Source organism: Pseudomonas sp. 1 (assembly GCF_056626735.1).
Map to the genome: position 1 here is coordinate 1 of NZ_JBWXMQ010000017.1, position 57,479 is coordinate 57,479.

The window sequence follows — 57,479 nt, forward strand, 5'->3', positions numbered from 1 at the left end:
CTTACAGCATTCTCAGCCGCCCTGCGGCTGTCCTCGCCGGCCGACAATGCTAAGGTTCAGCCCTAGCTTTTGTACTTTTCCAAGGAAGCCTTCATGCCGGACACTCAGTCCCTCAACGCTGCATTCATGGTCGTTCAGAGCAACAGCCTGGATGAACTGCGCAGCCTTGTGATCAGCATCATGCGGCGCTATCCATTGGCCCCCCTGGAGAACGAAATCGCGCTCGTGCAGAGCAACGGCATCGCTCAATGGCTCAAGTTGGCACTGGCTGAGGATCCTGAAGAAGACGATTCAGGCGGCTGTGGTATCGCCGCCGCTATCGACGTGCAATTGCCGGGCAGTTTCATGTGGCAGCTGTACCGGATGGTTCTGGGGCGAGAGGAAATTCCAGCGAAGTCGTTGCTCGACAAGGCGCCGCTGACCTGGCGTCTGATGCGCCTGTTGCCACAGGTTATCAACCGTCAACATTTCGAACCGCTGCAACGCTTCCTCACCCATGACACCGATCTGCGCAAGCGCTACCAGTTGTCCGAACGTCTGGCAGACCTCTTCGACCAATACCAGGTTTACCGCGCAGATTGGCTTGAGGACTGGGCAGAGGGGCATCATCAACTCCGCAAGGTAAGAGGTGAAGCGAAACCGCTCTCACCGTCCAGTTGCTGGCAGGCAGAGTTGTGGCGTGCCCTGCTGGACGACGTAGGCGAGCAAGGCATGTCCCAAAGTCGGGCGGGCGTGCACCAGCGATTCATGGAGCGCATCAACAGTCTTGAGCACGCACCTGTCGGTCTTCCCCAGCGGGTCATCGTATTCGGAATTTCGTCGCTGCCTGCTCAGGTACTGGAGGCATTGGCCGGGCTATCCCGTTTCAGCCAGGTTTTGTTGTGCGTCCATAACCCCTGTCGTTATCACTGGGCCGATATCGTTGCCGACAAGGATCTCTTGCGTCACCAGTACAAGCGGCAGGCTCGAAAAAACGGCATGCCTGCAGTGCTGGATTCGGAAACGCTCCACCAACATGCTCACCCGCTACTCGCAGCGTGGGGCAAGCAAGGTCGTGATTACATCAGCCTTCTTGACAGCTACGACGAGCCTGACAGCTATCGCGCAGCATTTCGCAACGGACGCATCGATCTGTTCAGCGAAACCCAGCCGAACAACATGCTCAACCAATTACAGGACGACATTCTGGAACTGCGGCCGCTCAGCGAGACTCGAGCACTTTGGCCGGCAGTCGATCTGACTCAAGACAACTCGATCCGCTTTCACATTGCCCATAGCGCCCAGCGCGAAGTGGAAATTCTTCACGACCAGCTCCTGGCCCGTTTCAATGCCAACCCCCAATTACGCCCTCGCGATGTAATCGTGATGGTGCCTGACATCGATAGTTATGCGCCGCATATCCGAGCCGTATTCGGGCAGCTCGACCGTCAGGACCCACGTTTCATTCCTTTCACCATGGCCGATCAGGGGCAGCGAGGGCGGGATCCATTGCTGATCGCTGTCGAACATCTGCTCAAACTGCCGGACAGCCGTTTTCCCGTCAGTGAGATCCTCGACTTGCTCGACGTTCCTGCGTTACGCGCCAGGTTTGGTGTGCAGGAGCGAGACTTGCCGACCCTGCATCGGTGGATTGAAGGGGCCGGCGTACGTTGGGGCATCGATGCCGGACAACGTGCCGGACTGGGATTACCCGACCAACTGGAGCAAAACAGTTGGCGCTTCGGCTTGCGTCGGATGCTGCTCGGTTATGCCGTTGGCAGTTCCGGTGCCTGTGGAGATATCGAGCCTTACGATGAGATCGGTGGTCTCGATGCTGCATTGATCGGTCCGTTGGTGGCGTTGCTGGATGCACTGGAACTCTCGCATCAGCAACTGATGAAACCCGCGCAACCACAGGAGTGGGGACATCGGCTTCAGGCGTTGATGCAGCTGTTTTTCAAGCCCGAAGATGAGCATGACGACTACCTGCTGGCTCAGCTCGAGGAGTTGCGTGAAACCTGGCTGGAAACCTGCGAGGCCGTCGGTCTGCTGGAGGAACTGCCACTGACCGTCGTCCGTGAGGCCTGGCTGGCGGGGCTGGATCAGGGGCGTCTGTCGCAGCGCTTCCTGGCCGGAGCTGTGAACTTTTGTACGCTGATGCCAATGCGCGCGATCCCGTTCAAGCTGGTTTGCCTGTTGGGTATGAACGACGGCGATTATCCACGCGCTCAACCGCCGCTGGACTTCGATCTTATGGGCAGCGACTACCGGCCGGGGGATCGTTCCCGTCGGGAGGATGATCGCTATCTTCTGCTCGAAGCGCTCTTGTCCGCCCGTCATCAGCTCTACATCAGTTGGGTGGGCCGAAGCATTCGCGACAACAGTGAGCGGCCAGCCTCAGTGTTGATCGGCCAGTTGCGCGATCATCTCGCCAATGGATGGCGATCGGCTGAAGACAACGAGGATCTTCTGATTGCCATGACTCAAGAGCATCCATTGCAGCCATTCAGTTCGCGCTACTTCCATGAGGAAGACAAGCTGTTCAGCTACGCCAGCGAGTGGCAGGTGCTGCATCAACCTCACGAACAGAACGACGTAGCTACAATGCTTGCGCCCCATACCCAGGAAGAACCGTTGAGTCTGGAACTGCTGCAGGACTTTCTGCGCAATCCGGTCCGACATTTTTTCACTCAGCGACTCAAGGTTTACTTCGAAGCGGCGCAGGTACCTCAGGCTGACGAGGAGCCTTTTGTGCTGGATGCATTGCAGCGATACATGCTCAGCGACAGCTTGCTCGGGGCAGCCATGAGGCTCCCGGACAACGTAGATAAGGCGCTCGAGTCTCAGGCCCGACGCCTCCAAAACAGCGGACTGTTGCCCATGGCCGGATTCGGTGAATGCCTTCAGCGAGAGCTGATCGAGCCTTTGCCTGACTTGTTGCAACGCTATCAACAACTGTTGGCGTTATGGCCAACCCCCCTGACCAACGCGCTACCGATCAATTTTGAATGGCAGGAACTGCGCCTTGAAGGATGGCTGGGAGGTTTGCACCGACGCGCCGATGGCGGCGTACTCTCGGTCACAACAATCCCCAACAGCATTGGCTCGATCAAGAACCGCAAATGGCATCGCCTGACCAAGCCCTGGGTCAGCCATCTTGTCGCGTGTGCCAGTGGCCTTTCCCTAACGACCGCAATGGTAGCCAGCGATGACACGCTCCTTCTGGAACCTCTGGAACAGACTCGAGCGGGACGAATTCTTGAGGATCTGCTCCTCGCTTGGCAGACGGGCATGCGCCAGCCACTGCCGGTCGCGGTGAAAACAGCTTTCGCATGGCTGGGGCAGACAGATCCGGTCAAGGCTGAAGCGGCTGCCCGCAAAGCCTATGAGGGTGATGGTCAGACCAACGAAGGCGAACGTCGCGAAAGTCCGGCTCTGACCCGACAATTCGCCGACTTCGATGCACTGCAGGCGGATGAAACCTTCTCCGGTTGGTGTGATGCACTGTATCGCCCTTTGCTTGAGGCGCCGTGGTGCTCATGGACTCATGAGGAGGCAGGCGCATGAGCAACCAACAGCCTCTCGCGCTGGCATTCCCGTTAAGGGGCAGTCAACTGATTGAGGCCAGTGCGGGCACTGGCAAGACGTTCACCATTTCGGCTTTATATCTGCGATTGATCCTCGGCCACGGAGGCGAGGGGAGTGGTTTCGGTCGTGAGCTGTTACCCCCGCAGATTCTCGTGGTGACCTTCACCGACGCGGCGACCAAAGAACTGCGCGAACGTATACGTACACGTCTGGCCGAGGCCGCCCGTTTCTTCCGTGACGAGACGCCTCCCCCTGATGCGCTGATCGATGAATTGCGTGCACAGTTCGATCCGCAACAATGGCCCGGTTGCGCCAATCGCCTGGATATCGCCGCGCAATGGATGGACGAAGCCGCTGTTTCGACGATCCACAGCTGGTGTCAGCGAATGCTGCGCGAGCATGCATTCGACAGCGGCAGTCTGTTTACCCAGACCCTGGAAACCGATCACAGCGACCTGCTCGGCGAAGTCTTGCGCGATTACTGGCGGCTGTTCTGCTATCCGATGCAGGGCGATGCCTTGAACTGGGTTCGCAGTCATTGGGCAGGCCCGGCGGCCTTGTTGCCGCGTGTGCGTGGGCTGTTTGGCACCGAGCGCGAAGGGGATTCAGACAAGACACCATCCGAACTGATCGAAGAATGCCTGCAGGAACGCCGTGCGGCATTGGTTGAGTTGAAGGGACCATGGCGGCAGTGGGCCGATGAGCTACTCGCCATCTGCCATCAGGGCGTCGCCAACAAAACCGTGGACGGGCGCAAGATGCAGGCCCGCTATTTCGAGCCCTGGTTCGAAAAGCTCAAGGCCTGGGCCGAGGACGAGGCGCTCGAACAACTGGATATCGGTACCGGGTTCGCCCGGCTCACGCCGGATGGCATGGCTGAAGCCTGGAAAGGCGAGCCGCCGAGTCACCCGGGCCTGGATGCAATGCCGGTGCTCAAGTCGAGCCTGGACAATTTGCCGACGCCCGATGCGGCTGTGCTGCAGCATGCTGCCAAATGGGTCGGTGCCCGCTTTGAAGACGAGAAGCGCCGTCGGGCCGAAATGGGTTTCGACGACATGCTGTTGCGTCTGGATGCGGCCTTGCAGTCCGACGGTGGGGAACGTCTCGCCACGCTCATCCGCGAGCAGTTCCCGGTCGCCCTGATCGATGAGTTCCAGGACACGGACCCGGTGCAGTACCGGATCTTCGAAAGTATTTATCGCATTGAAGAGGATAACCCCGAGACCGGGCTATTCCTGATCGGCGATCCGAAGCAGGCGATCTATGCCTTCCGTGGCGCGGACATCTACACCTATCTGCGAGCCCGGCAGGCCACAACCGGGCGCCTGCATACACTGGGCACCAATTTCCGTTCCAGTCACGGGATGGTCAGTGCGGTCAACCATGTGTTCGAACGTGCGGAGTCCCGTGAGCAAGGGCGCGGAGCATTTCTGTTCCGAGAGAAAAACGGCGTTAACCCGGTGCCGTTCCAGCCTGTGCAGGCTCAGGGGCGTAAAGAACATTTGCAAGTATCCGGGCAGGACGTACCGGCGCTGAACATCTGGCATTTATCCACGGACAAGCCACTGTCCGGGGCGGTCTATCGCCAGCAGTTGGCGGCAGCCTGCGCCAGTGAGATCACGACCCTGCTCAATGGCGGCCAAACCGGTCGCACCGGGTTTGTGCAGGAGGGCAAGGATTGGCGCGGGCTGCGACCAGCGGACATAGCGATCCTGGTGCGCGATGGTAAAGAGGCGCAGGCGATACGCGGTGAACTTGCAGCGCGCGGAGTCCGCAGCGTTTATCTGTCGGACAAGGACTCGGTGTTTGCCGCTCAGGAAGCCCATGATCTGCTGTCATGGCTCAAGGCATGCGCCGAGCCGGATGTCGAACGCTCCCTGAAAGCCGCGCTGGCGTGCATCACCCTGAATCTGCCACTGGCTGAGCTGGAGCGTCTTAATCAGGACGAACTGGCCTGGGAAACCCGGGTCATGCAGTTCCGTGGTTATCGTGAGCTCTGGCGCAAGCAAGGGGTGCTGCCGATGCTGCGGCGCCTGCTGCACGACTTTCAATTACCGCAGATGCTCATCGCCCGCAGTGATGGCGAGCGGGTGCTGACCAACCTTTTGCACCTGTCGGAGTTGTTGCAACAGGCTGCGTCGGAGCTCGATGGCGAGCAGGCACTGATCCGTCATCTGGCCGAGCATCTGGCGCTGTCCGGCCAGGCAGGCGAAGAACAGATCCTGCGTCTTGAGAGCGACGAACAACTGGTCAAGGTCGTGACCATTCACAAGTCCAAGGGGCTTGAATACCCGTTGGTGTTTCTGCCTTTCATCTGTTCGGCCAAACCTGTGGATGGCAGTCGGTTGCCGCTGCATTATCACGATGAGTCCGGCGAGGCCCGCATCAGTCTGAAACCCGACGCCGAACTGATCGCCCTGGCGGACAACGAGCGCCTGGCAGAGGACCTTCGGTTGCTCTACGTCGCGCTGACCCGCGCACAACATGCGTGCTGGCTCGGAGTGACGGATCTCAAACGCGGCAATCACAGCAGTTCGGTGTTGCACCTTTCTGCGCTGGGCTATCTGTTGGGTGGCGGCGCAATGTTGAATGAGTCCAGCGGATTGGCTCGTTGGCTGAGCGATCTTCAACAGGATTGTCCGGCGCTGAGCGTTGTTGAAATGCCGGAGGCTACCGGCGAGGAGTATCAGCCCCCGCGTAACGAGGCCACGCTACGTGCCACCCTTTTACCGGCTCGCAAGGCCAGCGAGAACTGGTGGATCGCTTCGTACAGCGCCTTGCGCATCAGTGATGTGCTGAGCGTCGGCAACGATGAAGCTCCCGACAGTCCGCAAGCGCAAAAGCTGTTTGACGACGAACGCCTCGATCCCGAAGCTCCACGCGAGATCATCGCCGGCGGGGCTGACATTCACCGTTTCCCCCGTGGACCGAATCCTGGAACGTTTCTTCACGGTTTGCTGGAGTGGGCGGGGGAGGAAGGGTTCGCGGTGACTCGCGAGTCGCTGGACGACGCGATTGCCAGGCGTTGCAATCGGCGGGGCTGGGAAGGCTGGATCACCACCCTCGGTGACTGGTTGCAACACTTGCTCAAACTGCCACTGCCTGTGGGCCTCGACCAACCGCCAGTGGTGCTCGAGCAATTGAAGCAATATCGGGTCGAGATGGAATTCTGGTTCGCCAGCCACAAAGTCGACGTGCTCAAGCTTGACGAGCAGGTGCGACAGTTCACCCACAACGGTGTTGCCCGGGTCGGTGCGGAGGCGGTGCAGCTCAATGGCATGTTCAAAGGCTTTATCGACCTGACGTTCGAGCATGAAGGTCGTTACTACGTGGCCGATTACAAATCCAACTGGCTGGGTGTCGATGACGCTGCGTATACCGAACGCGCCATGGAACAGTCGATTCTCGACAACCGGTACGACCTGCAATACGTGCTGTATCTGTTGGCTCTGCATCGTCAGCTCAAGGCGCGGCTTGTCGACTACGACTACGACCGGCATATCGGCGGCGCGTTGTATCTGTTCCTGCGCGGGACGCGCGCCCCTGGCGGTGGCGTCTACTTCGCGCGACCACCACGGGAGCTGATCGAGCGCCTGGACTTCATGTTCCAGGGCAAACCGCAACCCAAGGCCGAGCCCGCGTGGGAACAGGGAGTACTGCTATGAGCCGGACATTCACCGACCTGCTGCCAACGCCACTGACCGCCGAAAAACTCGCGCAACTGACGCCCCTGACGCGTGCCGATGATCTACTGCTGTTGCTGACCCAATGGGTCGAGCGTGGCTGGTTGCGGGCACTGGACAAAGCCTTCGTGGCCTTTCTTCATGAGTTGGCACCCGATATCGATCCGCTGGTATTGCTCGCCGCCGCATTGACCAGTCACCAGCTCGGCCATGGTCATGTCTGCCTGGATCTGTTCGAAACCCTCAAGGCGCCGGATTTTGCTCTGTCCCTGCCGCCGGAGGGTGATGCACAACCCGGCGTGTTGCTGCTGCCATCGCAACTGCTGGATACCCTCGACGGAGCGCACTGGTGCAAGGTGCTGGCGGGCAGTTCTCTGGTGGCGCTGGGCGCCGACGAAGGCGCGTCGGCTCGGGAGCGCCCGCTGGTGTTGTCCGGCAAACGCTTGTACTTGCGGCGCTATTGGGCCTACGAGCGGCGTATCGACAACGCATTGCGTCAGCGCCTCGCGGAGCAGGAAGCGACACCACCCGATCTCGCACGCCGGCTGGACACACTGTTCGATCCGGCCCAGCGCGCAGATGTCATCGACTGGCAGAAACTCGCCTGCGCCCTGGCCACCCGAAGTGCCTTCAGCATCATCACCGGCGGTCCGGGCACCGGCAAAACGACAACGGTGGTCCGTCTACTGGCGCTGCTCCAGGCACCTGCGGTCGAGGCGCGTCAACCATTGCGAATTCGGCTCGCGGCGCCTACCGGGAAAGCCGCGGCGCGGTTGACCGAGTCCATCAGTCAGCAGGTGCAATCGCTGAAGGTCGCTGACAGCGTCCGGGAAAAAATCCCGACCGAGGTGACCACGGTGCACCGCCTGCTGGGCAGCCGTCCCGGCACTCGGCATTTTCGCCATCATGCCGCTAACCGTCTGCCCCTGGACGTGCTGGTGGTCGATGAAGCGTCGATGATCGACCTGGAAATGATGGCCAACCTGCTCGATGCCTTGCCGCCTCATGCCCGGTTGGTGTTGTTGGGCGACAAGGATCAACTGGCCTCGGTGGAGGCTGGTGCAGTGCTGGGGGATTTGTGTCGCGATGCCGAAGCGGGTTGGTACAGTCCGCAGACCCTCCAGTGGTTGGAAAGTGTAAGCGGCGAATCCCTGCAGGAAAGCGGCTTGCACGAAGGCTCTGACGGTTCGCACCCGCTGGCCCAGCAGGTGGTGATGCTGCGTCACTCGCGGCGTTTCGGCGAGGGCAGCGGCATCGGCCAGCTGGCGCGACGGGTGAATCAGCAACTTCCGATTGAGGCTCGGCAGTTGCTGGAAGCCAATGCTCATGGCGATGTGTTTTCGTTGCCGCTTCAAAACGAACACGACCGGAAACTCGAGCACCTGGTACTCGATGGTCACGGCGAAGGCCCCCACGGTTATCGACACTATCTGAGCGTTTTGCGCGATCGACGCCCTGCGAGTGGTACGCCGCTTGAGCATCCAGGCTGGGTCGATTGGGCGCGTGACGTCCTGCAGGCCTTCGATACCTTCCAGTTGTTGTGCGCAGTGCGCAAAGGGCCGTGGGGTGTCGAGGGGCTGAACCAGCGCATCACTGACGCGTTGCTCAAGGCGCGGCTGATCGAGAGCGACCAGCAATGGTACGAAGGTCGGCCGGTGCTGATGACTCGAAACGACTACGGTCTGGGGCTGATGAACGGTGATATCGGCATCGCCCTGAAATTGCCCGAGCGCGATGGACCGGATGCCGGTAAGTCCGTGTTGCGAGTGGCGTTCCCGCGTAATGACGGGCGCGGCGGTGTTCGCTTCGTGCTGCCGAGCCGGCTCAACGATGTCGAGACCGTCTTTGCGATGACTGTGCACAAGTCTCAGGGCTCGGAGTTCGCCCATACCGCGCTGATACTGCCGGACGCCCTGAATCCCGTGTTGACCAAGGAACTGATCTACACCGGAATTACCCGGGCCAAGGACTGGTTCACCTTGATTGAACCCCGCAGTGGCGTATTCGAGGAGGCAGTACAACGTAAGGTGAAGCGTTTGAGCGGGCTGATGCTGGAACTGGAAGAAGGGACTACGCCTCGAGGATGAAGGGGCTTTCGATTACTGCCGATCTTTGACCGGCCGGTCAGGGGCGCTGTATCGCTGGCGTTCCAACGCTGTGCTATCGTTGCGGCATCATTTCGTAACGATCCAAGAGAATCCTTGCATGAAGGTGGCTGTCTGGGCGACAGAGCGCGTAGTTGGCTGCAAGTGGGCATTGCTTGCCGGTGTGCTCTTTTGGTTCACGGGTGTGGCCGCTGCCCAGACTCAGACCCCGGTGGGCATGGCCGAACAGCGGGCCAAATCCGTCACCCAGGTTGTCCTCGGCATCCTCAGTTATGCGCGCTGGCCGGTAGAGCCGGCGCAGTTGCGTCTGTGCATCGTCGGCCCGACCGAGTACACCGACGACCTGGTCAAGGGCACGACTCAGGCCACGGGGCGTCCGGTCATCGTGCGTCGACTGTTGGCCGACAACCCGGCCCTCGTCAGCGAGTGCGACGCGGTCTACATCGGCAAACTCACGACCGACGAACGCAGCCGGCTGTTCGCGTCTCTGATCGGCCATCCGGTGCTGAGCATCAGCGAAGGCGGTGATCAGTGCACGGTCGGCAGCCTGTTCTGCCTGCGGGTCGGCGATGAACAAGTGTCGTTCGAGGTCAATCTCGACTCCGTCGCCCGCAGTGGCGTGCGCATCCATCCCAGCGTGCTGCAGTTGTCGCGCCGCAAACCGGCGGTGCCATGAGACGCGACAAATCCACAGAGCGTCCGACCCTGGGCTCGGTCATCGGCCGTGGCAACCTGATTGTGGCGCTGGTTGCCGTGGCAATGGCCAGTGTGTCGCTGACGCTGCTTGGGGTGCTGGCACTGCGGGTCTACGCCGATCACAACCTGCATTTGATCGCCCGCTCGATCAGTTACACGGTGGAAGCCGCCGTGGTGTTCAACGACAAGGCCGCCGCGACCGAAGCGCTGGCATTGATCGCCTCGACCGAAGAAGTGGCCGATGCCCAGGTGCTGGACACTCAGGGTCAATTGATCGCGCGCTGGCAGCGTCCGGAGAACGGCCTGTTTTCCGAATTGGAGATGCAGGTCGCGCGGGCCATTCTGGAAAAACCCATTAGCCTGCCGATCCTGCACCAGGATCGAGAGATCGGTCGCATCTTGTTGATCGGCCACGGCGGCAGCCTGATGCGCTTTCTGTTGAGCGGGCTGGCGGGGATCATTCTCTGCACGGCGATCAGTGCCTGGGTCGCGCTCTTTCTGGCGCGACTGCAGTTGCGCAGGATCATCGGCCCGTTGCACAGCCTGGCGGCAGTGGCGCATGCCGCCCGAAGTGAGCGGGCGCTGGACCGACGCGTACCTCGGGCGAAGATTGCCGAACTGGATAACCTCGGCAATGACTTCAATGCCTTGCTCGATGAGCTCGAAGACTGGCAAACCCACCTGCAAAGCGAGAACGAAACCCTCGCCCACCAGGCCAGCCACGACAGCCTCACCGGATTGCCGAACCGGGCCTTTTTCGAAGGCCGCCTGATCCGTGCGCTACGCAACGCTCACAAACTGAACGAGCGCGTGGCGGTGCTGTTTCTCGACAGCGACCGATTCAAGAACATCAACGACAGCTTCGGTCATGCCGCCGGCGACGCAGTGCTGGTGGCGGTGGCCAATCGGGTGCGGGCGCAGCTGCGTGAGGAAGATCTTGTCGCGCGTCTGGGCGGTGATGAGTTTGCAGTCCTGCTGACGCCCTTGCACAAGACCGAAGACGCCGAGCGCATTGCCGACAAGATCCTCGCCAGCATGGACACCCCGATTGCGCTTCCGGGCGACAGCAGTGTCGTGACGTCGCTCAGTATCGGCATCGCCGTTTACCCCGATCATGGCGCCACGCCCGGCACCTTGCTCGATGCGGCAGATGCCGCGATGTATCAAGCCAAGCGCTTGTCGCGCGGCGCCCAATTCACGGCCGGGTCGGAGCACCCGGTCGATCCCGTTCAAACCAGGAGCTGATGCCGTGTTCTCACTTTCCATTCGACTGTTTTCCACCCTGTTGCTGACGGCCATGCTGGCCTTGACCGGTTGCCAGACCGCCCCACAAAAAGGCCTGACGCCGGCTCAGGTCGCTGTCCTCAAGCAACAAGGCTTCGAGTTGACCGATGACGGCTGGGAGTTCGGCCTGTCGGGCAAAGTGTTGTTTGGCAGCGATGTCGAAAGCCTGAACCAGCAAAGTACCGAAATCGTCGAGCGTATCGGCAAGGCGCTGCTGGGGGTCGGTATCGAACGGGTGCGGGTCGATGGTCACACCGACGCTTCGGGCAAGGAAACCTATAACCAGCAGCTGTCACTGCGTCGCGCGAAAAGCGTCGGCAAAGTGCTGACCTCGGTCGGCATGAAGGAAGAGAACATCCAGTTGCAAGGCCTCGGCAGCCGCGAACCGGTCGCTTCCAACGACACCGCAGCCGGCCGCACCGAAAACCGCCGGGTGTCGATCGTGGTCAGCGCCGATTAATCGGCGAACTGCATTTCGCGGGTCTCACCCATCAACAGACCCTGATTGCGCTCGGTCACCTCGCGGATGTAATCCCACAACAGGGTGATCCGCTTGAGCTTTCGCAGATCCTCCCGGCAGTACATCCAGAACTGCCGGGTGATGTCGATTTCCTCCGGCAACACCGGTAGCAGACGCGGATCCTGAGCCGCGAGGAAGCACGGCAGAATCGCCAGCGAACGTCCCTGCTGCGCCGCCACGAATTGGGCGATCACGCTGGTGCTGCGCAAATGAGCGTTGGCGCCGGGCAACACGTTCGCCAGATACAGCAGCTCCGAGCTGAACGCCAGGTCATCCACGTAACTGATGAATTGATGCTTGCCCAGATCGGCGGGGCGGCGGATCGGTGGGTGTTTGTCCAGGTAATCCTGGGTCGCGTAGAGCTGCAAGCGGTAGTCGCAGAGTTTGCAGCACACGTACGGTCCGTGTTCCGGGCGTTCGAGGGCGATGACAATGTCGGCCTCGCGCTTGGACAGGCTGATGAAGTGCGGCAGCGGCAGGATGTCCACGGAGATTGCCGGGTAAGCGTCGACAAAGTGGCTCAGTTGCGGGGTGATGAAGAAGCTGCCGAATCCTTCCGTGCAGCCCATCCGCACATGCCCGGACAGCGCGACGCCGGAGCCGGACACCTGCTCGCAGGCCATGTGCAGCGTGCTTTCAATCGACTCGGCATAACTCAGCAGACGCTGGCCTTCGGCAGTCAGCACGAAACCGCTGGTGCGCGACTTTTCGAACAGCAAAGTGCCGAGCGCCGCTTCCAGCGAACTGATCCGCCGCGACACGGTGGTGTAGTCCACCGCCAGGCGTTTGGCTGCCGTGCTGGCCTTGCGGGTACGGGCGACTTCGAGGAAAAACTTGAGGTCGTCCCAGTTCAGCGAGCCTAGAGAGGTGATGTTTTTTTGCATGATGGACGGGCTTATATGTGCGTTCTTATTAGAAGTTTGCACATCTATACTCCAAAAACAGTCCGACAACCAATTCGTGACACACGCCTCATCTCAAGGCGGATCTTTCGCCTTGGCTCCCAAGATAAAAACAATTTCCGGAGACCAGCATGAACGCATCGCTTACGCCCAACGAAACCACGATCCAGAAGGTCAAGCTGCTGATCGACGGCGAGTGGGTCGAGTCGCAGTCCACTGAGTGGCACGACATCGTCAACCCGGCGACCCAGCAGGTTCTGGCCAGGGTTCCGTTCGCCACCGCCGCTGAAGTCGACGCCGCCGTCAGCGCCGCCCAGCGCGCCTTCCAGACCTGGAAGCTGACCCCGATCGGCGCGCGCATGCGCATCATGCTCAAGCTGCAAGCGTTGATCCGCGAGCATTCCAAACGCATCGCCGTGGTGCTGAGCGCCGAGCAGGGCAAGACCATTGCCGACGCCGAGGGCGACATTTTCCGGGGGCTGGAAGTGGTCGAACACGCCTGCTCCATCGGCAGCCTGCAAATGGGCGAGTTCGCCGAGAACGTCGCCGGCGGCGTCGACACCTACACCCTGCGCCAGCCGATCGGCGTCTGCGCCGGGATCACGCCGTTCAACTTCCCGGCGATGATTCCGCTGTGGATGTTCCCGATGGCCATCGCCTGCGGCAACACCTTTGTACTCAAGCCATCCGAACAGGATCCTCTGTCGACCATGCTGCTGGTGGAGCTGGCGATCGAAGCCGGCATTCCGGCCGGTGTATTGAACGTCGTGCACGGTGGCAAGGACGTGGTCGATGGCCTGTGCACCCACAAAGACATCAAGGCCGTTTCGTTCGTCGGTTCGACCGCCGTCGGCACCCACGTTTATGACCTGGCCGGTAAACACGGCAAGCGCGTGCAATCGATGATGGGCGCGAAGAACCACGCGGTGGTGCTGCCGGATGCCAATCGCGAGCAAGCGCTCAATGCACTGGTCGGCGCCGGTTTCGGTGCGGCCGGTCAGCGTTGCATGGCCACCTCGGTGGTGGTGCTGGTGGGGGCGGCCAAACAGTGGCTGCCGGATCTGAAAGCGCTGGCGCAGAAACTCAAGGTCAACGCCGGCAGCGAGCCGGGCACCGATGTCGGTCCGGTCATTTCGAAGAAGGCCAAGGCGCGGATTCTCGACCTGATCGAAAGCGGTATCAAAGAAGGCGCCAAACTCGAGCTGGACGGTCGCGACATCAGCGTGCCGGGCTACGAGAACGGCAACTTCGTCGGCCCGACCCTGTTCTCCGGGGTGACCACCGACATGCAGATCTACACCCAGGAAATCTTCGGCCCGGTGCTGGTGGTGCTGGAAGTCGACACCCTCGATCAGGCCATTGCGCTGGTCAACGCCAACCCGTTCGGCAACGGCACAGGCCTGTTCACCCAGAGCGGCGCGGCGGCGCGTAAATTCCAGACTGAAATCGACGTCGGCCAGGTCGGCATCAACATCCCGATTCCGGTGCCGGTACCGTTCTTCAGCTTCACCGGTTCGCGCGGTTCGAAACTTGGCGACCTCGGCCCGTACGGCAAGCAAGTGGTGCAGTTCTACACCCAGACCAAAACGGTTACGGCGCGCTGGTTCGATGACGACAGCGTCAACGACGGCGTGAACACCACCATCAACCTGCGCTGAGGAATGGCCATGAAAATCGCATTTATCGGTTTGGGCAACATGGGCGCGCCAATGGCGCGCAACCTGATCAAGGCCGGGCATTCGCTGAATCTGGTGGACCTGAACAAGACCGTGCTGGCGGAACTCGAGCAACTGGGCGGCACCATTCGCGCTTCGGCTCGCGAAGCCGCTGAAGATGCAGAACTGGTGATCACCATGCTGCCTGCCGCGGTGCATGTCCGTAGCGTCTGGCTTGGTGAAGACGGTGTTCTCGCGGGGATCGGCAAAGGCGTGCCGGCAGTGGATTGCAGCACCATCGATCCGCAGACTGCGCGCGATGTGGCGGCCGCGGCTGCCAAACAAGGCGTGGCCATGGCCGATGCACCGGTGTCCGGTGGTACCGGCGGCGCCACGGCGGGGACGCTGACCTTCATGGTCGGCGCCACTCCTGAACTGTTCGCCACCCTGCAACCGGTGCTGGCGCAGATGGGCCGCAACATCGTGCATTGCGGTGAGGTCGGTACCGGCCAGATCGCCAAGATCTGCAACAACCTGTTGCTCGCCATTTCGATGGTCGGCGTCAGCGAAGCGATGGCGCTGGGCGATGCGCTGGGGATCGACACCACGGTGCTCGCCGGAATCATCAACAGCTCGACCGGTCGTTGCTGGAGTTCGGAAATGTACAACCCGTGGCCGGGCATCGTCGAAACGGCGCCGGCCTCGCGCGGCTATACCGGTGGCTTCGGCGCCGAGCTGATGCTCAAGGATCTGGGGCTGGCCACCGAGGCGGCACGTCAGGCCCATCAGCCAGTCATGCTGGGCGCGGTGGCGCAGCAGTTGTATCAGGCGATGAGTCAGCGCGGGGAAGGGGGCAAGGACTTCTCGGCGATCATCAACAGCTATCGCAAGCCGCAGTAATCGTCGTCAGATCCAATGCAGTAGGTGTTGCCGGGAAATCACGTCGGGTGGTTTCCCGGCCTTTTTGTATCAGGCGAACACAAAATATTTGCGCACGGTCTCGACCACTTCCCAAGTGCCTTTCATGCCCGGCTCGACCACGAAGATGTCGCCGGCGCGCAGGTGGATTGGCTCCATGCCGTCCGGGGTAATCACGCAGTAGCCTTCCTGGAAATGGCAGTACTCCCACTTCACGTAATCGACCCGCCACTTGCCCGGCGTGCAGATCCAGGTGCCCATGATCTTGCTGCCGTCTTCGCTGGTGTAGGCGTTGAGGTTGACGGTGTGCGGGTCGCCCTCGAGCTTTTCCCATTTGCAGGCGTCGAGTACGGGCAGCGGGTGGGTGTCGCGCAAAACGGTGATAGGTGCGGTCATTGGTGAGTTCCAGAATGGGCCTTTGAGCGGAAGCTGCACCCTATAGCGCCGGGTACTTTGCCAATTGTCTGGGCTCGACATTCAGTTGCTCATAAACGCAACAACGATTTGCACTGAACGGTTAATCAATAACCCTTGGAACATTAATCAAAGCAATGTACTGATCTGGAACAAGGGTTATGAACTTATAACAAAATTACTTGCTTTAATTTCGCAGGTGATACGCCAGCGAAGTCATCGCTAAGTTGCTTTCCATAGTTGGGCTGAGCGCGGCGGGGCGCTCCATCCTACCCAGACATTGTTAAGTAAATATGTCGCTCCGACCCATCGTCCGCACCAATCGAGTGCAGCATTTACGGGCGTGTGCACGTCCGTCTCAGATCAAATAAAAAACTTTGAACAGCTCGTTGACTCTCCCCTTAAGGGCAGAGTTTAGATTTCCGCCGCGCGAGAAGTTGCTGTAGGAAAAGTTACTTCTCGTATGCGGAAAATATGAGTCAGCCACGACATATAGGGAGATAGAAATGAACAATCCATTGGACTTGGAACAGGTCATTGGCAGCACCCGCGCCATTCTCGCGCAGTTGCTAGTAATGAGCGCCGATGAAATCGATGAGCACAGCAGCATCGTCGAAGATCTGGGGGCGGATTCGCTGGACATCGTCGACCTCAGCTTCCAGCTGGGCCGCCAGTATGGTTGCACCTTGCCCAAGACCAGCGTGCTGGACCATGCGGTGGCTGTCTGCGGGGATGCCAGCGAGTTTCTGGCCAACGGCCGGATCACTGAAAACGGCAAGGCCTTGCTGGAGCAAAGCCTGAGCGCCTACGCACCGGACCAGCTCAAGGCCGGCATGCAGCCGGCGCAGGTGTTCGCGGCCACCACAGTTCTCAACTGGGCGCAGCAATGTCGCAATCTGTTCAATTACCTGCCATCGAGCTGCCCTGACTGCAACGCCCATCAAGCCATGCTCAACGAGCGTCAGCAAGTGGTCTGCGGCGCCTGCAGCGCACGCCTGGTGCCGGCCGATGGCGACGAAGTCTCCCGTCAACTGGTCGAGCAGTTTGTGGCCACTCACGTCAAAGAGACGGTGTAGGAGCTCACATGCGGGCACGAGAAGTCTATGTGAGCGGGTTCGGCCTGGTGGCGCCCATGGCGCTGGACGCTGCCACGTTGTTCGAGCGCATCTGCCGGAAACAATCCTGTGTCCGCGAACATCCCCGGTTCCAGGCGTTGGGGTTTCGCAACAGTGCGGCCGGGTTTATCGATGACGCGCAGTGGCAGAAGATCGCGGCTGGATTCGGTGGCAATGCAGCGCTGCACCCGCGTCAGAGCGTGCTGGCCGAGTACGTCGCGCGTCAGGCGTTGCGGCACGCCGGTCTGACTCCGGCCGACTTTGCCCACAGCCGCAGCGGCCTGTTCCTGGGGGCCAATAAATACTGTGCCGACAGTCACGATCTGCAGCGGGTCAGTCGATGCATGGATGACGCGGGGCGAGTCGATCTGGATCGCCTGCTCGACCATCCGGCACCGCCGAGCGCTGCGTTCGTGCGTCGGGTTGATCAACAGACCCAGCACCTGGCGGACTGGCTCGGTATACGCGACTGCATCTCGACCCATTCCGACGCTTGTGCCGCCGGCACCATGGCCATCGGCAGCGCCTACCGGGCGATCGAGCGCGGTGAGGTGGATCTGGCGATTTGCGGTGCCGTGGAGCTGATGGCCAACGAGCTGCCTTATTACATGTTCAACAGCCTTGGCGCGCTGTGCCAGGCCGACCTGCCGGCAGGCGAGCAGAGCCGTCCCTTCATGCCGGATCGCAGTGGTTTTGTGCTCAGCGAAGGCGCGGCCCTGGTGATTCTCGAATCCGCCGAGCATGCCCGACGACGCAAGGCCAGGCCATTGGGACGAGTGTTGGGCTACGCCAATGTCTGCGAAGCCCAGAAGATGACCTCCAGCAGCCGGGATGGCAGCAAGTACGAGGAATGCATGGACGCTGCAATCGAAGATGCCGGGCTGCTGCGCAGTGCCGTGCAACACGTCAATACCCACGGGACTTCCACCCAGGCCAACGACAGTTGCGAGGCCCTGGCCCTGCAACGGCTGTTTGGCGAATGTCAGGACTTCATGACCTTCACCGCCAACAAGTCGGCCATGGGTCACTCTCTGGCGGGCAGCGGCGCCATTGAAGCCGTGCTGTCGCTGATGACGTTGCGCGACGGTGTGTTGTTGCCGACCTTGAACTATGAACCTGAGCGCGCCGAGTACCCTTCATTGAAGTTCCTCAGCGAGCCTGTGCGCCAGCCGATCAACGTGGTGATGTCCAACTCCTTCGGATTCGGCGGCGTCAACAGTTCGCTGGTTCTGGGGAGGGCATGACATGAACAGAGCCCTCTACATCAACGCGGCTGCCGTGCTCAATGCCGCCGGCAGCGAATGCGCCGACCTGCTCGCGACACCGCCGGTGCCACAACCGCTGGCCTTCGACCCGCAACGTAACGCCCTGGCGTTGCCCGCCCCGCGCCTGGCCAGCGATCTGTTTGATCGCAAGATCCAACGCAGCGTCGAGCCGCAGGGGTTGCGTCTGCTGCATTGCGCCGCACGCCTGGCGCCCGCGCTGGCGTCGCTGCAACTGCCTGCTGCGCGCATTGCCCTGACTGCCGCCATTCCGGAAGTGGACGCGCCAAGTCCGTGCTGGGATGCAGTGCAGGCGATCCTCGAACAGCCGCACAAACAGCTGTCGCAACTGTTGGCCAACACCCCGCCATTGCATGCGTTGACGCTACTCAACAGCAGTGTGATGGCTTACGTGGCCGAGGCGCTGAATTGCCATGGCCCGATGGGCGGCTTCTGCTCCCAGGACAATGCCGGGCTCGATGCGTTGATCGAGGCCTGCCAGCAAATTGCCGAACAACACGCCGATGCGGCGCTGGTGGTCAGCAGCAGTCCGAACCTGACACCGGCCCTGTACCTGCGCGAGCCCGCTTTGGCGGACGAGCCGGTTTACGGTGAAGGCGCTGCGGCGCTGTTGCTCAGTTCGACACCGGCGCAGGACGCTACGCAGATCTTGCGTGTCGCCGGGTTTGCCCGAGGTTACAGCGCCGATCCGCAGCGCACGCTGGCCGTCGGCAAACGCGTGATCGAACGTGCCCTGAGCGAGGAAAAGCTGTGTATGGGTGACGTTGCCAAGGTGGTGGCCAATCCCGCCGACCAGCAACTGATGAGCCTGTTTGAATCGACGCCACAACACCTGCGCAATGTCAGTGCAATGACCGGCGAACTGGGCGCCAGCGGATTGCTGACCGAGGTCGCCATGGCTTTGCACCGCAGTCGCGAAGCAGGTGCTGTGCCTGGTTACACCTTGCTCGTCAGTCATGGTCGCGCCGGTCACTGGGGCGCATTGCTGTTGGCCAGTGAAACCCTGGAGAAGTACGCATGAGTGCGACACGGATTGTGATCACCGGAATGGGCGCGGTAACCGGATTCGGTTTCGAATGGCAGACCCTCTGGGAAAAAATGCTCGGCGCCGAACACTGCGTGCGCCCCTGGCAGCCGCAAGACCTGCAGGAAAATGAATTTCCGGTTCGCTACGCGGCGCCCGTGGACATGACGTTGTTACCCGGGCATTTGCAGAACCACCCGGCCTGGACGCTGCCCCTGGAAAAACGCAGTCGCTTTGGCTGGGTGGCTGCCACCCAGGCCGTCGCCGACAGCGGGTTGAACCCCGAGCAGTTGCGCGAGGCTGCCGTGCTGTGTGCCTCCGGGGCACCGCAACACATGCTCGCCGACATGCTCCTGACCCAGGCGCCGGACGGCGATGCACCGGACTGGCGACACCTGATGGCGCGAGCAACAGAAGTCAGCGCCGAGGGTTCCTTGCGTCAGGCCAACGACCGTCTGGCGCGAGTGATTGCCGACGACCTCGGTTGTGAAGGCCCGGTGATCAATATCAGTAGCGCCTGTGCCGGCGCATCCCAGGCGATCGGCAATGCGTTCCAGATGATTCGTCGCGGCGAAGTGAATGTTGCCGTGGCCGGTGGTGCCGACTCGGTGCTCAACCTCGACACCATGGCCGCTTTGTACCTGCTGGGCGCAGCCTCGGGCGAGCAGCGCTGGGGCGCTGATCTGTGCCGGCCGTTCGATCGTGACCGCAGCGGTCTGATCGCCGGCGAAGGCGGCGGGTTTGTCGTATTGGAAAGTCTTGAGCATGCCCTGGCGCGAGGGGCGACCCCGTATGCCGAAGTGCTCGGTTACGGCAGCAGCCTGGATGCCTACAAGGTCACCGCACCGCAGCCAGAGGGCCGGGGCGCCGCGCTGGCCATGCAAGCGGCGCTGGACGATGCGGGGTTGCAGCCGCAGCAGATTGACCTGATCAATGCCCACGGCACCTCGACGCCCCTCAATGATGTTGCCGAGACCCTGGCCATCAAGCAGGTGTTTGCTCAGCACAAGCATTATCAGACGCTGGCGGTCAGTGCCAACAAGTCGCAATTCGGTCACCTGATCGCGGCGGCCGGGGCGCCGGAGTGCATTGTCACTGCGCTGGCCTGTCTGAACGATCTGGTCACACCCACCGTGAACCTGCACGAGGCCGATGAACGCTGTGATCTGGATTATTGCGCCGGTCAGGCCGTCAGCCGTCGTGTCGATTACGCCCTCAGCAACTCCTTTGGCTTTGGCGGCCTGAACACCTCGCTGGCCCTTGGCAAATATCGGGAGCACGGACAATGACTAGCGCTACTGCACGCATTGCCATCGCTGGCAGCGGTTGTGTGTTGCCCACGGGTTGGGGCGTCGAGGGTTTCTGGGCGGCGGCCCGGGAAGGTCGCAGTGCGATCGCTGCGCTGCAAACAAAGCTGTTTCACAGTGAACGCATCACCGCATTCGGACAGATCGATGACGCCACGCACCAACGCAGTCGCCAGGACGTTGCGCAAAACCTGCAGCGTTACTGCCCACCGGCGGTGATCTGGGGCGTCAGCGCAGTGCGTCAGGCGCTGGCCGAGGCCGGCGTCGAACCCGGTCAGGACGGTTTGCGTTATGGCCTCTATTGCTGTCAGGGCGGGTATACCCATCCGTCGGTGGCTTCCTATGGGGAACTGCTTCAGGAGTGCCGCACCGACAGCGCAGCCGACATGAACCGCCTCGCCCGTCAAGTGTTGCAGGAGCGTGCGCTCGATCCGTTTTTGGTGCTCAAGAGTCTGAGTAACGGCTTGCTCGGCGTGGTCAGTCTGGCCTTGAAGCTGGAGTGCGAGTGCAACGCCTATATGCAAGGCGTGGCCGGCAATCTGGCGGCATTGCGTCAGGCGCACAGTGCCTTGCAGAGTGGGCGCATCGACGTGGCCATCGTGGTCGGGGCCGGCAGTGAACTTGACCCGCTGGCGCTGGCCGCGCTCGCCGAGGCCGGTGTGATCGGTACCGACGGTTCCCGGCAGATGCTCGCCTTCGACCGAAAGGGTTCGGGCGGCATTGCCGGCGAAGGCGCCGCTGCGCTGGTGCTGCGGCGGGCCGCGGATCTGCCGCCGGAACCGCAAACCTGCCTGACGGCGCTGTTCGCGCACCCGCGTCTGGACGCTCTGAGCCTGCCGGACAAACAGGTCGATTTGCTGATCAGCAGTGCCACCGGCACTGCGCAAAAGGACGCCGATCTGGCCCGCACCCTGGCCCGTACCGGCGCCGCACACATCACCAGCGGCACGGCGCTGACCGGCATCCTCAGCGGTGCGCCGAGCCTGGTCGACCTGATCCTCGCCCGCCAGATGCTGCAGGCCCAAAGCATCGCGCCGATTGCCGGGCTGACGCAGCCGGTGGATACGCATCTGCCGTTTGTGTCGGGCGAACCACGGGATGCCGTTCTGCACGATTGCCTGGTGATCAACCGCGACGACAACGGCTTCAGCGCCTGTTACCAACTCGACTTGCAGGCGGACGACTGACCGCTTCAAGGCAATACATCGCTTCTGAATTTTTACTCAAGGGATATGACTGTCATGGATTACCGCGATTACGTTCGGCCAAAATTCGTTGAACTGATGCAGGCCCTGGGCCTGGAGTGCCAGTTCCATCGGGCGCAGGGCAGCAAACTGTTCTACCGCGACAAGCAGGGTGACGAAGTGACCGTGACCGATTTTCTCGGTGGCTACGGTGCCGCGCTGTACGGTCACAACGATCCGCAATTCGTCGATCAGCTGTGCGGCCTGCTGCGCGCCGATGTGCCGTTCAACGCGCAAATGTCGGTGCGTGGCGCGGCGGGGCAGTTGGGGCGCGAACTCAGCGAAGCGTTCAACCGTGAGCTGAACAACACCGAGCGCTACATTTCCACGTTCTCCAACAGTGGCGCCGAGTCGGTGGAAATCGCCGTCAAGCATGCCGAGTACCGTCGTCAGAAAAACCTGCAGAAGCAGTTCGACGAACATGATTTCGAACTGGCGAATCTGGTGGCCAGTGACAAGGCCTATGTCGAGTTGGAAATCGACGATCTCGATCTGCCGGCCGGTCTGTTGCCGCCGCACCTGACCAGCGTGACCGTGCGTCAGGTGGCCGATGCGGTGCGTCAGCACAACCTCGCGCAACTGCATGTCGAGCCGGTCTTCCTCGCGGTGCGAGGCAGCTTCCACGGCAAACTGGTGAACACCGTTCAACTGACTTACGGCAAGCAATACCGCAAGCCGTTTGCCCGTTTCGGGCTCAACGTCGAATTCATCGATCCGGATCAACCGCAGCAGTTGCAAGAGCTGCCGGCCCGCCATCAGCATCACTGGCTGAGTCTGGCGTGGAGTGGCGAAACCCTGCACGTGCGCCGTGAAGCGTTCAGCGCAATCACTGCCGTGCTGCTGGAACCGATTCAGGGCGAGGGCGGGATCAACGAGTTTGCCAAAGAGTTCTACCTGGGCCTGCGTCGTCTGTGCAACGAGCAGCAATGCCCGCTGGTCATCGACGAAGTGCAGTCGGGTTTCGGCCGCACCGGCACCTTGCTCGGCGCCACCCATTTCAACCTGCAGGGCGACTACTACTGCCTGTCCAAGGCACTGGGCGGCGGCTTGATGAAAATCGCCGCCACCGTGATTCGCGCCAGTCATTACGAAAACGATTTCAGCTACATCCACAGCTCGACCTTCGCTGAAGACGATGCGTCGTGCCACATCGCGCTGTCGGCCCTGCGCCGCTTGTTCGAGAACGACAGCGCCATGCTCAAGGATGTGAACAAGAAGGGCGAGTACCTCAAGACTTCGCTGCTGGAGCTCAAGGCGGCCTATCCGGACGTGATCGCCGATGTGCGCGGACGCGGCCTGCTGCTGGGCTTCGAACTGCATGACCTGACCGGTACCAGTTCGCTGGTCCAGGCGTCGGCGCAGTACAACGAAGCGCTGGGCTACATCATTGCCGGCTATCTGTTGCAGTTCGAGTCGTTGCGTGTGGCGCCGTCGGGCAGCAACGCCAATGTGATTCGCCTGGAACCCCCGGTGTGCATCACCTTCCAGGAAATCGATGGCCTGATCGCTTCGCTGCAAAAAGTCTGCGACATGCTGCGTCGCCGCGATGCCTTCCCGCTGGCCGCCGGTGTGTGTGCCGACAGCATTGCCCAGGTTCCGGCGCGCGATGTCAGCTTCACGGAGACCGAAAGCCTCCCAAAGCCTGACGAGAACGTGCGCGTGGTAGCACGCGTGGCGTTCATCAACCACCTGATCGATGCGGACATGCTCAGTGATGTCGACCCATCGCTGTCGACCCTGAGCCCGGAGCAGAAGCGCGAGTTCATCAAACGCATGGCCCCCGAGCGCCGCGCGGCGCCTATCGGCCCGGTGCAGATCCGCTCGAAACTCGGCACGGCGGTGGAGTTCACCCTCTATCCGCTGTGCATGGATTCCGATGCGATGGCGGCTTACATCGCCAGCGGCGATCTGGAAACCATCCGCGAGGAAGTCGGCAATCGCATCAAGGATGCCCGCGCCGACGGCTATGGCGTGGCCGGCCTGGGCATGTACACCTCGATCGTCACCAACAACTGTCAGGCGCTGAAAATCCCTGACATGGCGCTGACCTCGGGCAACGCGCTGACCATCGGCATGGGCCTGGAAGCGATCGAGCAGGGCTGCAAACAGCAAGGTCTGGAACTGAGCCGGCAGACCGCTGCGGTGGTCGGTGCTGCCGGCAACATTGCTTCGACCTACGCTTCGCTGTTGTCGACCCGTGTCGAGCACCTGATCCTGATCGGCAGTGGTCGCGACGGCTCGCTGCGACGCCTGGAGAAAACCGCTCAGCAGATTTACGCCGAAGCCGCCCGGGCCATTCTCAAGGGGGTTGCCGAGCATGATCGTCTCGCCAGTCGCCTGCAGCAGCTGCGGGGTATCGACGCCCTGCTGCAAGCCCATGGCAACAGTGCCGATCTGGGTCAGCGTGTGGCGCAACTGGTCGATGAGCAACTGGGAAGCGACGCGTTCATCACCGTCAGCAACGACCTGGATACCTTGAAGCAAGCGCGCATCGTGCTGTGTGCGGCGAATGCACCGCAGGCGTTTCTCGGTGCCGGACACTTTGCCGAGAACAGCGTGATCTGCGACATCGCCGTTCCGCTGAACGTGGACCAGAACCTGGCCGGTCAGCGCTCCGATGTGCTGTACATGCACGGCGGGATTGTCCAGACGCCGCTGGGCGATGGCCTGGCCCCCAACGTTCGCGCCTACCTCAAGCAAGGTCAGTTGTATGCCTGCATGGCGGAGTCGGTACTGATGGGGCTGTCGGGCATGAAACAGCACTACTCCTACGGCGACATCAGCCGTGAGCAAGTGCAGCAGATCCGTGCACTGGCCGCGACCCACGGGTTCAGCCTCGCGCAGTTCAAAACCGATAACTCGCTGTAAGGAACGGTCATGCCGAACAAAGTAGCAGTAGTGACCGGCGGCAGCCGTGGCATCGGCCGGGCCATCGTCCTGGCGCTGGCAGGTGCCGGTTATCAAGTGGCGTTCAGTTATGTGCGTGATGAAGTAGCGGCGATGGCCTTGCGTGATGAAGTGCAGGCGTCGGGCGTGGATTGCCTGGCGCTGCAATGCGACATCAGCCGTGGCGACAGCATCGCGTCATTCTTCGAGCGGGTCGAGGCGCATTTCCAGCGCGTCGATCTGCTGGTCAACAACGCCGGCATTACCCGTGACGGCTTGCTGGCAACGATGCCGGCGAGCGACATCCTGGAGGTGATCCAGACCAACCTGGTCGGCACCTTGCTCTGCTGTCAGCAGGTGCTGCCGGGCATGCTGCGCCAGCGCAGTGGCTGCATCGTCAATATCAGTTCGGTCGCCGCGCAAAAGCCCGGCAAGGGCCAGAGCAACTATGCCGCGGCCAAGGGCGGGGTCGAGGCCATGACCCGTGCGCTGGCGGTCGAGCTGGCGCCGCGCAATATCCGGGTCAATGCGGTGGCGCCGGGGATCGTCAAGACCGAGATGAGCACCGCACTGATCGGCAGTCAGGAGGAGCAGATCCAGTCGCGGTTGCTGATCAAGCGTTACGCCGAACCCGAGGAAATTGCCGAGGCGGTGCTGTACCTCGCTGACCGTGGCCTGTACCTGACCGGGGAGGTCCTGCCGGTGAACGGCGGGTTGAAAATGCCATGAGCCGCACCATTCTGATTACCGGTGCAGCCAAGGGCATCGGGCGCGCGGTGGCCGAGGACTTCGCGGCCAATGGCGACAATCACCTGATCCTGCTGGACCTGGACTTGCCGCAATTGCAGGGCTGGGTCGATGAGCAGCAGGAGCGGATCAAGGCGCGGGTCGAGACCCACGCGGCGAACATCGCCGACCTGCCTGCCATGGAAGCGTTTTTCAAGCAGCTCGGCGCCCGGATCAAGCAGGTCGACGTGCTGGTCAACAGTGCCGGTATCTGCAATGAAAACGAGCCCGAAGATCTGCACAACTGGCACAAGGTGATTTCGGTCAACCTCAACGGTACGTTTTACGTGACCTCGCTGTGCCTGGCGCTGATGCCGGATCGGGGACGGATCATCAACATGTCCTCGATCCTCGGCCGGGCCGGCAAGGTGCGCAACACCGCGTACTGCGCTTCCAAGCACGGCATCGTCGGCATGACCAAGGCTCTGGCACTGGACCTGGCGTCGCGGCAGATCACGGTCAACGCGATTCTGCCGGCCTGGATCGATACGCCGATGCTCCAGGGCGAACTGGCGACGCAAGCGGCGATCGCCGGTCTGACCCAGGAACAGATCGTGCGCAACGCGAAGAAAAAACTGCCGATGCGCCGCTTCATCCAAAGCGAAGAAGTGGCGGCAATGGTGCGTTACCTGGCCAGTCCTGAAGCCGGTGGGGTCACGGCCCAGAGCCTGGTGATCGATGGCGGCGTCGGATTGGGAATGTAGCGATGCCAGGATCTATCAACCGCATCGCCTGGGCGATGTGGGCGTGCGTGGCCGCTCCGGCGGCTGTCGCGGCCCTGGAAGTCGACGATCTCAAGCCCGATTACGCCGACGCCGAAATCGGCGTGGCCACGGCACTGCGCCTGCACGGTGACGATCAGGTCACACAGAAGGCCGTGTATTTCAAAGCCAACCTGGAGGACAACTGGGACGGCGGTTATTACAAGGCCAAGGGTCGCGTACGGTATGACGCCCGCTACGACGGCAACAACCCGTACAGCGAACGCGCCCGGGAAAAGTACCGCTTCGATGCTGACTGGCGGCATCTGTATGTCGGTCATGCGCTGGGCGACGGTGAAGTGACGGTCGGCTGGCAGCAGGTGGTCTGGGGGCGTGCGGATGAACTGCGTGTGCTGGACCAGATCAACCCGTTGGACTATCGCGATGGGCTGACCCCGTTGCTTGAGGACAGCCGCATCGCCGTGCCGATGGTGCGCGTGGCGCAGCCTGTGGGCGAGTGGGAGCTGGAAGCGCTGTGGATCACCGACTTCGTCAAGAACCGGCCGCCGGTGGCGGGCAGCGAGTTCGCCGCGCCGCTGTTCGCGGCGCCCGATCCGGAGTATTTCCTGCTTGATTCCAAACCCGGCTATGACGGTGACAAGGGCTATGCCTATGGTCTGAGCGCCAATGGCCGGATCGGGGCGGTGGACACCAGTTTCGTGGCGCTGAGCACACGTCAGCAGGACCCGGTGTATGCCGTCGAAGGCCTGGCCGATGACGGTCGTACGCGTCTTGAACGCCAGTTTCCCCGTTACACCATGGGCGGTGCAGGTCTGGCGATCGACGCCGGTCACAGCATCGTGGTGCGCAGTGAGATTGCCTGGTTCGACAACTGGCGCGTGACCAATCCGACCCGCGCCTACGGTGCCGACAGCACGTCGATGGTCAAGTCGCTGTTGGGTGTCGACTATCTGTGGCGCGACTGGCTGATTTCGGCGCAATGGCAGGAACAGGTGTTGCTCGACTGGCAGGACGGGATGCTGCAGGACAAGCGCGAGCCGCTGTTCACCCTCTCGGCCGAAGGCACTCACTGGCAGGACCGGCTCAAGAGCCGACTGGTGGCCGCGGCCTCGCCGCCGCTCAAGGACAACGCTTTGCTGCAGGGCATCTTCACCTACAAGCCGGTGGACTACATCAAGCTGGGGCTGGAAGTGGACGTGTTCTTCGGCAAACCCGACAGGGCCTTCGGCGAGTACAGCAAGCGCGATCAAGTGCGCCTGTCCGCCGGCTATCTGTTTTAACCCCGTGACGCCTGCCTGCCACCGATGGCGCAGGCCCGCATGTACTCATCCGACGAAAAGGGAAATTCCGATGTTGCCGCTTTTGAAAAGTCTGACCGCCACCGCGTTGATCCTCAGTGGCGTCTGCGCCAGCGCTGCCGACGGCAGCAATGCCGATGAAATCATTCGCCAGGTGCGCGATCGCAATGACGGTAAAAGCTTCATGTCCCAGGTGTCGTTGATCCTTCACGACAAGAAGGGCAATACCCGGGTTCGTGAATTCACTTACCTGCAGAAGGACTACCCGGACAGCGACAAATTCAGCATGTATTTCTCGGCGCCGACCGATGTGCGCGACGTCGCGTTCCACATCGAAAACCCGCACGAGACGCTGGGGCTGGAAGACAGCCAGTGGATGTACCTGCCGGTCAGCCGCCAGACCCGCCGGATCTCCACCACCGACAAGCGCGGCTCGTTCATGGGCAGCGAATACTCCTATGCCGACCTGGACAAGATCCGGGTCAAGGATTACTCGCAGACATTGCTGGGAGAAGAGCAGATCAAGGGCCGCGACTGCTACGTGATCGAACGTGAACCGGTGTCCCCGGAAGTGCTGGCCAAGACCGGTTACAACAAACTCAAGGTGTGGATCGACAAGCAAAATTTCCTGGTCATGCGTCAGGACTTCTTCGACGTCAAAGGTGTGCTGATCAAGCAGATGCGCACCCAGAAGGTCGAGACCATCGACGGGATCGACAGCATCGTGCTCAGTGAAACCGAGCACTTCATCGACGGTACGCGCTCGGAAATGCGCTTCAACCAGTTGCAGTACAACGTCCCGCTGGAAGACCGGCTGTTTACCCAGACCGCCATCAAGCGCGGGCTGAAAACCGGTGACCTGCCGGAATTTTCCGTGACTGCCCGCTAAGCGCCGCTCCCGACGACCCTGGAACACATGATCATGGAAAGATACCTGAACTTCGTCGAGCGCCATGCGCGGGCGATCGTTTTCCTGCTGGTGGCGATCACCGCGTATTTCACTTATACGCTGGGCGCGCTGATCTCGGACACCAACCCTTATCTGCTCAAGGACAGCCATCCGGCGCGCAAGACCATCATCGATTTGCAGGGTGAGTTCACCGGCACCTTCGACTCGGTGATGGTGGCGTTGAACAACCCGCAGACGGTCTTCAACAAACAGACGCTCAATGCGTTGTTTTCGATGTCGCAGTCGGTGCGCAAGATGATCCTGGCCAACGACGCCGACAAGGAGCAACTGACGCAAATCGTCGCTCGCTACCCGAATGACAGCCGCGCGCAGCTATTGACCCGGGACATTCTGGAGGACGGTTTTTCCCAGAATGATTACGCTCAGGCCAAGGCCCTGCGCGATCATGCCCAGAGTCAGAACTGGGATGCTCATGATCAGTTGTTCCTGACCTTCCTCGCCGAGCGAATCAACCCGATTCGCGAAATGGCGTCGATGGGCGACCTGGAAAACATCGTGTTGACCGACGATGGCGAGTTGTTGATCCACAAGACCCTCAACGCCTATGACATGGATCCGGCCGTGGTCGAGTCACAGATCATGGGCAACGAACTGATGGTCGACGGGGTGGTGTCGAAGGACAAGAAAGTCGCGATGCTGGTGGCCGAACTCGGTACCAAGCAGGATGACGCCCAGGCGCAATTGCGCGCCTATCAGATCGTGCGGGGCATCGTCGCGAAGTATCAGGCAGAGCATCCGGAGTACAAGGACGAGATTTTCATTGCCGGCATGCCGATCTTCATCGCGGCCCAACAGGAAATCATCGACCATGACCTGGCGGTGCTGTTTCCGATCGTGTTTCTGCTGATCACCCTGCTGCTGATTTTCTTCTTCCGCAAACCGCTGGGCGTGTTGTTGCCGCTGTTCAACATTCTGTTCTGCACCATCTGGACGCTGGGCCTGATGGCGCTGCTGCGGGTGCCGTTCGACCTGTTGACTAGCGTGTTGCCGGTGTTTCTGTTCACCATCTGCTGCTCGGACGCCATCCATGTGATGGCCGAATACTACGAGCAGAAAAACGCCGGCAAGAGCAACCGTGACGCCAACCGCGAGACCCAGCGGCTGATGGTCGTGCCGGTGGTGTTGACCACAGTGACGACCATCGCCACGTTCATGATTTCCACCACCAACAACATCGTCAGCATCCGCAATTTCGGCGTGTTCATGTCCATCGGCCTGACGGCGGCGCTGATCATTTCGTTGCTGCTGATTCCGGCCTGGATCTCCATCTGGGGCAAGGATCAACCAGCGCAAGCCAGGGTCGCTGCGCACAAGGAATCGATCATCTCGCGTTATCTGGTGGCGTTCTGCGCCTGGATGATCCGCTTTCGCAAACCGATTCTCATGGTCATGCTGCCGTTGCTGGCGCTGGCCACCGTGTTCACCTTCCGCGTCGATATCGAAGACTCGGGCATTGCCTATTTCAAACCCGAAAGCCATATCCGCATTTCGGACCAGTTCATCAACCACGCCAACGTCGCGGGTACGGCGCCGGGCTGGATTGCCATCGACAGCAAGGAGCCTCGCGGGGTGCTGACCACGGAGGTGGTGCAGTTCATCGACAAGCTCGACCACTTCATCAAGCAGCAGCCGAACGTGAGTTACGGCTACTCCCTGGCCACTTACGTCAAGCGCATGAACCTGGTGCTCAACGACATGAACCCTGATTACCTGCGCGTTCCCAACGCCATGGAAAAGGTGAGCTCAGTCAATGATGAGGGGCAGGTCGAACAATTCGAAGTGCCAGGCAATTCGCTGATCGAGCAGCATGTGATGCTGTTCGAAAACGGTGGCGGCTCGGACTTGAACAACGTGCTCAACGCCGACTTCTCCAAGGCCTTGACGCTGTACACCATGACCTCGTCGGTCGCCAGTGATTATCAGGGCATGCTCGATCGCCTCGACGCCTGGCTGCTGGTGAACAAACCGGCCAATCTGGAGGTGACGCATGCCGGCACGCCGTTGATCTGGACCGGTGTGTTGCAGGAAATCACCCAGGGCCAGGTACTGAGTTTTTCCCTGGCGTTGCTGGTCGTCACGCTGATGATGATGTACTGGCTCAAGTCGGTGCGGCTGGGCATTCTCGGCATGTTGACCCTGCTGACCACCTCGGTCACGGTCTACGGCTTCATGTTTCTGTTCAAGATCGAGTTGAACATCGGCACGACGCTGGTGACTTTCCTGGTGGTGGGCGTGGTCGATTACGCGGTGCACCTGCTGTCGCGCATCAAATGGCTGGTGCAGCAGGGCATTGAAGTCGACGCGGCGATTCTGCAGGCGATGCACAGCGTCGGTCGCTCGACGGTGATCAACGTGGTGATTTTCTCCGTGGGCTTCATGGCGCTGCTGTTTTCTGACTTCAAGCCGATTGTCGACCTGGGGGCGCTGGTGGCCATGGCGCTGTTCTCCAGCGGGGTCATGACCATCATTCTGGTGACGCTGGTTTCGCCGTGGTTCTTCGGCGCGATTGAGCCGATTGCCCAGCCCGCTCGGGCGCAACGCCTCGGCGCAGAGGCAGTACCGGGCTGAAGCCCGAGCCGGTTCCGCCTGCCCTGATCCGACAGGCGAACCGGCCCATGCGCCGCAGAAGGGTTTTCAGTTCAGCGTAGCGGCCGGGGTTTTTTCCCCCTGCCGGGCGATGCGCTCGAACTGACATTCCTGTCGAGCCTCGTGGAGGTTGTTTTCAAACGCTTCAAGCCCATCGTACAACTGCTGCAAATCGCCGATCTGGGCCACCAGCTCGGCTTTTTTCCGGGCGATGGCATTCTGTGCCATGTCCCAGGGGAATTCCTCGCCGCGGTAGTTGTTCAGGATGACCTGCAGCTCCTTGAGCTTGAAGCCCAGTTGCTGAGCGCATTTGATGAACGTCAGTACCTCGACGCTTTCCTGACTGTAGATACGGTATTTGCCTTCACGCTTGGGCTCGGGCAACAGGCCGATTTCTTCGTAATGGCGAATGCTTTTGACTGTGGTGCCCGACAGCTGGGCGGCTTTGCCGATATACATAAAGATCCATCTCGATGATAAAACGGGGCGTAGCGTGACCAGGCTCGAGCCTGATCGGCGGGCGATTATAGGGTGAATACCATCGGCAGGTTGCAACTGTGCGTAAATGACGCGCACAGCTGACGGACGGGCTCGTGGGAGAGCCCGTGGAAGGCTGACGGCGTCGGCGGCGCCGTCAGTTGGACAGTTGCGTCAGATTCAGAACGCGGCGCTGGCTCGCGCCTGTTGCAGCCACACGTCGCGCTGCTCCGGTTTGGAGCCGAGCATGGGGCCGAACGTCAGGGTCTTGATCGGTTTGACTCCGCAGAACTCCAGCGTGGTCTTGCGCACCTGGTGCAGGCCCGGCATGCGGTAGAACCATTTGTAGTACCAGTACGGCGTGTCCATGGTCACCAGCAAATGGGCGGTGCGGCCTCTGAGCAGTTTGTCCGGGAAGGCTTTGCCTTCGCGGTACTTGAACGCGAAACCGGGCAGGAAGATGCGGTCCAGAAAGCCTTTCATCAACGCCGGAATCCCGCCCCACCAGATCGGATAGACGAAAGTCAGGTGCTCGGCCCAGGTGATGTCGGCCTGGGCCTGCAGCAGATCGGGTTCCAGCGGCTGAATCTTGTTGTAACCCTCGTGCAGGACCGGGTCGAAATCCAGCGCATCCAGGCGCATCAACCGCACCTCATGCCCGGCGTCCTTGGCCGCCTGAACGTAGGTTTCACTCAGTGCTCCGCAAAAACTGTCGGTGGAGGGGTGTCCCAGAATCACGAGCATTCGTTTGCCCATAGTGTGTACTCCTGAAAAGAAGCTCACAGGATAGAGTCTGCCCCTAGCGGTAGAGTCAAGGCGTCAGAGCATCAAGCAAGGCTTGGGTGTAGGCCGGCAGATGGGCGAAATTTCTTGAGCACAGATGCAGTGTCCGTCTGGCCCAGGCATCGTCCAGCGGCACGCAGGCCAATGCGTTCGTCCGGGGCCAGCGCTCAACCGCCACTTTGGGCACGATTGCCAGGCCTGCCCCGCGCACGACCATGCGCATGAGCCCATCGAAGCCATCGGCGCGGATACGGATCGCCATGCGCTGGCCGATGTGCAGCGCCTGTTCTTCCAGATGAATCGCCAGGGCACTGTCGGCACCCAGCGCCACGTAGTCATGGGCCAGGGTTTCGGCAAAGGTCAGCGAGAGACGCTCTGCCAGCGCATGACCCGGCGGCACGAGCAGCACCAGCGGATCGTCGCGAAAGATCCGGGTCTGCAAGTCGTGGGTGTCCACGGCGTCGGAGACAATGCCAAGGTCTGCTGCTCCCTGGCGCAAGGCGTGAGTGATGCGGGCGCTGGGCAGTTCCTGCAAGTCGATGTCGAGGTTGGGATGTTCGCGCAGGAAATCCGCCAGCACTTCCGGCAGGTATTCGCTGATGGCCGTGGTGTTGCACAGCAAACGCACCTGGCCTTTCACACCCCGGGCGTATTCGTTCAAGTCCTGCTGCATGCGCTCGGCCTGTTGCAACAGGAGTCGCGCATGTTGCGCCAGGGCCTTGCCGGCCGGCGTCGGTGTGACTCCGCGCCGCCCGCGCTCGAGAAACTCGGTGCCCAACGAAGCTTCCATCGCCCGGATCCGCGCACTGGCCGCTGCCAGCGACAGATGACTGCGGGCGGCGCCGGCGGTGATGTTGCCGCTGTCGAGGATGTGCAGGTACAGGCGCAGGTCGGTGAGGTCGAAGTGCATCGGTGGTGACTCTTGCTGAAAGAGAGGCTGCCTCAGTGTATGACAGATTTTCAGTTCATCCGTGCAGGCGCACAGTATCGCCATGAACGCACTCGCGGATTTCTATCAGAACCTCGGTCTGGCCTTGTCGTTGCTGGTGATGGCGACCTTCGTCGTCGCCGGCATGATCAAGGGTGTGATCGGTCTCGGCCTGCCCACCGTCGCCATGGGCCTGCTCGGTCTGGCTATGGCGCCAGCGCAGGCTGCGGCGTTGCTGATCATTCCGGCGACCCTCACCAACGTCTGGCAACTGGCGTTCGGCGGGCATTTGCAGGGGCTGGTGAAACGCTTGTGGCCGATGCTGCTGGCGATCTCTCTCGGCACGGCCATCGGCACCTTGTGGATCGGCATGGCCGGCGGGCATTGGGTGGTGCGCGGGTTGGGCGCGGCGTTGTTGCTCTATGCGCTGAGCGGATTGTTCCTGCCGACGCTGAGTGTCAGTCGCCGCCATGAAACGTGGCTGGGAACGCTGTGTGGCGTGATCACTGGCGTCATCACTTCGGCCACCGGCGTGTTAGTGATTCCCGCCGTGCCGTACATGCAGGCCCTGGGCTTGAGCCGCGATGAACTGGTGCAGGCGCTGGGCCTGTCCTTCACGGTTTCGACCCTGGCGCTGGCCGGTGGATTACTCTGGCGCGGGTCGCTCGGCGGGGCGGAATTGAGCGCTTCGCTGCTGGCGCTGCTCCCTGCCATGCTCGGTATGCTGCTCGGCCAATGGCTGCGCCAGCGCATCAGTGCCGTGCTGTTCAAGCGGGTGTTCTTCATCGGTCTGGGCGCGCTCGGCGCCCATCTGCTGATCAGCGGCTAGCGGACGACGCGCTGAGCATTTCAATCGGGCGGATATCGAAATCCCGCTCCAGATACTCCATGCGATTGGCGAGAAATTGCTGCATGTGCGGCAGGTTCGAGTGCACGTCCAGATGCGCCTGGCTTTCCCAGATCTCGTAGAAGATGAACAGGCTCGGGTCTTCCTTGTCGCGCAGCATGTGGTACTCGATGCAGCCAGGTTCGGCGCGGCTCGGCTCGACATAAGCGCGGAAAAACGCTTCGAAGGCCTCGGCTTTTTCCGGGCGGGTCTTGGCGTGCAGGATGAAACCCTGGCGTTCGCTCATGGCAAAAAACTCCTCAGATTCAGATGGCGGCCAATCCTACGGCAACAATCGGCATTCGATTCGTGCGTTTTAATCAAATTAATTTTGCGCAACCGATGCTTATTCCGCGCGGGGCGGATCGCTAATCTGCCGCCATTCAATTTTTCCCCTTCTCCATCCAGCGCTCTGCGCTGCGCATCGGAATCCGATCGAGGCTCTCCCATGAAAAAAGTGCTGTTGCTCAATGGCGGTAAAAAATTTGCTCACTCCGACGGTCGCTACAACACCACCCTGCACGAAGCGGCGCTGAGCGTGCTGGATCGCGGCGGTGTCGACGTCAAGACCACCTTCATCGACGAGGGTTACGACATCGCTGAAGAAGTCGCCAAATTCCTCTGGGCCGACGTGATCATTTATCAGATGCCGGGCTGGTGGATGGGCGCACCGTGGACCGTGAAAAAGTACATCGACGAAGTCTTCACCGAAGGTCACGGCAGCCTCTACGCTAGCGATGGTCGCACCCGTTCCGACGCGTCGCAGAAGTACGGCAGCGGCGGTCTGATCCAGGGCAAGCAGTACATGCTGTCGCTGACCTGGAACGCACCGCAGCAGGCGTTCGATGACCCGACCGACTTCTTCGAAGCCAAAGGCGTGGACGCCGTGTACTTCCCGTTCCACAAGGCCAACGAGTTTCTTGGCATGACCGGCCTGCCGACCTTCCTCTGCGTGGACGTGATGAAACGCCCGAACATTGAAGCGGATGTGGCGCGTTACGAGCAGCATCTGACCGAGGTGTTTGGCCTCAAGGCCTGACGCTCGGCTACTATCGAAGGCCTGAGCTTGCGCAGCAGGCCTTTCGATTCGAGGACACCCGTGAAAGCCAGATCCGATGAGTTGCAGATTTTCGTCTGCGTGATCGAGTGCGGTTCGATCTCCGCCGCTGCCGAGCAGGTCGGGCAGACACCGTCGGCGGTCAGCCGCACGCTGTCGCGGCTGGAAGCCAAGCTCGACACCACGCTGATCAACCGCACCACACGGCGCATGGACCTGACCGAGGAGGGCAAGTATTTCTTCGAACAGGCCAAGCTGATCCTCGACCAGATGGATCAACTCGAAGAACGTCTTTCTTCGCGCCAGCAAACCCCGTCAGGACGACTGCGCATCAACGCCGCGTCGCCGTTCATGCTCCACGCCATCGTGCCGTACATCGACGAATTCCGTCGGTTGTACCCGGACATCCAGCTCGAACTCAACAGCAATGACCTGATCATTGACCTTCTGGAACAAAGCACCGACGTTGCCATCCGCATCGGCCCCCTTGCCGATTCGACATTGCATGCGCGGTCGCTGGGTTGCAGTCCGCTGTTGATCGTCGCCAGTCCCGCGTATCTGGAAAAACACGGCGCGCCGATCGAAGTGGCCGACCTGAGCGACCACACCTTGCTCGGTTTCACCCAGAACGAAGGCCTCAACCAGTGGCCGTTGCGTTACGTGCACGGCGATCGCTGGCCGATTACCCCGGCGATCAGCGCCTCCAGCGGCGAGACGGTTCGGCATCTGGCGCTGGAGGGCCAGGGCATTGCCTGCCTTTCGCATTACATGACCATCGACGACATCCGCGCCGGGCGCCTCAAGATGTTGCTGGCGGAATTCAACAGCGGTTATCGCCAGCCGATCAACGCGGTGTACTACCGCAACTCGCAATTGGCGCTGCGCATCCAGTGCTTCCTGGACTTTATCCAGAGCAAACTGGCGGCTTACGCCAGCGCCGATTTCAAAGGCTGATTCGTGACCCCTGCGCAAGAGTGAATTGGTTGAGGGCGGGTTTTTCCACAGGACCTGCCGATCGATACTCGTTGCATCACTTACTCACGCAGGGAGTTTCCCCATGAACGTATTCGTCACTGGCGCTGCCGGTTTTATCGGCGGCTCCATCGCCACCGGTCTGGTCCAGGCCGGCCACAGCGTCACCGGTCTTGTGCGCAGCGCCGAACAGGCCAATGAGCTGAAAGCACTGGGCATCACCCCGGTGATCGGCACCCTCGACGACAAGGCACTGCTGGCCGAACAGGCCCGCGCCGCCGACGCCGTGATCAACGCCGCCAGCAGCGACCATCGTGGTGCGGTCGAAGCCTTGCTCGATGCCCTGCGCGGTTCGAACAAAGTGTTCCTGCACACCAGCGGTTCGAGCATCGTCGGCGATGCCTCGGGCGGCAAATCCAGCGACGTCATCTACTTCGAAGACAACCTGCCGGAGCCGACCGTCGACAAGGCCGCACGGGTGGCCATCGACAACCTGATCCTCGCGGCAGCGAAGGACGGCGTGAACTCGGCCGTCATCTGCAACACTCTGATCTACGGCCACAGCCTGGGCGTCAATCGCGACAGCGTGCAACTGCCGCGTCTGCTGAAACAGGCACGCAAAAGCGGCGTGGTGCGTCACGTCGGCAGCGGTCAGAACATCTGGTCCAACGTGCACATCGAAGACGTGGTGTCGCTGTACCTGCTGGCCCTGACCAAAAACGTCCCGGGCACCTTCTACTTCGTCGAAAGCGGCGAAGCGTCGTTCATCGACATGACCACCGCCATGGCCGAAGCCTTGAATCTGGGCCAGCCACAAGACTGGCCGCTCAAAGACGCTGAAGCCGAGTGGGGCTATGAAATGGCCAACTACGGCCTCGGCTCCAACAGCCGCGTACGCGGCAAACACGCCCGCGAACTGCTCGGCTGGGTGCCGAAGCGCACGTCGGTGGTTGAATGGATTCGTAACGAAATGGTGTGAGGGTTGATTAAACCCGAGAGGGCTTTGCGACTAACCTGTGAACGGCTGCCTTTGGGCAGCCGTTTGTGTTTTTTGATTTGTCCTGGCATCGGGGCAAATCCCCGGCGCTTTTCAATGTTCAGTGGCATCAGGAGGGGCAAGGATGGTTGATCGTTATGATGCCGAGGGCTCGCAAAGTTCTTATGAACCAGGCTCTGACGAACAGGTACTGAGCAATAAATTAGGGATAACCGATCCTGAAGACATGGATGACGCAGAGCTCATCCTGCTGGAAAAGTTGTACCAGTTCGTGCTCATCGAGCATTTGCCAAATCGGCCATTAACCATTCAGGACCTGAAAGAGTGGCACCGACACTGGTTGGGCAATCTCTATTCATGGGCCGGCGACGTGCGAGCGGTGAATATGGGCAAGGACGGCTTTTTCTTTGCCGCAGCCCCGCAGATTCCCCGACTGCTTGATGGTTTCGAGAGGGACTGTCTTGGCAAGTACACACCTTGCAAGCCTGATCTGGATGAAAACCTGATCCACGCCATCGCTGTCACGCACGTGGAGTTCATCCTGATTCATCCATTTCGCGAGGGTAATGGGCGCTTGTCGCGATTGTTGGCGGATGTCATGGCGGTGCAGGCGGGGTATGTGCCGCTCGACTACAGCAGTTGGGAGCGAAACAAAGAGGCTTATTTTGCGGCAATCAACCAAGGGCTGAATTGCAATTACGAACCCATGGAGTATTGGGTTCGGCAGGCATTGTGGACTTGAGTGACGATCTCATTTGGCCAGAGAAAGATGCAGAAACTTGCTGTCCTTGAGCTTCAGCTTGCGTTCAATCGATTCAACGCTCTGACCCGTTTCGATGGCTGTCGAACTGGCAATCGCGCGTATCAACGCTTCGGCAGTGAGCTTTTTGGGGCGGCGGCGCGAAGCAGTCATGGCAGGAACTCGATAGAAAACGTCTGCCGAGTATAGCGCCTGGATTGATGTTGAAAACCTTGTGGTCTGGGCAAAACCTTCAGCCGGGTCATGAAAATCCTACCCCGCGATTTTCATTATTCACGACAAGACATATCCAAAAACGACAACCCTTATCCCTCCACGAAAATTACTTTCACTTCGTTTGAAAACTCGATCTCGAAATGATTTATGAGTTTCACAACCCATTCGAACGTGACCCTTTCGAGGAGTACCGCATGACACCGTCCTTCGGCTATTGGCTGCTGGTGTACGCCGCCGTTGCCATCATCGCCCTGATCGTTCTGATCGCCCGTTACCGGCTCAATCCGTTCATTGTCATCACCCTGATTTCCATCGGCCTGGCGCTGGTGGCGGGGATGCCGCCGTCCGGCGTGGTGGGGGCGTATGAGGCCGGGGTGGGCAAGACGCTGGGGCACATTGCGCTGGTGGTGGCGCTGGGGACGATGCTTGGCAAGATGATGGCCGAGTCCGGTGGCGCCGAGCAGATGGCGCGCACGTTGATCGAACGCTTTGGCGAAAAGAACGCACACTGGGCGATGGTGTGCATCGCGTTTCTGGTGGGTCTGCCGCTGTTTTTCGAAGTCGGTTTCGTGTTGCTGGTGCCGATTGCCTTTACTGTGGCGCGGCGGGTCGGCGTGTCGATCCTGATGGTCGGTTTGCCGATGGTTGCCGGTCTTTCCGTGGTGCATGCGCTGGTGCCGCCGCACCCGGCGGCGATGCTGGCGGTGCAGGCCTATCAGGCGTCGGTCGGGCAGACCTTGCTGTACGCGATTGCCATCGGCATTCCGACGGCGATCATTGCCGGTCCCCTGTACGCCAAATTCATCGTGCCGCGCATTCAGTTGCCGGCGGATAACCCGCTGGAAAAACAATTCCTCGAACGCGAGCCCCGCGACAGCCTGCCGGGTTTCGGCATCACCATGGCGACCATTCTGTTGCCGGTGGTGCTGATGCTGATCGGCGGCTGGGCCAATCTGATTTCCACGCCGGGCAGCGGCTTCAATCAGTTCCTGCTGTTCATCGGCAACTCGGTGATCGCGCTGTTGCTGGCGACGCTGTTGAGTTTCTGGACGCTCGGCATTGCACAGGGCTTCAACCGGGAATCGATCCTCAAATTCACCAACGAATGCCTGGCACCGACCGCCAGCATCACCTTGCTGGTGGGCGCCGGTGGCGGTCTGAACCGGATTCTCGTGGACGCCGGCGTTACCGATCAGATCGTCGGCCTGGCTCACGAATTTCACCTGTCGCCGCTGATCATGGGCTGGTTGTTCGCCGTGTTGATGCGCATCGCCACCGGTTCGGCCACCGTTGCGATGACCACGGCTTCCGGCGTGGTCGCGCCAGTGGCCATCGGTCTGGGTTATCCACACCCGGAACTGCTGGTGCTGGCGACCGGTGCGGGCTCGGTTATCTTTTCCCACGTCAACGACGGCGGCTTCTGGTTGATCAAGGAATACTTCAACATGACGGTGGCCCAGACGTTCAAGACCTGGACGGTGCTCGAAACCCTGATCTCGGTAGTCGCTTTCGCCCTGACCGTCGGTCTTTCTTACCTGCTGTAGTCGGAGTTTTCCGCCATGGACATCCTTTATCAGATCCGCGCCCGTCAGGATTCCTTCAGCGCCGGTGAAGGACGCATCGCCCGTCTGATGCTCGACGACGTAGGATTTGCCGCCTCCGCCAGCCTCGAAGAGCTGGCGCAGCGGGCCGAAGTCAGCACCGCCACACTGTCGCGCTTTGCCCGCACCGTCGGTTGCCGCGACCTGCGTGATCTGCGTCTGCAACTGGCCCAGGCCAGCGGCGTCGGCAGCCGTTTCCTCGATCCGGCGGGCACGCCCGAGCAGTCGGCGTTTTACGGGCAGATCGTCGGCGATATCGAAACCACCCTGCGCCAGCATCTGGCGGCGTTCGACGAATCGCGCTTCGCCGATGCGGTGAAACTGCTGGGCCAGGCGCGGATGATCCACGCCTTCGGCATCGGCGGTTGCTCGACCCTGTGCAGCGATGAGTTGCAAGTGCGGCTGGTGCGTCTCGGCTATCCGATTGCGGTGTGCCACGACGCGGTGATGATGCGCGTCACCGCCGCCAGCCTCAGCGCCGAGCAGGTGGTGATCGTCTGTTCGCTGACCGGCATCACCCCGGAATTGCTGGAGACCGTGGCGCTGGCGCGCAACTACGGCGCCCGGATTCTCGCCATCACCCGCGCCGACTCGCCGCTGGCGGAGCTGGCCGATATCGTCCTGCCGCTGCAAGGCGCCGAGACCTCGTTCATCTACAAACCGACGGCGGCGCGCTACGGCATGCTGCTCGCCATCGACGTGCTGGCCACCGAGCTGGCGCTGGCCAATCCAGAAGACAATCAAGAACGTCTGCGGCGGATCAAACTCGCCCTCGACGAATACCGTGGCGGCGACGATCACCTGCCGCTGGGAGACTGACATGCTGTACGACACGCTGATTCGCAACGCCACCGTCATCGATGGCAGCAACGTTCCCGGTTACAAGGCTGACGTGGCCCTTCTCGAGGGCCGCATCGTTCGTATCGGCGACTTGCATGACGCCAGTGCCACGGAAGAAATCGATGCCGCCGGCCGTGTGCTGGCGCCGGGTTTCATCGACGTACACACCCACGACGACACCGTGGTGATCCGCCAGCCGCAGATGCTGCCCAAGCTCAGCCAGGGCGTGACCACGGTGATTGTCGGCAACTGCGGAATCAGCGCCGCACCAGTCAGCCTCAAGGGTGATCCACCGGATCCGATGAACCTGCTCGGCACGGCCGCCGCATTCGTCTATCCACGTTTCAGCGATTACCGCGCGGCGGTCGAAGCGGCCAACACCACGCTGAACGTGGCGGCACTGGTCGGCCACACGGCGCTGCGCAGCAATCACCTCGATGACCTGTTCCGCACCGCGACTGACGATGAAATCAGTGCGATGCGCGAGCAGTTGCGTGAAAGCCTGGAGGCGGGCGCCCTCGGCTTATCCACAGGTCTGGCGTATGCGAGTGCGTTCTCGGCATCCACCGATGAAGTCATGCAATTGACCGAAGAACTGAATGCGTTCGGCGCGGTGTACACCACGCACCTGCGCAGTGAATTCGAACCGGTGCTGGAGGCGATGGACGAGGCCTTCCGCATCGGGCGCCACGCACAGTCGCCGGTGATCATTTCCCACCTCAAATGTGCTGGAGCCGGTAACTGGGGCCGCAGTCCGCAGTTGCTCGCCTCGTTGGAAGAAGCGGCGAAAACCCACCCGGTCGGCTGCGATTGCTATCCGTATGCGGCGAGTTCTTCGACCCTGGATCTGAAGCAGGTCACCGATGCCCACCGCATCACCATCACCTGGTCGACGCCGCATCCGGACATGGGCGGTCGCGACTTGATGGACATCGCCGCCGAATGGAACCTGTCGCTGCTTGACGCCGCCAAACGCCTGCAACCAGCGGGCGCGGTGTATTACGGGATGGACGAGAACGACGTGCGCCGGATCCTCGCCCATCCGCTGTCGATGGTCGGTTCGGATGGCCTGCCGGAAGACCCGTTCCCGCATCCGCGTCTGTGGGGCGCTTTCCCACGGGTGCTCGGACATTTCAGTCGTGATGTCGGGCTGTTTCCGCTGCACACCGCCGTGCACAAGATGACCGGTCTGTCGGCGGCGCGTTTCGGCTTGAAGGAAAGGGGCGAGATTCGTGAAGGGCACTGGGCGGATCTGGTGTTGTTCGATCCTGCGACCGTACGTGACGTGGCGGACTTCAACGACCCGCAACGTGCCGCGCAAGGTATCGATGGTGTGTGGATCAATGGTGTTTTGAGTTACCGCGACGGTCAGGCCAACGGCCAAAGACCCGGGCGGTTCCTGGCGCGCCAGGGCGATCTGCGCGACGGCTTTCGTTGAATTTTGCTGACTGCGTCACGGTGATGGCACATTGCAATTAAAGAAAGCCATCACCAAGCCGAATTGCTGACATCCACCCCGGCTACACTCTGGGGCCAATCAGTCAGGGAGCAACCCATGAGCTTCGGCAAAACCACCCCGATCCTGCGGATTTTCGATGAAGCCAAGGCCGTGGAATTCTACGTCGACTTCCTCGGCTTCAAGATCGATTGGCAGCATCGTTTCGAACCCGGTTTCCCGTTGTACCTGCAGGTTTCGCGCGGCGAGTGTGTGCTGCATTTGTCCGAACATCACGGCGATGCAACACCGGGTTCGGCCCTGCGGATCGAGACCGATGAACTGGAGGCGTTTCAGCAGCAGTTGGTCGCCAAGAACTACAAGTTCTCGCATCCGGGCATCCAGGCCATGCCGTGGGGCAGCCAGGACATGACCATCGCCGATCCGTTCGGCAACCGTTTGGTGTTCACCAACGCGATCAGCCTCTAGCCGTCGTTCGACACCCGGTGAGTCTGCCGAAATTCACCGGGTGGCATCCCGCGTCGGCTCTTGAAGGCGCGGTGAAACGAGCGTGATTCGCTGAAGCCCAGATACTGGGCGATGTCCTGAATCGGCAGGGTGCTGTTGAGCAGGTAATGCTCGGCCAGTTCCTGGCGCAATTCATCGAGAGTCTGCTGATACGACGTGCCGGCCTGATGCAACTGGCGTTGCAGCGTGCGCACCGACACGGCGAGATGTTCGGCCACCTGCTCCTCGCGCGGCAGACCTTCCTTGAGCAACTGGCGCAGGATGCTTTTGACCCGCTGCTCCAGCGACGCATCCTCCAGTGTCGCCATCAGACTCTGCGCGTGTTCTTCCAGAGTGCGCAGCAAATGCGCATCGGCCTGGCGCAACGGCAACTGCAAATACGGCAACGGCACGATCAGCGCGGAATACGGTTGATCGAACAGCACCGGGCAGTCGAAAAACTGTTCGTACTGCGCCAGCGTCGTGTCCGCCGGGAGTGAGTGTTCCAGCCACACCGCGGCCGGTGACAGTCGGGTATCGGCGATCCAGCGCGCGTATTGCAGCCAGGAGCCGAGCACGTTTTCCACCAGATGCCGGCGAATCCGCGGGCGCTCAAAGCGGCAGCTCCAGATCAGGTGCACATGGATTTCGTGAACCTCGGCGCGGCTGACACCCATGTCACCCACCAGTTTTTCGAACGGCATGATGCGGCTCATGGCGTCGCCCAGTGTCGCGCAGTTCATGGTGATGTAACCCAGCACGCTCCACGAGTTGGGCAGGACGAAATTCGCCGCGTTGAGGCCGAACAGCGGATCGCCCGAGTGTTCGCAAAAGTAATCAAGCAAACGCTCATGGGCTTCACCCGGCAGACGCAGGCTGTTGTCGCTCAACTGCTGCGCCTGCAACCCGGCCGCCGCCAACGCAGGCTCGATGGCCATGCCCAGATGTTCGGCATGGCGCAGGTACTTGAGCAGCGGTGGGACGGAGGTGAAGCCGAGCGATTGCATGACCGAATCCTCTTGATCGAGGCCGCCGTGGGCGGATGAGCGCTCTGAAAGGTAATTTGAATCCGCGAATAAAGTAAATGGCTGGCCTTGGGACCATGCAGAGGTCTTCGAGCTGGTTTGTTAGTCTGCGATCACTCATTTCACGGATTGCAGGAAGCCTTATGACCAGCATCACTATTCGACTCGATGAGCAGATGACAGAGCAACTGCGTATCGCTGCCGCCCAAAATGGCCATTCCATGGAGGACGAAGCGCGGCAGATTCTGGAAAACGCATTGGCTACGGTTGATCGAGCTGGCGGGTTAGGTACTCGGATACACAATCGATTCGGCGCCATGGGTGGCGTCGAGCTCGATCTGCCATCACGTTCAGAAAACCTCAGCGGCTGATAAACACCGCTCACAAAAAGCCCGCCGCCACACTAAAACCAGTGTGGCGGCGGGCTTTTTACAGGGTGCAAAAAAATGGCGAGTGCACCGCACTCGCCACCTCCCGCATCAATCCGTCGGCACGACCTTGTCCAGCGCCCGGTTAACGGCCAGTTCGGCGATCATCACGATCTGGGCGATGCCTTGCAGAGTCTTGCGGTGGCTGCCCTCGACCAATGCCACATGATTGTTGAGCATGACGGTGGCGGAGCCGAGGGATTCGCTGGCGTCTACCAGCAGGGATTCGGTGTCGGCTTCGGGGTGAGCCTGATAGAGGGTGTTGGGTTTGTAGGGCGCGGCCATGATCTGGGCGCTGAGGGGGCCCAGGTGATAATCGAGGGCGCGTTCGGCGGCTTCGTTGAAGCGTTTCGAGCCGGGGCATTCGTAGGGAGATGCCGGATCCGGGATGATTGTGGGTTCGGTGAGCGGTGGGTTTGGCGTTACCTTGAACATGGGTGACTAACCTCTGGTTGAGGCTGCACCTTTTCGCCGCTAAGCAAAAGGGTGGCAGCTGTGCGCAAGTTAGCGGACCGGTAGTCACCCTCAACCCGGCGCACCCGAAGGTGCCATGCGCACAGCCACCATCAAGTGCAGGCTGGCGCCTGACTGGATTCGACATGTGCAACCGTAGGGGACATTCCGAACCGCTAAGTTCGATCACTGGAAATCAATGACGCAATCAAATTACGCAGCCAGCCCAAGGCGCACAAGCCGGCGGATTCTGGCGTAGCCGTAGGCAACGGCGCAAGGTTTTGTGGGCTTCGGGACGTATCACCGCGTGTCCTTAAACACCAATCGCCAACCGCGTGTAATCACGTTTCAGAACGCGTCATCCAATTCCTGAAAATGGCAATTTCAGGGCAAAAAAGAAGGGCAGCTTCTCAGCTGCCCTTCTTTGTACATCGGCTTTCGTGTGCAGGGTTTACACGCGGAAATGACTCACCATCTGCTGCAACTGCCCACCCAACCGCGCCAGTTCAACGCTGGACTTGGCCGTCTCATCACTCGCCGCCGCGGTCTGTTCCGACACGTCGCGGACGTTGATGATGCTGCGGCTGATTTCTTCGGCCACGGCGCTCTGCTGTTCGGCGGCAGCGGCGATCTGCTGGTTCATCGACTGGATATTCGACACCGTGCGGGTGATGTTTTCCAGCGAGTCGCCGGCCTTGCGGGTCAGGGCGACGCTGCTGTCGGTCAGGGCGCGGCTGTTGTTCATCACGGCGGACACCTGTTGCGTGCCGTTCTGCAGACCGGCCACCAGACCTTCGATTTCCTCGGTGGATTTCTGGGTACGCTGGGCCAGGCCACGGACTTCGTCGGCAACCACGGCAAAACCGCGACCGGCCTCACCGGCACGGGCGGCTTCGATGGCGGCGTTGAGGGCCAGCAGGTTGGTCTGTTCGGCCACGGCCTTGATCACGTCCATGACGCTGCCGATCTTGTCGCTTTCCTGTTGCAGCACGCTCATGGCTTCGGTGGAACGCACCACTTCGCTGGCCAGACGCTCGATCTGGGCGATGGCTTCGTTCACCACCTTGTCACCTTCGCGGGCTTCGCCGTCAGCGGCGGCTGCGGCTTGCGAGGCTTCTTCGGCGTTGCGCGCGACTTCCTGCACGGTGGCGGTCATCTCGTGCATGGCGGTGGCCACCTGATCGGTCTCGACCTTCTGGTTGTTCACGCCGGCGCTGGTCTGTTCGGTGACGGCCGACAGTTCTTCGGCGGCGCTGGCGATCTGGGTCACGCCGTCGCGGATGCCGCTGATCAGGTCGCGCAGAGTCACGCCCATGCGCGCGATGCCTTGTTGCAGCACGCCGAGTTCGTCGCGGCGGGTGACGATCACGTTCTGGCTCAGGTCGCCGCTGGCGATGCGGTCGACCACGGCCATGGTTTCCTGCAGCGGACGGGTGATCTGACGGGTGATGATGAATGCGGCGATGATGCCGACCAGCAACGCCAGCAGGGTGCTGATCAATTGCAAGGTGCGAGCCTGGGCGCTTTCGGCGTCACGACGGTCGAGCTGGATCTGATACAGCTGCTCACTCAGGCTGACGATGGTCGCGCCCTGATCGGTCATTTCCTTGCGCGCCTGCACCGCATCGCTGTTGGCGTTTTTGAAGGCCTGCAAGGCGCTGCGGTAGTTGGTCAGTGCGGTTTCCAGCTGACGCAGGGCGTCTTGTTGGCTGCTGGCGAAATGCATGTTCAGCGGCTTGAGGCTGGCGATGGCTACGTCCAGCTGGCCGACGGCTTTCTGCTCGGTCTCGGCGTTGGCAGTGGCGGTGTAGCCGCGCACTTCGTAGCGCGCCAGGATGAACGCTTCCTTGGCGGCGGTGACAGCCTGGAACTGCTCGAAACGCTCATCGCTCAGCGGCATTTGCTGGACCCGGTTGCTCAGCGCTTCGATCAGGCCGTAAGCCGTCGCGGCACTGGTGGCCATCGAGTCGCGCGCCGTGTTGCCGGTGCGGTAGGCGTTACGCATCTTGTTCAGGGACGTCTGGTACTCGGCGATGGTCGCCGCCTGCTGCTTGAGCAGCTTGAGGTTTTCCGGGCTCTTGAAGCTGCTGATCAGCTTCTGCTGCTGCGCGGCAAAACCGTCGAGGGTGGTCTGCACGTTCTGCGCGGCGGTTTCGTCGCCGTTGGTCAGCATGTATTGCAGGCGCACCACGCGCAGTTTGGTCAGGCCAGCGTTGAGCTGGGTGATGTCGCTCATCCAGTTGCTGCGGTCAATCAGGCCGCCCAGGCTGGTCCAGCCGGTGAGCGCCAGGATGCAGGTCAGGGCCAGGACGAGGCCGAATCCGAGCCCCAGTTTCAGGTTCACGCTGATGTTGCCGAACCAGCTATTCATCACAAATCCTCCAGAAAAACGTTGTGCTACTTGATCGTCGGTCAGGCTGGAAGATTGTTGTTTTTTTGCGCCAGCAAGGGTGTAAGCAGGACTGTATCGGCCGCAAATCCGAGAGCTGAAAGGATTTTGTCCGACGGATTTTGTAACAAGGGATCCCAAGATTTTTTTCACACGGGTTTCACTGGCTGCCCACGCCGTGCTCTTTAACCTCGCCGCATCGAATGACAAGTGATGGCGGCTTTTTGTGGAATTGCGACTGAGTCTGTTCGGCGTCAAGCGCTCGATTGATCTGAGCGGTCTGGCCCGTTTTCGAAACACCTGGGTGGTATTGGCAGCTTCGGTGCTGGTGATTCCGCTGACCCTCTGGCTGCTCGCCCCGGCGGCGGTGCCGGACCTTGCCCACGGCAACGTGGCCGGGGCCAAGGCGCTGAAGGAAGGCTGGAGCAAAGGCGAAATCATCGTGCTGGTGCGCCATGTCGAGCGCTGCGATCACTCGAAAGCGGCGTGCCTGAGCGGCCACGATGGCATCACCGACCGTTCGCGCAGTGTCGCGGTGAGCGTCGGCGCGCAGTTCGAGCAGTTGGGCCTGGACGAGGCCGACGTCTACAACAGCCCGATGATGCGCACCGTGCAGACGGCCGGCTACATGTTCAACCAGGCGGCGACCGGCGAAGACTGGCTGATCAGTTGCAAGGGCCGGATGCTGCAGGACGCACTGGCGCACAAAGTCCCGGGACGCAACCTGATTCTGGTGACCCACAGCGAATGCATGGCGCAGCTGGAAAAAGACCTCAAGGTGCCGGCCTCGACCCTCGGGTACGGCGCGTCGCTGTTTGTTTCCGCCGCCAGCCCGGCGGCCCCACGGATGCTCGGCTTCATTGAAGCTTCAGACTGGCGCACGGTGACCACCCAATGAAATCCCGCTTTTACGCTTACAACTTCGGCATCCCGCTGCTCTGCGCAGCCGTGGTTTTTCTGATGTTCGACATGACCAACATCGACGTCGCCTTCAGCAACCTGCTGTTCGATCCGCTGACCCACACATTCCCGCTCGACAAGATTCATTTCTTCGAAAAGCTGACCCACAAGTGGGCGCGGATCATTCCGAACTGGACCGCCGAAATTGCCTTGATCGGCGCCATGCTGTCGTTTGTCTGGCCACTGGTGAAGCCGCAAAAGCATCCGCGTCTGGGCGGTTTTCTCGAGCGTTGCAAAGTCGCGCCGGTGCTGCGCTTTGCCGCTGATCACCGTAGGGATTTTCTGTTTATCGTGGTGGCTTTCGCGGTCTGCACCGGGGTGATCCATTTCCTCAAGGCACACACCAGCGTTTACTGCCCGATCGAGACCACGCTGTACGGCGGAAAGATGCCGCATATCGAGTGGTACAACAATTTCCAGCTGTTCCACGAAGCGGGTGAAGGGCGTTGCTGGCCGGGCGGTCATGCTTCCGGTGGCTTCACCATGCTGGCGCTGTATTTCGTTGGGCGTCGTTATCAATGGCGCTTTTCCAGCGCATTGTTGTGGGGCTCGCTGCTGCTCGGTTTTGTCTACGGCACTACGCGAGTCCTACAGGGCTGGCACTACATGTCCCACACGTTCTGGGCCGGGATCTTCGTGTGGCTGGCGTGTTTGCTGACGGCGCTGGCGTTCTACGGGCGGGCTCGTCTGGAATTGCCGGTGTTGAGCAAACGTGAACGTAAGGTGTTCGCTGCACAGCCTGAGGCTTCGCTCTGAGTCCTCGCCGCTGAAATGAAAAACCCGCCATCACCGGCGGGTTTTTCGTTGGTGTTGTGGTGGTTTCAATAGCCCACGAAGTAATACGCCTGGCGTCCGACCATCATGGTCTTGTGGACTTTCAGCGGGGCGGCGGGTTCGCTGTCTCCCGAGATCACGGCGATGTTCGATGGCGATGCACTGAGAAACTCCCGTAGCTGCGCATCGGTGTCCAGGCCCTTGAGTACACTTCGGGTATAGAACACGCTGGCACCGCCGACCCGTTCGTTGGCTTGAAACAGCGCGACCTGATTGCCGCTCGCTTGCAGCAACTGGATGTGTTCGGTCAACGGCAGGAACGACAGGTGTTTGTCGGCGTTCGGCAGTGCCCATTGCGCGGCGCCGAGATAGCTGGCGATGACCACCGCCAGTATCCCCGCTGCCAGTGGCTGACGATGACGGGCGATGCGTCCGACAAAACCCTTCCTGTGATCCTTCAACTTGTCGAACAGCACGCCCGCATATTCGGCGGCAATCACTGCCGCTGCGGGTGTCATCGACATCAGGTAAACCGTGCGTTTGCTCGAGGCCAGGGTCAGCAGGATGAATTGCGCAATGATCCACAGGCTGAAAAACAGCAGGTAACGATTGGCCTTCAGTTCCTTGCGAAAATGCCACAGGCCCAGGTACACCAGAATGTTCCACGGCAGAAACGCCTGCGGCAGCTTGGCGAGGTAGTAGTAAAAAGGCTCGTAGTGGCCGGCTTCAACGAACGATCCGCTGAAACGTCCTACGCTGTTGGTCAGCAACACTTCGCTGACCGCCTGGACGCCGCCGCGCTGATAGAGCAAGGCGAGCCAGATCATCAGCGGGATCAGACCGACAACGGTCAGCAAACCCGGACGCAGCCAGTCCGTCAGTTTGAAACGCTTGTCCATCAGATTGTCGGCCAGCAGAAAAGCGAAAATCACCACGCCCGGCATCGCCAGTCCGAGCACGCCTTTGCTCAACGTGGCGATGGCGATCCCGGCGATAAACAGCAACGAATTACCTGGGGTCGATGCTCGCTGCGCCTGGAAGAACGCCAGCAATGCCGCAGTCACACCGAGGGCGAGCAACGCATCCTCGCCGACCCCGCGCACGTTGCTCCAGTAACTGGCCATGGTCGCCAGCAGAATCCCCGCCGTCCAGGCGATGGCCTTCGGGCGGTCGAAGCGGCGCAACATGGCGTACAGCAGCATCACGCTGAGCAACCCGGCCACCGCCGACGCCAGTCGCACCGCCCAGGGCGAGACGCCGAAAACCCGCAGGGCGCCGGCGTCCAGCCACAGGCTCAGGGGCGGTTTTTCCAGGAAGGGTTCACCGAACAGACGCGGTGTCACCCAGTCGTTATCCAGATGCATTTCCATCGCAATGCCCGCCACCCGGGCCTCGGTGGAGCCTTGCAGTTGATGGTTGCCAAGGGCGAAAAAGAACAGCAGGGCGGCAAGCAGAAGCAGGGAAGAGGCGGCACGCGACATGAATTCAGGCAACCGGAAGTGAACGGAAACCCGAGCTTACGCGGCCAATCCTTAACAATTTGTGAACGTCACGACAGCGGTCGTGACCAGCGCTGATCCGGCGTTTCGAAACGCGGATTGACCCGCGCTGTCAGCACATGATCCTGCCAGCGCCCGGCAATGTTCAGGTACGCCTTGGCGTAGCCTTCCCGTTCGAATCCAAGGCGCTCCAGCAACCGTTCGCTGCGCTCATTGCCGGGAATGTAATTGGCCATGATCCGGTGCAGGTTCTGGGTGTCGAACATGTAAGCGATGGCCGCCTCCAGCGCTTCCTGCATCAAACCCTTGCCCTGATGCGCTTCGTCGATGTGATACCCCAGATAACAGGCCTGAAACGCACCGCGGATGATCCCGCTGAAATTGCAGGCGCCGATCATCTGCCCGCCATCCGGGGTCAGCAACGCCATATGCACCGCCAACCCGGCTTCGAAGGCGCTGGCCTGGATTTCAAGGCGTCGGCGGATCTGCTCGGTGGAAAAATAGTCGGTGGTGCGAATCGGCGACCACGGGGCGAGATGGCGCAGGTTGCGTTGATAGAAATCGCTTTCCAGAGGCGCCTGATCCGGGTCGAGCACCGCGAGCGTCAGGCGTTGACAGGGCAGGGTCAGCAGCGGCATCGGGTGCTCCGGGTCTCGGGATTGAACACCAGAATTGCCCGGTGGGCAGGAAAAAACAAATCGCCGCCAGATTGCGGGCGAAAAAAAGCCCGCAGGAGCGCGGGCGAACCGTAGTTTCTTGAATGAGCGAGGCCAATGTACACGGCCATCACCGCCGCCGGGGTGAAGAAAAGTTCATGTCGATGAACGACTTGCAGCATCGGCGAACGGTCGCTTTCAGTGCACGACAGGTGCCGTTGTAGTGGGCACCAGGTTCACCGGATCAAGGTTCTCCATGGCGCGATTGACCAGCATTTCGGTCATGATCGACAACTGCCGGATCGCCAGCAACCGGCTGCGTTGAGAGCCCGTGAAATCATCGGCGATATTGGCCGTCATCATGTTCAGCGCCGCCAGCGTTTCGCAGGCATGGGTCAGCAGAGTGGCCGTGTCCACGTCGGTGCGCACGGAGAAAATCTCATTGAACGGCAGGGTGCGACGCGGCTTTCTCACGTATTCCTGAGGCTGGGCAAGCACAGCCGGTTCTTTCGTTTCGGTTTCGTGAGACGGTGTTTGATCAGGCAGGCTTCGGGTGTCTTTTTTCATGACGAGGCTCCATGGTTTCAGGCTCCCGGCGAATCCCTTTGGTAAACCATCTGCCGGGTTGCAGCGGAGCGCGAAGACTAGCGTTTGGAAGCATCTTGAACCAGTTCATGGAAGTCGACGCGGGTTGCGGGAAATTTCCTAGGACGTTGGGTGGAGACGTTGTCCGGATGGGGAACTGCAGATGCGACAAGGCCCGCACTTGGCGGGCCTTGTCGTTGAGAGTTGGTGGAGCCGGGGGGATTTGAACCCCCGTCCGCCAGTACTCCGCTGTCGGTACTACATGCGTAGCCGTGTCTATTAAGTTAACCCTCAGCGACCCGACGGGCAGGGTGCTTTGGGCGAGTTGTGTAAGTTTTAGCCGCTTCGTCCACAACGTACTGCACGGCGATTCTGTTCTATATGACAATCATTTTGGGTTTACAGACATCCCCTGATGATTGCTGGACCCGAAGGTACCAGGAGTGCATGTCAGCTGCAATTAAGCAGCGAGAGCAGCACCGTATTGGTCGTCATTGGCAACTATAAGTAGTTGCAACAGTGGATTTACGACTTCTGTTACCAAGTCGGCATGCACCTAGAGTTTCGCAACCGGCGTCGAATCCTGAACGGCCCCGAACTCATTGCCCGGTACATCTGTTCGAGCAACAAGCACGCGCAGTGTACGCCAAACGGCCCGCAAGGCCAACCCGAAGGTTGGCCTCAGCTTCGATCAGTTGTTGGTTCCGCTGGTTTTGCGGATTTCCAGAATGGTTTGCTGGGTTTCAGCCACGCATTCGTCGATCTTGCCCTGGGCTTTGAGTGCCTGGGCCTTCTGCACACTGGCCTCTACCCGTTGACTCAGGTCAGGCGACGACATGGCTTGGGCCTTGGCGTTGTTGATGGTTTGCAGATTGGCATCGCACAAGTCAGCAGGCTTGTCAGCAGCAAAGGACGTGGAAGCCATCATCGAGGCAGTAACGAACAGACCTAACAGTACAGAACGTTTCATGTGTATCTCCTTGAACTGAGGGATCCAGACTTCGCTGGCCGTCAGGACGGGCGACCGAATGGAGGAAAAGCCCCGATTGTTCGGGGCCTGTTCTGTGGACTGCGCTCACTCGCAAGGGTTCTATTTTTCTTCACATGGCGGTTGCGGGGGCTTTGGCCCGGGTCACCCGATCCACCAGATACACCAGGCCGTGGTAGTCGATTCCGCCGTGTTGCGTCAGGCCGATCTCACAGGTGCGGCTGGTGGAAATCCCCTCGCTGCACTGTTGCACCGCATCCTTGAGCGTTCGCAGGGAATGGCTGTTGAGTTCCGGCGTGGTGAAACCCTTGTCGCCGGCGAAACCACAGCAGTGAATGCCTTCCGGGATCACCACGTTCTTACTGCATTTGCGCGCCAGTTCGATCAGCGCCTGGCTTTCCCCAAGGTGCTGAGTGCTGCAGGTCACGTGAACGGCAATCGGTGCTTCCTGCGGCGTGAAGTCGAGCCGGTCCATCAGATGCGTACGGATGAATCGCACGGGGTCGTACAGATCCAGGCGAACATTTCCCACATCCTGCACCAGCCGCAACGTGCAGGGGCTGGTGTCGCAGTAGATCGGATCAAGCCCGCCGCGACTGGCCTGAAGCAATGCACCGATCAGTTCCTGACGCTTGTGTTCAGCCTGCTCGGCATAGCCCTTGGACGCGAAAGGCTGACCGCAGCAGAGGTTGTCCAGATTGTCCGGGAACACCACCTGATAACCGGCCTTCTCCAGCAGACCACGGGTTTTGTCGTACAGCGACATCTGCTCTTTGTCGCCCGCCGCCGGCCCCATTACCCGCGAGACGCAGGCTGCCAGATACACGACGCGCGGACGCTCGTCCGACACGGCAGGGCTGAAGCGGATGGCTTTTTCCGGCTGTGGCATCGCGTTGGTCCACAGCGGCACCTGACCTTTGGACAGCCGCGTCAGGGTCGCTGAAAGCTTCGCCAGGCGTGGTGCACCCAACAACATTCGCGCACCGTTGGCCACATGCAGGGTGAAGCGCGCACCTTGCAGGGTGGTGGCGAAATTTCCTTCGATCAGGTTGGCGGTTTTCGTATGGGTTGCGTGATGGCCGCGAAGCTTTTTCACCAGCTCACCGGTATTGATGCCTACAGGACAGCGTTGCGCACACAAACCGGTCGCGGCGCAGGTATCGATGCCTTGGTACTCGTAGGCTTTTTCCAGTTCGGTGGTGTCGATCCCGGCGCGCTTTCGCGCTTGAATATCGCGCCAAATCACGATGCGCTGGCGCGGGCTCAGGGTCAGGCCTTTCGAGGGGCAGACCGGCTCGCAGAAACCGCACTCGATGCATTTATCCACAATCTCGTCGGCCGCCGGCAGCGGTTTCAGGTGCTTGAGGTGGATCTGCGGGTCTTCGCTGAGCACCACGTCCGGATTGAGAATGCCGTTGGGGTCGAGTAGGCGTTTGAGCTGCCACATCAACTGATAGGCGTCGCTGCCCCATTCCAGTTCAACGAAGGGCGCCATGTTGCGTCCGGTGCCGTGTTCCGCTTTCAGCGAGCCGCCGAACTCCACGGCCACCAGTTGCGCCACGTCGTCCATGAACGCCTGATAGCGTGCGACTTCTTCCGCGCTGTTGAAGCCTTGGGTGAAGACGAAGTGCAGATTGCCTTCCAGCGCGTGTCCGAAAAGGATCGCTTCGTCGTAGTGATGTTTGTCGAACAGCTCGATCAGACGGTTCACGCCGATCGCCAGCTGTTCCACCGGGAAGGTCACGTCTTCGATGATCACCGTAGTGCCGGTCTTGCGCACGGCGCCGACGGCGGGGAAGGTGTCCTTGCGGATCGCCCAGAGTCGGGCGTTTTCGACCGGGTCTTCGGTGAAGTCGACCTGCTTTTCCACCGGGAAATCGCCGAGCGACGCCATGATTTGCGCCAGTTGTTCCTGTAGCAAAGTGGAAGAGGCGGCGCGGGATTCGATCAGCAGTGCGCAGGCATTGTTCGACAGCTGCTGTACGAAATCCGGCATCCCGGGTTTGTCCTGCACCGAGCGCAGGCTGCGGCGGTCGAGCAATTCCACGGCGGACACCGGTTGGCTTTTCAGCACGGTGACCGCGTTGCAGCAGGTCTCGACGTCAGGGAATACGATCAGCGCCGAAGCCTTAATCGGGTGGTCGATCACCGTGTCGTAGGTCACCGCGCTGATGAAGCCGAGGGTGCCTTCGGAGCCGACCAGCAAGTGGCTCAAGATATCCACAGGCTCATCGAAATCCACCAGGGCGTTGAGCGACAGGCCGGTGGTATTTTTCAGACGGTATTTGTGGCGGATTCGCGCGGCCAGTTCGGCATTGGCGCGGGTCTCGCGGCCCAAGCTCGCCAGACGTTCCAGCAAGTCACCGTGGCTGACTCGAAACGCCTCGACGCTGGCGGCATCTTCGGTGTCGAGTCGGGTGCCGTCGGCCAGCACCAGGCGAATCCCGGCCAGCGTGTGGTAGGTATTTTGCGCAGTGCCGCAGCACATGCCGCTGGCGTTGTTGGCGACGATGCCGCCAATCTTGCAGGCGTTGATCGACGCCGGATCCGGACCGATCTTGCGCCCGAATGGCGCGAGCCATGCGTTGGCCTGGGCACCGATGACGCCCGGTTGCAGGCGGATTTGCGTGCCTTGTCCTCGGATTTCCCGGGCGTTCCAGTTATCCCCAAGCACGATCAACACCGAATCACTGATCGCCTGGCCGGACAGGCTGGTGCCGGCGGCGCGGAAAGTCACCGGAACCTGATCGCGCTGGGCCAGTTTCAGTAGCGCCACCACTTCATCTTCGGACTCGACGCGGATCACCAGTTGCGGAATCAACCGGTAGAAGCTGGCATCGGTGCCGAAGGCCAGGGTCGACAGCGGATCGTCGAAACGCCGTTCGGCCGGAATCAGTTGCTGCGCATCGCGCAGGAAAGTCGCCGGTAAGGTCATTGGTCCTCCAGGATCAACACCACCAGGTCTTTCGGGCCGTGGGCGCCGTAAGCCAGGACTTGTTCAATGTCGGCGGTTTTTGACGGGCCGGACACCAGCAGCGCATTGGTCGGCATGCCTTGGGCCCACTCGAATTCCTGCTGCACCTGATAGAAGTTATCGCGGATCTGGCTGGCCTTGAGCAGGGCGAAATGCACCGGCGGCACCAGGCTCATCAGCCGTGGTTCTTCGCGGGTTGGCCAGAGAATCAGGCTGCCGGTGGCGGCAATGGCGCCGAGGGTGCCGGTCAGGCTGGCCGGCGTATCGTTAAATAGCTCGGCTTTCCACTCTTCCATTGGCCGGTCGTAGGACTTCAGCGCCGGCAGATCAGGATTGTTCGCCCAGTGCTGTGAGATGCGCTGCCCGTGAGGCGTAGTCGGTGCGATCAGCAGACTCGGCAACTGGCGGTCGCGCACTAATTGCGCTAGCAGCGCCGGCCACGCTTCAGCAGACGTCAGGTGGATTTCGGTGTGCACCGCTTCCATCAGTTTGCGCAGTTGCGGGATCCGTTGTTCGGCGCTGTAGGTGTAAGGCCGGGTCACCAGATCGACGTCGAAGTTGTCGGCAATCGGTGTGGTACCGGCCAGACTGTTCCTTAACTTGCCGAGGATGTTTTGCTTGGCGCTCATCAACGGTCTCCTTGTCTGGCCAGGTGTTCGCGAGCCATGTCATGCAGTGAGCGGGCGGCGGGTTTCGGAGCGCTGTGATTCTGCGTCCACGGCCCGACGTTGTTCGGCGCCAGCGCGCGCAGGCGTGTAGCGAAAAATGCAAACAGTCGATACAAAGTCGGCGAGCTGTTGAGCTTCGCCCAGGCGTTCCAGATGAAGCGTTCCTTGCGCGAATACTTGCTGCCCTGGCCGCGCATCACTTGATGAGGACTGTCGGGGGCTTTGACGTTCTCTTCGCGCAGGCGGCGCAGCAGTGCGGGGATAGGAATTTTTACCGGACACACTTCACCGCAGGCGCCGCACAGCGAAGACGCGCTCGGGTGATCCGGGACTTTCGCCAGACCGACCATGTGCGGGGTGATGATTTTGCCGATCGGGCCGGGGTAGACCTCGCCGTAGGTGTGGCCGCCAACGCGGGTGTAGACCGGGCAATGATTCATGCAGGCGCCGCAGCGGATGCAGTTCAACGTCTGGCGCAGTTCGCTGTCGGCGAAGGCTTGGCTGCGACCGTTGTCGAGCAGTACCAGATGCACTTCCTGCGGGCCGTCGAGTTCATGTTCCTTGCGCGGGCCGGAGATCATGTTGACGTAGGTGGTGATCGGAATGCCCAGCGCCGAGCGGGTCAGCAATGACAGCAGCGGCACCACGTCGCGCAGGTTTTCCACGACTTTTTCGATGCCGGTGACGGCGATGTGCACCGGCGGCACGGTGGTGGTCATGCGGCCGTTGCCTTCGTTTTCCACCAGCAGCAGAGTGCCGGTTTCGGCCACGGCGAAGTTGACGCCGGAGACGCCGATGTCCGCTTCGAAGAATTTCTGCCGCAGAACCCTGCGACCGATCTGTATGAGTTGGTCAACGTCCTTGGTGTATTCCACGCCAAGTTTGTCGTGGAACAAGGACGCGACCTGACCGGCATTCTTGTGGATTGCCGGCATGATTATGTGTGAAGGCTTCTCGTGGTCGAGCTGGACGATGTACTCCCCCATGTCGGACTCCAGACATTCAATGTCCCGAGCCTCGAGGAAATGGTTCATCTCCATCTCTTCGCTGACCATCGATTTGCCCTTGATCACTTGCCGCGCCTCGTGAGCGCGGATGATCGAAAGGACGATGCCATTGGCCTCGTCCACCGTTTCCGCCCAGTGCACTGTCACACCGTTGCGGGTCAGGTTCTGTTCCAGTTGCTCGAGCAGATCGGGCAACTTGGAGAGCGCGCGGGCACGGATCGCATTGCCCAGTTCACGCAGGTGTTCTCTTTCGTGGGCATCGCTGAAAGCCGCTGCCCGCTTGGTCATCAGTGAATCCATCGCGGTGCGGAAGTTGTTCCGCAACTGCGAATCGCCCAGGGCGTTGTGTGCCCGGGTGCGGAAATCTTCTTCTACGGCAACCGTAGGAATAATCGTGGAAGTGCTCATCGCGCACCTCCGGTTCGTTGCCAGAGGAAGCTCGCCAGGTGTTGCCCGCGCAGCGCTTCCTTCTGTTTTTCCAGCGAGCCGTTGATGTTCATCAGACAGCCGCAGTCGGCACTGAGTACCTGATGTGCGCCGGATTCCTTCAACGCCCGGGTCTTGTCAGCCACCATCGCGCCGGAAATATCTGGCATACGGACGCTGAATGTCCCACCGAAGCCACAGCATTCGCTTTCATGGTCGTGGT

The 57,479-nt window shown here is 60.8% G+C and carries 49 protein-coding genes, 1 other RNA gene and 1 pseudogene (1 of these 51 running past the window's edge); 31 read left to right on the forward strand and 20 right to left on the reverse strand.

Annotation, left to right across the window (positions count from 1 at the left end):
• The first annotated feature begins 93 nt into the window (after positions 1-93).
• From recC to yfiB, 6 genes are all read left to right on the forward strand, one after another.
• Positions 94-3,546, forward strand: coding sequence for an exodeoxyribonuclease V subunit gamma (recC, locus tag AC1MDC_RS23120; protein WP_480393739.1), 3,453 nt, complete (start codon positions 94-96; stop codon positions 3,544-3,546).
• Entirely contained in the window at positions 3,543-7,232 is a 3,690-nt protein-coding gene (gene recB / locus AC1MDC_RS23125) for an exodeoxyribonuclease V subunit beta (RefSeq protein WP_085702392.1), read from the forward strand. Before recC ends, recB begins: the two co-directional genes overlap by 4 nt.
• Positions 7,229-9,337, forward strand: a complete 2,109-nt coding sequence (recD, locus tag AC1MDC_RS23130; RefSeq protein WP_480393740.1) for an exodeoxyribonuclease V subunit alpha — start codon at positions 7,229-7,231, stop codon at positions 9,335-9,337. Before recB ends, recD begins: the two co-directional genes overlap by 4 nt.
• A 118-nt stretch (positions 9,338-9,455) precedes the next feature.
• Positions 9,456-10,031 (forward strand): regulatory sequestration protein YfiR, encoded by a 576-nt coding sequence (yfiR, locus tag AC1MDC_RS23135; protein WP_085701332.1) that lies wholly within the window; start codon positions 9,456-9,458, stop codon positions 10,029-10,031.
• Positions 10,028-11,296 (forward strand): diguanylate cyclase DgcN/YfiN, encoded by a 1,269-nt coding sequence (gene dgcN / locus AC1MDC_RS23140; RefSeq protein ID WP_085701333.1) that lies wholly within the window; start codon positions 10,028-10,030, stop codon positions 11,294-11,296. Before yfiR ends, dgcN begins: the two co-directional genes overlap by 4 nt.
• 4 nt (positions 11,297-11,300) lie before the next feature.
• Positions 11,301-11,795: an outer membrane lipoprotein YfiB gene (gene yfiB, locus AC1MDC_RS23145; protein WP_085685477.1), complete on the forward strand. Its 495-nt coding sequence runs from the start codon at positions 11,301-11,303 to the stop codon at positions 11,793-11,795.
• On the opposite strand, the gene AC1MDC_RS23150 is transcribed toward yfiB, so the two are convergent.
• Positions 11,792-12,739: a LysR family transcriptional regulator gene (locus tag AC1MDC_RS23150; protein ID WP_480393741.1), complete on the reverse strand. Its 948-nt coding sequence runs from the start codon at positions 12,737-12,739 to the stop codon at positions 11,792-11,794. The genes yfiB and AC1MDC_RS23150 overlap by 4 nt on opposite strands.
• 149 nt (positions 12,740-12,888) lie before the next feature.
• Here AC1MDC_RS23150 and AC1MDC_RS23155 point away from each other — a divergent pair, with 149 nt between their 5' ends.
• On the forward strand, positions 12,889-14,415 hold the full coding sequence (locus AC1MDC_RS23155; protein WP_085701335.1) for a CoA-acylating methylmalonate-semialdehyde dehydrogenase: 1,527 nt from the start codon (positions 12,889-12,891) through the stop codon (positions 14,413-14,415).
• 9 nt (positions 14,416-14,424) lie between these two features.
• Positions 14,425-15,312 carry a 3-hydroxyisobutyrate dehydrogenase gene (gene mmsB / locus AC1MDC_RS23160; RefSeq protein ID WP_227234377.1) on the forward strand — a complete coding sequence of 296 codons (888 nt, stop codon included), beginning with the start codon at positions 14,425-14,427 and terminating at the stop codon, positions 15,310-15,312.
• A 69-nt stretch (positions 15,313-15,381) separates the two neighbouring features.
• Here mmsB and AC1MDC_RS23165 read toward each other — a convergent pair whose 3' ends face one another.
• A complete protein-coding gene (locus AC1MDC_RS23165) occupies positions 15,382-15,726 on the reverse strand; it encodes a cupin domain-containing protein (protein ID WP_039592382.1) in 345 nt (114 codons plus the stop codon).
• A 524-nt stretch (positions 15,727-16,250) separates the two neighbouring features.
• On the opposite strand from AC1MDC_RS23165, the gene AC1MDC_RS23170 reads away from it, so the two are divergent.
• The 11 genes from AC1MDC_RS23170 (at position 16,251) to AC1MDC_RS23220 (ending at position 30,947) form a co-directional block, all read left to right on the forward strand.
• Positions 16,251-16,820, forward strand: a complete 570-nt coding sequence (locus AC1MDC_RS23170; protein ID WP_480393742.1) for an acyl carrier protein — start codon at positions 16,251-16,253, stop codon at positions 16,818-16,820.
• Between the two features lie 8 nt (positions 16,821-16,828).
• Positions 16,829-18,103 carry a beta-ketoacyl-[acyl-carrier-protein] synthase family protein gene (locus AC1MDC_RS23175; protein WP_480393743.1) on the forward strand — a complete coding sequence of 425 codons (1,275 nt, stop codon included), beginning with the start codon at positions 16,829-16,831 and terminating at the stop codon, positions 18,101-18,103.
• Between the two features lies 1 nt (position 18,104).
• Entirely contained in the window at positions 18,105-19,163 is a 1,059-nt protein-coding gene (locus AC1MDC_RS23180) for a beta-ketoacyl synthase (protein ID WP_480393744.1), read from the forward strand.
• Entirely contained in the window at positions 19,160-20,455 is a 1,296-nt protein-coding gene (locus AC1MDC_RS23185; RefSeq protein ID WP_480393745.1) for a beta-ketoacyl-[acyl-carrier-protein] synthase family protein, read from the forward strand. The genes AC1MDC_RS23180 and AC1MDC_RS23185 overlap by 4 nt, the downstream gene beginning before the upstream one ends.
• Entirely contained in the window at positions 20,452-21,660 is a 1,209-nt protein-coding gene (locus tag AC1MDC_RS23190) for a beta-ketoacyl synthase N-terminal-like domain-containing protein (RefSeq protein WP_480393746.1), read from the forward strand. Before AC1MDC_RS23185 ends, AC1MDC_RS23190 begins: the two co-directional genes overlap by 4 nt.
• A gap of 54 nt (positions 21,661-21,714) precedes the next feature.
• Positions 21,715-24,585 carry an aminotransferase class III-fold pyridoxal phosphate-dependent enzyme gene (locus AC1MDC_RS23195; protein WP_480393747.1) on the forward strand — a complete coding sequence of 957 codons (2,871 nt, stop codon included), beginning with the start codon at positions 21,715-21,717 and terminating at the stop codon, positions 24,583-24,585.
• A gap of 9 nt (positions 24,586-24,594) precedes the next feature.
• Entirely contained in the window at positions 24,595-25,332 is a 738-nt protein-coding gene (locus AC1MDC_RS23200) for a 3-oxoacyl-ACP reductase family protein (RefSeq protein WP_085685527.1), read from the forward strand.
• Positions 25,329-26,093, forward strand: a complete 765-nt coding sequence (locus AC1MDC_RS23205) for an SDR family NAD(P)-dependent oxidoreductase (protein ID WP_085701344.1) — start codon at positions 25,329-25,331, stop codon at positions 26,091-26,093. The genes AC1MDC_RS23200 and AC1MDC_RS23205 overlap by 4 nt, the downstream gene beginning before the upstream one ends.
• A 2-nt stretch (positions 26,094-26,095) precedes the next feature.
• On the forward strand, positions 26,096-27,391 hold the full coding sequence (locus AC1MDC_RS23210) for a DUF1302 family protein (protein ID WP_480393748.1): 1,296 nt from the start codon (positions 26,096-26,098) through the stop codon (positions 27,389-27,391).
• A 70-nt stretch (positions 27,392-27,461) separates the two neighbouring features.
• Positions 27,462-28,298, forward strand: coding sequence for an outer membrane lipoprotein-sorting protein (locus AC1MDC_RS23215; RefSeq protein WP_480393749.1), 837 nt, complete (start codon positions 27,462-27,464; stop codon positions 28,296-28,298).
• Between the two features lie 33 nt (positions 28,299-28,331).
• Complete coding sequence (locus tag AC1MDC_RS23220) at positions 28,332-30,947, forward strand: efflux RND transporter permease subunit (protein WP_480393750.1); 2,616 nt, start codon at positions 28,332-28,334, stop codon at positions 30,945-30,947.
• A gap of 66 nt (positions 30,948-31,013) precedes the next feature.
• On the opposite strand, the gene AC1MDC_RS23225 is transcribed toward AC1MDC_RS23220, so the two are convergent.
• From AC1MDC_RS23225 to AC1MDC_RS23235, 3 genes are all read right to left on the reverse strand, one after another.
• The gene (locus tag AC1MDC_RS23225; RefSeq protein WP_480393751.1) at positions 31,014-31,424 is read right to left on the reverse strand and encodes a MerR family transcriptional regulator; all 411 of its coding nucleotides are present in this window, start codon (positions 31,422-31,424) and stop codon (positions 31,014-31,016) included.
• A 198-nt stretch (positions 31,425-31,622) separates the two neighbouring features.
• Positions 31,623-32,198: an NAD(P)H-dependent oxidoreductase gene (locus tag AC1MDC_RS23230; RefSeq protein WP_480393752.1), complete on the reverse strand. Its 576-nt coding sequence runs from the start codon at positions 32,196-32,198 to the stop codon at positions 31,623-31,625.
• Positions 32,199-32,253: 55 nt separating this feature from the next.
• On the reverse strand, positions 32,254-33,135 hold the full coding sequence (locus AC1MDC_RS23235) for a LysR substrate-binding domain-containing protein (RefSeq protein WP_480393753.1): 882 nt from the start codon (positions 33,133-33,135) through the stop codon (positions 32,254-32,256).
• Positions 33,136-33,217: 82 nt separating this feature from the next.
• Here AC1MDC_RS23235 and AC1MDC_RS23240 point away from each other — a divergent pair, with 82 nt between their 5' ends.
• Entirely contained in the window at positions 33,218-33,982 is a 765-nt protein-coding gene (locus AC1MDC_RS23240; RefSeq protein ID WP_480393754.1) for a sulfite exporter TauE/SafE family protein, read from the forward strand.
• Here AC1MDC_RS23240 and AC1MDC_RS23245 read toward each other — a convergent pair.
• The gene (locus AC1MDC_RS23245; RefSeq protein ID WP_065261059.1) at positions 33,972-34,286 is read right to left on the reverse strand and encodes a putative quinol monooxygenase; all 315 of its coding nucleotides are present in this window, start codon (positions 34,284-34,286) and stop codon (positions 33,972-33,974) included. The two genes, AC1MDC_RS23240 and AC1MDC_RS23245, sit on opposite strands and share 11 nt — an antisense overlap.
• Before the next feature lie 201 nt (positions 34,287-34,487).
• Between AC1MDC_RS23245 and mdaB the strand changes: the two genes are divergently transcribed.
• The 4 genes from mdaB to AC1MDC_RS23265 all read left to right on the forward strand — a co-directional run bounded on the left by mdaB (position 34,488) and on the right by AC1MDC_RS23265 (position 37,807).
• Positions 34,488-35,078, forward strand: coding sequence for an NADPH:quinone oxidoreductase MdaB (gene mdaB, locus AC1MDC_RS23250; protein ID WP_085701350.1), 591 nt, complete (start codon positions 34,488-34,490; stop codon positions 35,076-35,078).
• 60 nt (positions 35,079-35,138) lie between these two features.
• Positions 35,139-36,050, forward strand: coding sequence for a LysR substrate-binding domain-containing protein (locus AC1MDC_RS23255; RefSeq protein WP_227234391.1), 912 nt, complete (start codon positions 35,139-35,141; stop codon positions 36,048-36,050).
• Positions 36,051-36,153: 103 nt separating this feature from the next.
• Positions 36,154-37,047 (forward strand): NAD-dependent epimerase/dehydratase family protein, encoded by an 894-nt coding sequence (locus tag AC1MDC_RS23260; RefSeq protein WP_085702405.1) that lies wholly within the window; start codon positions 36,154-36,156, stop codon positions 37,045-37,047.
• Between the two features lie 142 nt (positions 37,048-37,189).
• Positions 37,190-37,807 (forward strand): Fic/DOC family protein, encoded by a 618-nt coding sequence (locus AC1MDC_RS23265; protein WP_480393755.1) that lies wholly within the window; start codon positions 37,190-37,192, stop codon positions 37,805-37,807.
• A 9-nt stretch (positions 37,808-37,816) separates the two neighbouring features.
• On the opposite strand, the gene AC1MDC_RS23270 is transcribed toward AC1MDC_RS23265, so the two are convergent.
• Positions 37,817-37,978, reverse strand: a complete 162-nt coding sequence (locus tag AC1MDC_RS23270) for a hypothetical protein (RefSeq protein ID WP_170929807.1) — start codon at positions 37,976-37,978, stop codon at positions 37,817-37,819.
• Between the two features lie 257 nt (positions 37,979-38,235).
• Between AC1MDC_RS23270 and AC1MDC_RS23275 the strand changes: the two genes are divergently transcribed.
• The 4 genes from AC1MDC_RS23275 to AC1MDC_RS23290 all read left to right on the forward strand — a co-directional run bounded on the left by AC1MDC_RS23275 (position 38,236) and on the right by AC1MDC_RS23290 (position 42,406).
• Positions 38,236-39,585 carry a GntP family permease gene (locus AC1MDC_RS23275; RefSeq protein WP_085702529.1) on the forward strand — a complete coding sequence of 450 codons (1,350 nt, stop codon included), beginning with the start codon at positions 38,236-38,238 and terminating at the stop codon, positions 39,583-39,585.
• A gap of 15 nt (positions 39,586-39,600) precedes the next feature.
• Positions 39,601-40,461 (forward strand): MurR/RpiR family transcriptional regulator, encoded by an 861-nt coding sequence (locus tag AC1MDC_RS23280; protein WP_007953817.1) that lies wholly within the window; start codon positions 39,601-39,603, stop codon positions 40,459-40,461.
• A gap of 1 nt (position 40,462) precedes the next feature.
• Positions 40,463-41,920, forward strand: coding sequence for an N-acyl-D-amino-acid deacylase family protein (locus AC1MDC_RS23285; protein ID WP_480393756.1), 1,458 nt, complete (start codon positions 40,463-40,465; stop codon positions 41,918-41,920).
• 117 nt (positions 41,921-42,037) lie between these two features.
• The gene (locus tag AC1MDC_RS23290) at positions 42,038-42,406 is read left to right on the forward strand and encodes a glyoxalase superfamily protein (protein ID WP_007953815.1); all 369 of its coding nucleotides are present in this window, start codon (positions 42,038-42,040) and stop codon (positions 42,404-42,406) included.
• On the opposite strand, the gene gliR is transcribed toward AC1MDC_RS23290, so the two are convergent.
• Positions 42,403-43,431 (reverse strand): AraC family transcriptional regulator GliR, encoded by a 1,029-nt coding sequence (gliR, locus tag AC1MDC_RS23295; RefSeq protein ID WP_480393757.1) that lies wholly within the window; start codon positions 43,429-43,431, stop codon positions 42,403-42,405. The genes AC1MDC_RS23290 and gliR overlap by 4 nt on opposite strands.
• A gap of 161 nt (positions 43,432-43,592) precedes the next feature.
• Between gliR and AC1MDC_RS23300 the strand changes: the two genes are divergently transcribed.
• Entirely contained in the window at positions 43,593-43,820 is a 228-nt protein-coding gene (locus AC1MDC_RS23300; RefSeq protein ID WP_085701356.1) for a FitA-like ribbon-helix-helix domain-containing protein, read from the forward strand.
• 108 nt (positions 43,821-43,928) lie between these two features.
• Here AC1MDC_RS23300 and AC1MDC_RS23305 read toward each other — a convergent pair whose 3' ends face one another.
• The 3 genes and pseudogenes from AC1MDC_RS23305 to AC1MDC_RS23315 form a co-directional block, all read right to left on the reverse strand.
• A complete protein-coding gene (locus AC1MDC_RS23305) occupies positions 43,929-44,312 on the reverse strand; it encodes a DUF6124 family protein (RefSeq protein WP_085701357.1) in 384 nt (127 codons plus the stop codon).
• A gap of 469 nt (positions 44,313-44,781) precedes the next feature.
• Positions 44,782-45,645, reverse strand: coding sequence for a methyl-accepting chemotaxis protein (locus AC1MDC_RS23310; protein ID WP_480393780.1), 864 nt, complete (start codon positions 45,643-45,645; stop codon positions 44,782-44,784).
• Positions 45,646-45,687: 42 nt separating this feature from the next.
• A pseudogene (locus tag AC1MDC_RS23315) lies at positions 45,688-46,701 on the reverse strand (methyl-accepting chemotaxis protein); the annotation flags it as partial.
• Between the two features lie 244 nt (positions 46,702-46,945).
• On the opposite strand from AC1MDC_RS23315, the gene pmrG reads away from it, so the two are divergent.
• On the forward strand, positions 46,946-47,617 hold the full coding sequence (gene pmrG / locus AC1MDC_RS23320) for a lipopolysaccharide core heptose(II)-phosphate phosphatase PmrG (protein ID WP_480393758.1): 672 nt from the start codon (positions 46,946-46,948) through the stop codon (positions 47,615-47,617).
• Positions 47,614-48,435 (forward strand): phosphatase PAP2 family protein, encoded by an 822-nt coding sequence (locus AC1MDC_RS23325; protein WP_480393759.1) that lies wholly within the window; start codon positions 47,614-47,616, stop codon positions 48,433-48,435. The genes pmrG and AC1MDC_RS23325 overlap by 4 nt, the downstream gene beginning before the upstream one ends.
• Before the next feature lie 65 nt (positions 48,436-48,500).
• Here the strand turns inward: AC1MDC_RS23325 and AC1MDC_RS23330 are convergent, their stop codons facing one another.
• The 9 genes from AC1MDC_RS23330 to AC1MDC_RS23370 form a co-directional block, all read right to left on the reverse strand.
• On the reverse strand, positions 48,501-49,934 hold the full coding sequence (locus tag AC1MDC_RS23330; protein ID WP_480393760.1) for an ArnT family glycosyltransferase: 1,434 nt from the start codon (positions 49,932-49,934) through the stop codon (positions 48,501-48,503).
• 68 nt (positions 49,935-50,002) lie between these two features.
• Positions 50,003-50,590 (reverse strand): ribosomal protein S5-alanine N-acetyltransferase, encoded by a 588-nt coding sequence (gene rimJ, locus AC1MDC_RS23335; RefSeq protein ID WP_480393761.1) that lies wholly within the window; start codon positions 50,588-50,590, stop codon positions 50,003-50,005.
• Positions 50,591-50,806: 216 nt separating this feature from the next.
• Complete coding sequence (locus AC1MDC_RS23340) at positions 50,807-51,175, reverse strand: DUF6124 family protein (protein WP_480393762.1); 369 nt, start codon at positions 51,173-51,175, stop codon at positions 50,807-50,809.
• Positions 51,176-51,398: 223 nt separating this feature from the next.
• Positions 51,399-51,788: a transfer-messenger RNA gene (gene ssrA / locus AC1MDC_RS23345) on the reverse strand.
• A gap of 96 nt (positions 51,789-51,884) precedes the next feature.
• On the reverse strand, positions 51,885-52,163 hold the full coding sequence (locus AC1MDC_RS23350; protein WP_085698372.1) for a hypothetical protein: 279 nt from the start codon (positions 52,161-52,163) through the stop codon (positions 51,885-51,887).
• Between the two features lie 130 nt (positions 52,164-52,293).
• Positions 52,294-55,116, reverse strand: coding sequence for an FAD-binding and (Fe-S)-binding domain-containing protein (locus AC1MDC_RS23355; protein WP_480393763.1), 2,823 nt, complete (start codon positions 55,114-55,116; stop codon positions 52,294-52,296).
• Positions 55,113-55,784 carry a LutC/YkgG family protein gene (locus tag AC1MDC_RS23360; protein ID WP_480393764.1) on the reverse strand — a complete coding sequence of 224 codons (672 nt, stop codon included), beginning with the start codon at positions 55,782-55,784 and terminating at the stop codon, positions 55,113-55,115. The genes AC1MDC_RS23355 and AC1MDC_RS23360 overlap by 4 nt, the downstream gene beginning before the upstream one ends.
• On the reverse strand, positions 55,784-57,238 hold the full coding sequence (locus AC1MDC_RS23365) for a LutB/LldF family L-lactate oxidation iron-sulfur protein (RefSeq protein WP_480393765.1): 1,455 nt from the start codon (positions 57,236-57,238) through the stop codon (positions 55,784-55,786). Before AC1MDC_RS23365 ends, AC1MDC_RS23360 begins: the two co-directional genes overlap by 1 nt.
• Positions 57,235-57,479, reverse strand: the 3' end of a protein-coding gene (locus tag AC1MDC_RS23370) for a (Fe-S)-binding protein (RefSeq protein WP_480393766.1). 580 nt of this gene lie beyond the right edge of the window; the window shows 245 of its 825 coding nt (coding positions 581-825); its start codon lies beyond the right edge, outside the window — the gene reads right to left on this strand; its stop codon occupies positions 57,235-57,237. Before AC1MDC_RS23370 ends, AC1MDC_RS23365 begins: the two co-directional genes overlap by 4 nt.

Bases quoted from the DNA above. Each gene is read 5' to 3' on its own strand.
- AC1MDC_RS23155 (WP_085701335.1), top strand. From the start codon at position 12,889: ATGAACGCATCGCTTACGCCCAACGAAACCACGATCCAGAAGGTCAAG.
- mdaB (WP_085701350.1), top strand. From the start codon at position 34,488: ATGAAAAAAGTGCTGTTGCTCAATGGCGGTAAAAAATTTGCTCACTCC.
- AC1MDC_RS23210 (WP_480393748.1), top strand. From the start codon at position 26,096: ATGCCAGGATCTATCAACCGCATCGCCTGGGCGATGTGGGCGTGCGTG.
- AC1MDC_RS23165 (WP_039592382.1), bottom strand. From the start codon at position 15,726: ATGACCGCACCTATCACCGTTTTGCGCGACACCCACCCGCTGCCCGTA.
- AC1MDC_RS23175 (WP_480393743.1), top strand. From the start codon at position 16,829: ATGCGGGCACGAGAAGTCTATGTGAGCGGGTTCGGCCTGGTGGCGCCC.
- AC1MDC_RS23270 (WP_170929807.1), bottom strand. From the start codon at position 37,978: ATGACTGCTTCGCGCCGCCGCCCCAAAAAGCTCACTGCCGAAGCGTTG.
- AC1MDC_RS23310 (WP_480393780.1), bottom strand. From the start codon at position 45,645: ATGGGCGTGACTCTGCGCGACCTGATCAGCGGCATCCGCGACGGCGTG.
- AC1MDC_RS23290 (WP_007953815.1), top strand. From the start codon at position 42,038: ATGAGCTTCGGCAAAACCACCCCGATCCTGCGGATTTTCGATGAAGCC.
- AC1MDC_RS23240 (WP_480393754.1), top strand. From the start codon at position 33,218: ATGAACGCACTCGCGGATTTCTATCAGAACCTCGGTCTGGCCTTGTCG.
- AC1MDC_RS23265 (WP_480393755.1), top strand. From the start codon at position 37,190: ATGGTTGATCGTTATGATGCCGAGGGCTCGCAAAGTTCTTATGAACCA.
- AC1MDC_RS23185 (WP_480393745.1), top strand. From the start codon at position 19,160: ATGAGTGCGACACGGATTGTGATCACCGGAATGGGCGCGGTAACCGGA.
- rimJ (WP_480393761.1), bottom strand. From the start codon at position 50,590: ATGCCGCTGCTGACCCTGCCCTGTCAACGCCTGACGCTCGCGGTGCTC.
- mmsB (WP_227234377.1), top strand. From the start codon at position 14,425: ATGAAAATCGCATTTATCGGTTTGGGCAACATGGGCGCGCCAATGGCG.
- recC (WP_480393739.1), top strand. From the start codon at position 94: ATGCCGGACACTCAGTCCCTCAACGCTGCATTCATGGTCGTTCAGAGC.
- gliR (WP_480393757.1), bottom strand. From the start codon at position 43,431: ATGCAATCGCTCGGCTTCACCTCCGTCCCACCGCTGCTCAAGTACCTG.
- recB (WP_085702392.1), top strand. From the start codon at position 3,543: ATGAGCAACCAACAGCCTCTCGCGCTGGCATTCCCGTTAAGGGGCAGT.
- AC1MDC_RS23260 (WP_085702405.1), top strand. From the start codon at position 36,154: ATGAACGTATTCGTCACTGGCGCTGCCGGTTTTATCGGCGGCTCCATC.
- AC1MDC_RS23300 (WP_085701356.1), top strand. From the start codon at position 43,593: ATGACCAGCATCACTATTCGACTCGATGAGCAGATGACAGAGCAACTG.
- AC1MDC_RS23195 (WP_480393747.1), top strand. From the start codon at position 21,715: ATGGATTACCGCGATTACGTTCGGCCAAAATTCGTTGAACTGATGCAG.
- yfiR (WP_085701332.1), top strand. From the start codon at position 9,456: ATGAAGGTGGCTGTCTGGGCGACAGAGCGCGTAGTTGGCTGCAAGTGG.
- AC1MDC_RS23170 (WP_480393742.1), top strand. From the start codon at position 16,251: ATGAACAATCCATTGGACTTGGAACAGGTCATTGGCAGCACCCGCGCC.
- AC1MDC_RS23190 (WP_480393746.1), top strand. From the start codon at position 20,452: ATGACTAGCGCTACTGCACGCATTGCCATCGCTGGCAGCGGTTGTGTG.
- recD (WP_480393740.1), top strand. From the start codon at position 7,229: ATGAGCCGGACATTCACCGACCTGCTGCCAACGCCACTGACCGCCGAA.
- AC1MDC_RS23205 (WP_085701344.1), top strand. From the start codon at position 25,329: ATGAGCCGCACCATTCTGATTACCGGTGCAGCCAAGGGCATCGGGCGC.
- AC1MDC_RS23220 (WP_480393750.1), top strand. From the start codon at position 28,332: ATGGAAAGATACCTGAACTTCGTCGAGCGCCATGCGCGGGCGATCGTT.
- AC1MDC_RS23215 (WP_480393749.1), top strand. From the start codon at position 27,462: ATGTTGCCGCTTTTGAAAAGTCTGACCGCCACCGCGTTGATCCTCAGT.
- AC1MDC_RS23325 (WP_480393759.1), top strand. From the start codon at position 47,614: ATGAAATCCCGCTTTTACGCTTACAACTTCGGCATCCCGCTGCTCTGC.
- AC1MDC_RS23275 (WP_085702529.1), top strand. From the start codon at position 38,236: ATGACACCGTCCTTCGGCTATTGGCTGCTGGTGTACGCCGCCGTTGCC.
- AC1MDC_RS23365 (WP_480393765.1), bottom strand. From the start codon at position 57,238: ATGAGCACTTCCACGATTATTCCTACGGTTGCCGTAGAAGAAGATTTC.
- AC1MDC_RS23330 (WP_480393760.1), bottom strand. From the start codon at position 49,934: ATGTCGCGTGCCGCCTCTTCCCTGCTTCTGCTTGCCGCCCTGCTGTTC.
- AC1MDC_RS23230 (WP_480393752.1), bottom strand. From the start codon at position 32,198: ATGGGCAAACGAATGCTCGTGATTCTGGGACACCCCTCCACCGACAGT.
- AC1MDC_RS23150 (WP_480393741.1), bottom strand. From the start codon at position 12,739: ATGCAAAAAAACATCACCTCTCTAGGCTCGCTGAACTGGGACGACCTC.
- AC1MDC_RS23280 (WP_007953817.1), top strand. From the start codon at position 39,601: ATGGACATCCTTTATCAGATCCGCGCCCGTCAGGATTCCTTCAGCGCC.
- AC1MDC_RS23360 (WP_480393764.1), bottom strand. From the start codon at position 55,784: ATGAGCGCCAAGCAAAACATCCTCGGCAAGTTAAGGAACAGTCTGGCC.
- AC1MDC_RS23225 (WP_480393751.1), bottom strand. From the start codon at position 31,424: ATGTATATCGGCAAAGCCGCCCAGCTGTCGGGCACCACAGTCAAAAGC.
- AC1MDC_RS23180 (WP_480393744.1), top strand. From the start codon at position 18,105: ATGAACAGAGCCCTCTACATCAACGCGGCTGCCGTGCTCAATGCCGCC.
- AC1MDC_RS23340 (WP_480393762.1), bottom strand. From the start codon at position 51,175: ATGAAAAAAGACACCCGAAGCCTGCCTGATCAAACACCGTCTCACGAA.
- AC1MDC_RS23305 (WP_085701357.1), bottom strand. From the start codon at position 44,312: ATGTTCAAGGTAACGCCAAACCCACCGCTCACCGAACCCACAATCATC.
- dgcN (WP_085701333.1), top strand. From the start codon at position 10,028: ATGAGACGCGACAAATCCACAGAGCGTCCGACCCTGGGCTCGGTCATC.
- AC1MDC_RS23245 (WP_065261059.1), bottom strand. From the start codon at position 34,286: ATGAGCGAACGCCAGGGTTTCATCCTGCACGCCAAGACCCGCCCGGAA.
- AC1MDC_RS23235 (WP_480393753.1), bottom strand. From the start codon at position 33,135: ATGCACTTCGACCTCACCGACCTGCGCCTGTACCTGCACATCCTCGAC.
- AC1MDC_RS23285 (WP_480393756.1), top strand. From the start codon at position 40,463: ATGCTGTACGACACGCTGATTCGCAACGCCACCGTCATCGATGGCAGC.
- AC1MDC_RS23350 (WP_085698372.1), bottom strand. From the start codon at position 52,163: ATGAAACGTTCTGTACTGTTAGGTCTGTTCGTTACTGCCTCGATGATG.
- AC1MDC_RS23200 (WP_085685527.1), top strand. From the start codon at position 24,595: ATGCCGAACAAAGTAGCAGTAGTGACCGGCGGCAGCCGTGGCATCGGC.
- AC1MDC_RS23355 (WP_480393763.1), bottom strand. From the start codon at position 55,116: ATGACCTTACCGGCGACTTTCCTGCGCGATGCGCAGCAACTGATTCCG.